The 56,359-nt window shown below is 70.5% G+C and carries 44 protein-coding genes, 1 other RNA gene and 4 pseudogenes (1 of these 49 running past the window's edge); 30 read left to right on the forward strand and 19 right to left on the reverse strand.

Going from position 1 to position 56,359, the window contains the following annotated elements; genetic code table 11:
- The 3 genes in view from RZ84_RS10545 to RZ84_RS10555 are tightly spaced (at most 59 nt apart) and all read right to left on the reverse strand, a layout consistent with a single transcriptional unit that may run on beyond the window.
- Positions 1–280 carry the 5' portion of a small ribosomal subunit Rsm22 family protein gene (locus RZ84_RS10545; RefSeq protein WP_043264106.1) on the reverse strand. 677 nt of this gene lie to the left of the window's left edge, so 280 of the gene's 957 nt are visible here — the first part of the coding sequence; it begins with the start codon at positions 278–280; its stop codon lies off the left edge, out of view.
- 59 nt (positions 281–339) lie between these two features.
- On the reverse strand, positions 340–1,416 hold the full coding sequence (locus tag RZ84_RS10550) for a serine hydrolase domain-containing protein (protein WP_043264107.1): 1,077 nt from the start codon (positions 1,414–1,416) through the stop codon (positions 340–342).
- A gap of 56 nt (positions 1,417–1,472) precedes the next feature.
- Entirely contained in the window at positions 1,473–2,831 is a 1,359-nt protein-coding gene (locus RZ84_RS10555; RefSeq protein ID WP_043264108.1) for a multidrug effflux MFS transporter, read from the reverse strand.
- 424 nt (positions 2,832–3,255) lie between these two features.
- Here RZ84_RS10555 and RZ84_RS10560 point away from each other — a divergent pair, with 424 nt between their 5' ends.
- The 3 genes from RZ84_RS10560 to RZ84_RS10570 all read left to right on the forward strand — a co-directional run bounded on the left by RZ84_RS10560 (position 3,256) and on the right by RZ84_RS10570 (position 6,494).
- On the forward strand, positions 3,256–4,188 hold the full coding sequence (locus tag RZ84_RS10560) for an SDR family oxidoreductase (protein WP_078893674.1): 933 nt from the start codon (positions 3,256–3,258) through the stop codon (positions 4,186–4,188).
- A 53-nt stretch (positions 4,189–4,241) separates the two neighbouring features.
- Positions 4,242–5,159, forward strand: coding sequence for a PhzF family phenazine biosynthesis protein (locus RZ84_RS10565; protein ID WP_043264109.1), 918 nt, complete (start codon positions 4,242–4,244; stop codon positions 5,157–5,159).
- Positions 5,160–5,489: 330 nt separating this feature from the next.
- Entirely contained in the window at positions 5,490–6,494 is a 1,005-nt protein-coding gene (locus RZ84_RS10570) for a trypsin-like serine peptidase (RefSeq protein ID WP_052229864.1), read from the forward strand.
- 49 nt (positions 6,495–6,543) lie between these two features.
- On the opposite strand, the gene RZ84_RS40890 is transcribed toward RZ84_RS10570, so the two are convergent.
- Together RZ84_RS40890 and RZ84_RS10580 are read right to left on the reverse strand one after the other, a co-directional pair.
- Positions 6,544–6,909, reverse strand: coding sequence for a hypothetical protein (locus RZ84_RS40890; protein WP_043264110.1), 366 nt, complete (start codon positions 6,907–6,909; stop codon positions 6,544–6,546).
- A 429-nt stretch (positions 6,910–7,338) separates the two neighbouring features.
- Positions 7,339–7,890: a hypothetical protein gene (locus RZ84_RS10580; RefSeq protein WP_241777647.1), complete on the reverse strand. Its 552-nt coding sequence runs from the start codon at positions 7,888–7,890 to the stop codon at positions 7,339–7,341.
- Between the two features lie 254 nt (positions 7,891–8,144).
- Here RZ84_RS10580 and RZ84_RS40895 point away from each other — a divergent pair.
- Positions 8,145–8,434, forward strand: a pseudogene (locus tag RZ84_RS40895) (AraC family transcriptional regulator); the annotation flags it as partial.
- Positions 8,435–8,966: 532 nt separating this feature from the next.
- Complete coding sequence (locus RZ84_RS34990) at positions 8,967–9,809, forward strand: chitosanase (protein WP_052229866.1); 843 nt, start codon at positions 8,967–8,969, stop codon at positions 9,807–9,809.
- Positions 9,810–10,348: 539 nt separating this feature from the next.
- Here RZ84_RS34990 and RZ84_RS42275 read toward each other — a convergent pair.
- The gene (locus tag RZ84_RS42275; protein WP_277816869.1) at positions 10,349–10,480 is read right to left on the reverse strand and encodes a hypothetical protein; all 132 of its coding nucleotides are present in this window, start codon (positions 10,478–10,480) and stop codon (positions 10,349–10,351) included.
- 232 nt (positions 10,481–10,712) lie between these two features.
- On the opposite strand from RZ84_RS42275, the gene RZ84_RS10595 reads away from it, so the two are divergent.
- Positions 10,713–12,860 (forward strand): bifunctional polysaccharide deacetylase/glycosyltransferase family 2 protein, encoded by a 2,148-nt coding sequence (locus RZ84_RS10595; protein WP_241777648.1) that lies wholly within the window; start codon positions 10,713–10,715, stop codon positions 12,858–12,860.
- 494 nt (positions 12,861–13,354) lie between these two features.
- On the opposite strand, the gene RZ84_RS38850 is transcribed toward RZ84_RS10595, so the two are convergent.
- Together RZ84_RS38850 and RZ84_RS10605 are read right to left on the reverse strand one after the other, a co-directional pair.
- Complete coding sequence (locus RZ84_RS38850; RefSeq protein ID WP_157878795.1) at positions 13,355–13,678, reverse strand: hypothetical protein; 324 nt, start codon at positions 13,676–13,678, stop codon at positions 13,355–13,357.
- 15 nt (positions 13,679–13,693) lie between these two features.
- Positions 13,694–14,419 carry an SDR family oxidoreductase gene (locus RZ84_RS10605; RefSeq protein WP_043264113.1) on the reverse strand — a complete coding sequence of 242 codons (726 nt, stop codon included), beginning with the start codon at positions 14,417–14,419 and terminating at the stop codon, positions 13,694–13,696.
- 104 nt (positions 14,420–14,523) lie between these two features.
- Here RZ84_RS10605 and RZ84_RS10610 point away from each other — a divergent pair, with 104 nt between their 5' ends.
- From RZ84_RS10610 to infA, 3 genes are all read left to right on the forward strand, one after another.
- Positions 14,524–15,372 (forward strand): LysR family transcriptional regulator, encoded by an 849-nt coding sequence (locus RZ84_RS10610; protein WP_043264114.1) that lies wholly within the window; start codon positions 14,524–14,526, stop codon positions 15,370–15,372.
- A 293-nt stretch (positions 15,373–15,665) separates the two neighbouring features.
- Positions 15,666–16,457, forward strand: coding sequence for a GNAT family N-acetyltransferase (locus tag RZ84_RS10615; RefSeq protein ID WP_043264115.1), 792 nt, complete (start codon positions 15,666–15,668; stop codon positions 16,455–16,457).
- On the forward strand, positions 16,454–16,678 hold the full coding sequence (infA, locus tag RZ84_RS10620) for a translation initiation factor IF-1 (protein WP_043264116.1): 225 nt from the start codon (positions 16,454–16,456) through the stop codon (positions 16,676–16,678). The genes RZ84_RS10615 and infA overlap by 4 nt, the downstream gene beginning before the upstream one ends.
- 105 nt (positions 16,679–16,783) lie before the next feature.
- On the opposite strand, the pseudogene RZ84_RS40900 reads toward infA, so the two are convergent.
- A pseudogene (locus RZ84_RS40900) lies at positions 16,784–16,876 on the reverse strand (IS5/IS1182 family transposase); the annotation flags it as partial.
- 142 nt (positions 16,877–17,018) lie between these two features.
- Positions 17,019–17,363, reverse strand: a complete 345-nt coding sequence (locus tag RZ84_RS10625) for a winged helix-turn-helix transcriptional regulator (RefSeq protein WP_043264117.1) — start codon at positions 17,361–17,363, stop codon at positions 17,019–17,021.
- 151 nt (positions 17,364–17,514) lie between these two features.
- On the opposite strand from RZ84_RS10625, the gene RZ84_RS10630 reads away from it, so the two are divergent.
- Positions 17,515–18,546: an NAD(P)H-dependent flavin oxidoreductase gene (locus RZ84_RS10630; protein ID WP_052229867.1), complete on the forward strand. Its 1,032-nt coding sequence runs from the start codon at positions 17,515–17,517 to the stop codon at positions 18,544–18,546.
- A 59-nt stretch (positions 18,547–18,605) separates the two neighbouring features.
- Here the strand turns inward: RZ84_RS10630 and RZ84_RS10635 are convergent, their stop codons facing one another.
- Both RZ84_RS10635 and RZ84_RS10640 read right to left on the reverse strand, forming a co-directional pair.
- On the reverse strand, positions 18,606–19,613 hold the full coding sequence (locus tag RZ84_RS10635; protein ID WP_043264118.1) for an NADP-dependent oxidoreductase: 1,008 nt from the start codon (positions 19,611–19,613) through the stop codon (positions 18,606–18,608).
- Positions 19,610–20,167: a carboxymuconolactone decarboxylase family protein gene (locus tag RZ84_RS10640; protein ID WP_043264119.1), complete on the reverse strand. Its 558-nt coding sequence runs from the start codon at positions 20,165–20,167 to the stop codon at positions 19,610–19,612. Before RZ84_RS10640 ends, RZ84_RS10635 begins: the two co-directional genes overlap by 4 nt.
- Before the next feature lie 472 nt (positions 20,168–20,639).
- On the opposite strand from RZ84_RS10640, the gene RZ84_RS10645 reads away from it, so the two are divergent.
- The 12 genes from RZ84_RS10645 (at position 20,640) to RZ84_RS10700 (ending at position 39,674) form a co-directional block, all read left to right on the forward strand.
- Positions 20,640–21,032: a hypothetical protein gene (locus RZ84_RS10645; protein ID WP_043264120.1), complete on the forward strand. Its 393-nt coding sequence runs from the start codon at positions 20,640–20,642 to the stop codon at positions 21,030–21,032.
- Between the two features lie 748 nt (positions 21,033–21,780).
- Positions 21,781–26,100, forward strand: a complete 4,320-nt coding sequence (locus RZ84_RS10650; RefSeq protein WP_052229868.1) for a golvesin C-terminal-like domain-containing protein — start codon at positions 21,781–21,783, stop codon at positions 26,098–26,100.
- Between the two features lie 132 nt (positions 26,101–26,232).
- Positions 26,233–26,739, forward strand: coding sequence for a hypothetical protein (locus RZ84_RS10655; RefSeq protein ID WP_157878796.1), 507 nt, complete (start codon positions 26,233–26,235; stop codon positions 26,737–26,739).
- Positions 26,740–27,045: 306 nt separating this feature from the next.
- On the forward strand, positions 27,046–27,738 hold the full coding sequence (locus RZ84_RS10660; protein WP_043264122.1) for a peptidase inhibitor family I36 protein: 693 nt from the start codon (positions 27,046–27,048) through the stop codon (positions 27,736–27,738).
- Between the two features lie 60 nt (positions 27,739–27,798).
- Positions 27,799–28,236 carry a hypothetical protein gene (locus RZ84_RS10665; protein WP_043264123.1) on the forward strand — a complete coding sequence of 146 codons (438 nt, stop codon included), beginning with the start codon at positions 27,799–27,801 and terminating at the stop codon, positions 28,234–28,236.
- Positions 28,237–28,864: 628 nt separating this feature from the next.
- Positions 28,865–29,857 (forward strand): FG-GAP repeat domain-containing protein, encoded by a 993-nt coding sequence (locus RZ84_RS10670; protein ID WP_052230457.1) that lies wholly within the window; start codon positions 28,865–28,867, stop codon positions 29,855–29,857.
- Positions 29,858–30,494: 637 nt separating this feature from the next.
- Positions 30,495–32,027, forward strand: coding sequence for an AbfB domain-containing protein (locus RZ84_RS10675; RefSeq protein WP_241777649.1), 1,533 nt, complete (start codon positions 30,495–30,497; stop codon positions 32,025–32,027).
- Between the two features lie 66 nt (positions 32,028–32,093).
- A complete protein-coding gene (locus RZ84_RS10680) occupies positions 32,094–32,648 on the forward strand; it encodes an RICIN domain-containing protein (RefSeq protein WP_043264125.1) in 555 nt (184 codons plus the stop codon).
- 32 nt (positions 32,649–32,680) lie between these two features.
- Complete coding sequence (locus RZ84_RS10685) at positions 32,681–33,361, forward strand: RICIN domain-containing protein (RefSeq protein WP_043264126.1); 681 nt, start codon at positions 32,681–32,683, stop codon at positions 33,359–33,361.
- 46 nt (positions 33,362–33,407) lie between these two features.
- Complete coding sequence (locus RZ84_RS10690; protein ID WP_241777650.1) at positions 33,408–34,511, forward strand: hypothetical protein; 1,104 nt, start codon at positions 33,408–33,410, stop codon at positions 34,509–34,511.
- A 216-nt stretch (positions 34,512–34,727) separates the two neighbouring features.
- Positions 34,728–39,023: a polymorphic toxin-type HINT domain-containing protein gene (locus RZ84_RS42280; protein WP_107068102.1), complete on the forward strand. Its 4,296-nt coding sequence runs from the start codon at positions 34,728–34,730 to the stop codon at positions 39,021–39,023.
- Between the two features lie 3 nt (positions 39,024–39,026).
- Positions 39,027–39,674 (forward strand): hypothetical protein, encoded by a 648-nt coding sequence (locus RZ84_RS10700; RefSeq protein WP_043264127.1) that lies wholly within the window; start codon positions 39,027–39,029, stop codon positions 39,672–39,674.
- A 268-nt stretch (positions 39,675–39,942) separates the two neighbouring features.
- Here RZ84_RS10700 and RZ84_RS10705 read toward each other — a convergent pair whose 3' ends face one another.
- From RZ84_RS10705 to RZ84_RS10720, 3 genes are all read right to left on the reverse strand, one after another.
- Entirely contained in the window at positions 39,943–40,479 is a 537-nt protein-coding gene (locus RZ84_RS10705) for a site-specific integrase (RefSeq protein WP_052229870.1), read from the reverse strand.
- Between the two features lie 388 nt (positions 40,480–40,867).
- Entirely contained in the window at positions 40,868–43,102 is a 2,235-nt protein-coding gene (locus RZ84_RS10710) for an MMPL family transporter (protein WP_043264128.1), read from the reverse strand.
- A gap of 937 nt (positions 43,103–44,039) precedes the next feature.
- Positions 44,040–44,480, reverse strand: coding sequence for a MarR family winged helix-turn-helix transcriptional regulator (locus RZ84_RS10720; protein WP_043264130.1), 441 nt, complete (start codon positions 44,478–44,480; stop codon positions 44,040–44,042).
- A 136-nt stretch (positions 44,481–44,616) separates the two neighbouring features.
- Between RZ84_RS10720 and RZ84_RS10725 the strand changes: the two are divergent.
- From RZ84_RS10725 to RZ84_RS39640, 4 genes and pseudogenes are all read left to right on the forward strand, one after another.
- Positions 44,617–46,056 (forward strand): annotated as a pseudogene (locus RZ84_RS10725) (MFS transporter); the annotation flags it as partial.
- Positions 46,057–46,260: 204 nt separating this feature from the next.
- On the forward strand, positions 46,261–46,767 hold the full coding sequence (locus tag RZ84_RS42485; protein WP_347232804.1) for an MSCRAMM family protein: 507 nt from the start codon (positions 46,261–46,263) through the stop codon (positions 46,765–46,767).
- Positions 46,768–46,898: 131 nt separating this feature from the next.
- Positions 46,899–48,026: an NADH:flavin oxidoreductase gene (locus tag RZ84_RS10730; protein ID WP_043264131.1), complete on the forward strand. Its 1,128-nt coding sequence runs from the start codon at positions 46,899–46,901 to the stop codon at positions 48,024–48,026.
- A 306-nt stretch (positions 48,027–48,332) separates the two neighbouring features.
- Entirely contained in the window at positions 48,333–48,908 is a 576-nt protein-coding gene (locus tag RZ84_RS39640; RefSeq protein WP_107068103.1) for a hypothetical protein, read from the forward strand.
- 537 nt (positions 48,909–49,445) lie between these two features.
- Here RZ84_RS39640 and RZ84_RS10735 read toward each other — a convergent pair.
- A pseudogene (locus tag RZ84_RS10735) lies at positions 49,446–50,193 on the reverse strand (AAA family ATPase); the annotation flags it as partial.
- 46 nt (positions 50,194–50,239) lie between these two features.
- An RNA gene (rnpB, locus tag RZ84_RS35420) (RNase P RNA component class A) lies at positions 50,240–50,640 on the reverse strand.
- Between the two features lie 97 nt (positions 50,641–50,737).
- Here rnpB and RZ84_RS10740 point away from each other — a divergent pair.
- Both RZ84_RS10740 and RZ84_RS10745 read left to right on the forward strand, forming a co-directional pair.
- On the forward strand, positions 50,738–51,541 hold the full coding sequence (locus tag RZ84_RS10740; RefSeq protein ID WP_043264132.1) for a MerR family transcriptional regulator: 804 nt from the start codon (positions 50,738–50,740) through the stop codon (positions 51,539–51,541).
- Between the two features lie 29 nt (positions 51,542–51,570).
- Positions 51,571–52,200, forward strand: coding sequence for a hypothetical protein (locus tag RZ84_RS10745; protein ID WP_241778035.1), 630 nt, complete (start codon positions 51,571–51,573; stop codon positions 52,198–52,200).
- Here the strand turns inward: RZ84_RS10745 and RZ84_RS10750 are convergent.
- Positions 52,187–53,671 (reverse strand): RNB domain-containing ribonuclease, encoded by a 1,485-nt coding sequence (locus tag RZ84_RS10750; protein WP_043264133.1) that lies wholly within the window; start codon positions 53,669–53,671, stop codon positions 52,187–52,189. The two genes, RZ84_RS10745 and RZ84_RS10750, sit on opposite strands and share 14 nt — an antisense overlap.
- A gap of 239 nt (positions 53,672–53,910) precedes the next feature.
- Between RZ84_RS10750 and yaaA the strand changes: the two genes are divergently transcribed.
- Positions 53,911–54,708, forward strand: a complete 798-nt coding sequence (gene yaaA / locus RZ84_RS10755) for a peroxide stress protein YaaA (RefSeq protein WP_043264134.1) — start codon at positions 53,911–53,913, stop codon at positions 54,706–54,708.
- A 124-nt stretch (positions 54,709–54,832) separates the two neighbouring features.
- Entirely contained in the window at positions 54,833–55,531 is a 699-nt protein-coding gene (gene eda / locus RZ84_RS10760; protein ID WP_043264135.1) for a bifunctional 4-hydroxy-2-oxoglutarate aldolase/2-dehydro-3-deoxy-phosphogluconate aldolase, read from the forward strand.
- A 164-nt stretch (positions 55,532–55,695) separates the two neighbouring features.
- Here eda and RZ84_RS40910 read toward each other — a convergent pair.
- On the reverse strand, positions 55,696–56,359 hold a 664-nt coding region (locus tag RZ84_RS40910; protein WP_241777651.1), incomplete at its 5' end, for a histidine phosphatase family protein.

Below are 56,359 nucleotides of genomic sequence, written 5' to 3' on the forward strand. Positions count from 1 at the left end.
TGGCGGCGCCGGTGCCGCCGCCGATGTCGACATGGGCGGCCGGGGACCAGCCGGGGACCCGCGCGGCGAAGGCGGCCAGCGCGGCCCGTACGGCTTCGAAGGTCGCGGGCATGCGGTAGGCGGCGTACGCGGCGACGTCGCCGCGGTCCCGGAGCACCGGGGCGTCGGTGGGGGTGCGGCCCCGGTAGTTGGCGATCAGCCGGTCCACGGCCTGCGCGGCCTGCTTGGGCGGCAGGCCGTCGAGCAGGCCGGCCAGGGCGGCGCGCAGTTCGTCGTGCATTCCGCAGATTTTACGGGGCCCCGGGGCGCGCCCGGTCCGGCCGCTCAGCCGGCCGCCGCTCAGCCGGCCTGTGCCACCGCGCGGGCAAGCCGGGTCGCGGCCAGCGCGCGGGGAGCGCTGCCGCCGTCGCGGCGGCGCGGGTGCACGGTGTTGGCCAGCAGGATGAGGAAGGTGTCGGTGGCCCGGTCCAGGACCAGGCTGGTGCCGGTGAAGCCGGTGTGCCCGGCGGCGCCCCGGCCGGCCAGTTCGCCCATGAAGTACGGCTGGTCGACGACGAAGCCGAGGCCGGGCGGGTCGAGCAGCGCGGCGACCGCGTCCGGGCCGAGGATCCGGGCGGTGCCGTACCCGCCGCCGTTGAGCAGCGTCCGGCAGAGGACGGCCAGGTCCTGGGCGGTGGAGAAGAGCCCGGCGTGCCCGGCGACCCCGCCCAGCGCCCAGGCGTTCTCGTCGTGCACCTCACCGCGCACCATGCCGCGGTCCGCCTTGGCCCACGGCCGCCGCTGGTCCTCGGTCGCGGCCACGCCCTGCGGCCCCAGCGGGCCGTAGGAGGTGCTTGCCATGCCCAGCGGGCCGGTGATGCCCGTGTGGATCAGGGCGTCCAGGCGGCGCCCGGTGAGCCGTTCCAGGATCAGCTGGAGGGCGATGAGGTTCAGGTCGGAGTAGCGGTATCCGGGGTGCGGGCCGCCGGACGGGGCGGCGGACTCGGCCCACAGCAGCGCCAGTTGGGCGGCGCGCTCCCGGTGTTCGTGGAAGGGGAGTTCGGGGGCCAGCCCCGAGGTGTGCCGGAGCAGCCGGCGGACGGGGATGCCGGGGGCGAAGGCGGGGAGGTGGGCGGCGGCCGGCTCGTCGAGGGACAGCCGGCCGCGCTCGATCTGCTGGACCACGGCGATGGCGGTGAAGAGCTTGGTGAGCGAGGCGAGGTCGAAGACGGTGCCGACCCGCATCGGCTCCCACAGGTCGCGGGGCAGCTCGATGCCGCGGTCCCGCTCGGGGTCGTGGCCGCGGTAGCGCACCGCCCAGCCGGCCGCCGCCTCGGCGGCGACCACCGGTCCGCGGCCGGCCAGCACCACGGCTCCGGCGCACCACGGCGGACGGCCGTCGGGCAGTGCCCGTACGCCGCTGACCAGCCGTTCCATCCAGGCGGGGTGCAGTCCCGCCTGGGCCGGTGTGCCGTATCGGAGCCTGGGTGCGTTCAGAGCCTGGTCCTCTCGCCGGCGGTGTGCGCGGGGCGCTCCTCCCTACGCTGCCACGGTCGGCACATTCCCAGGAAGCTCACGAGCGCGAGAACGGCACACGACAGCTGTACGACGGCCATCGGTACGGCGGTCCGCTCGCCCGCGACGCCCACCAGAGGGGAGGCCACCGAGCCGAGCAGGAACGTGGAGGTACCCAGCAGCGCGGAGGCGGAGCCGGCCGCGTGCGGGGTGCGCAGCAGCGCCAGGGTGTTGGTGCTCGGCATGACCAGGCCCATCGCGGACATCAGCACGAACAGCCCGGCGGCCGTCGGCGCCAGGCTGGCCCGTCCGAGGACCCCGGACGACAGCAGCAGCAGGCCGATCCCGGCGAGCGCGACCAGCGCTAGGCCGGTGCCCAGCACCTTGTCCAGGGAGACCCGGCCGACCAGCAGCTTCCCGTTGATCTGGCCGACCACCACCAGCCCGACGGAGTTGACGCCGAAGAGCAGGCCGAAGGTCTGCGGAGAGGCTCCGTAGATCTCCTGGATGACGAACGGCGAGGCGGAGATGTACGCGAAGAGCGCCGCGAAGGCGAAGGCGCCCACGAGGAGGTAGCCGGAGAAGACCCGGTCGGCGAGCAGATCGCGCATGGTGCGCAGGGCCTGGCCCAGCCCGCCCGGATGCCGGCGCCCGGGCGGCAGGGTCTCGTCCAGCCGCCGCCAGACGAGGAGGGTGAGCAGCAGCCCGACGGCGGTCAGCACGACGAAGACCCCGCGCCAGTCGGTGATCCGCAGGATCTGGCCGCCGATGAGCGGGGCGACGACCGGCGCCACCCCGGAGATCAGCATGAGGGTGGAGAAGAACCGGGCCATCGCCACACCGTCGTAGAGGTCGCGCACCACCGCCCGCGCGATGACGATGCCGGCGGCGCCCGCCAGTCCCTGCAACAGGCGGAAGGCGATGAGGAGTTCGGCGTTGGTGGCGACCGCGCACAGGGCGGTGGCCAGGACGTAGACCACCATGCCGGCGAGCAGCGGGCGGCGGCGTCCCCACTTGTCGCTCATCGGACCGACGATCATCTGGCCCAGGGCCATGCCCGCCAGGCAGGTGGTGAGGGTGAGCTGGACGGTGGCGGCCGGGCTGTTCAGGGCCGCGGTGACCTGCGGCAGCGCCGGCAGGTACATGTCCATGGAGAGCGGCGGGACGGCCGTGAGACCACCGAGGACGAGGGTGACGAGAAGGCTGGTGCGACGAGACCCGGCCAACGCGGCCGGTGCGGCCGGCGCCGGGCCCCGCCCTTCTATGGCGGGCCGGTCGGTGGGCTCGCCGCTCGGTTCGTCCGTGCTCGCGGCGGCTCCGGCGCCGGGCTCCGTCATGAGTGTCTCCATGGGTCGGTGATGGCAGCACCATGGTGGCACGCGGCCGGCGGCGCCCGGTGCGGTTGGCCGCGGTCCTCTCGACCTGGGCCTTGCCGGCCCTGACCCATCGGACACCGCCCTGCGTCCGCCCGCGCCGGGCCCCACATCCGCCCCGCGCCGTCGCACACCCCGGCATGCGCCGGGGCCCGCGACCGGATGCGCGCCGGGCATGCCCCGGGGAGCCGCACCCGGGCCCGCGCCGGAGCACGCCGGCGCACGCCCCGCGGCGTGCGGACCGCCCACGACCGGACCGCCCACCACCGGACCACCCGCTACGGGACCACCCGCCACCGGTCCGCCCGCCACCGGGCCAACGGCGGCCGGGCCGCGGCCCGGTGGGGTGTCGCCGGGTTCGCTCCCCGTACGCCGTTACGCTGCCGCCATGGCACAGAACACAGAGCGGTCACGGGCCGCACAGGCGCCCCCGTTGGCACGGGCCGGGCAGGTGGGCGGGACGGCGACCGCGGCCCGGCCGACGCTCCCGGCGCCGTCCTCGCGGGCCGGGACACCGCAGACGGCACCGGCGCCCCAGGAGGCGCGGGCGGGCGCGGCGGCGGCCCGCAGGGTGGCCGTGGTCACCGGCGCCGGCTCCGGCATCGGGCGGGCGGTCGCCCTGGCCCTGATCGCCGCCAACTGGACCGTGGTGCTGGCCGGCCGGCGCGCGGCGGCCCTGGAAGAGACCGCCCGCCAGGTCGGGTACGCGGGCATCGACGGCCCCGCGGTCGTGCCGGTGCCCACCGACGTCACCCGGCCCCACGAGGTCGACGCCCTCTTCGCGGCCGTACGGGACCGCTTCGGCCGGCTGGACCTGCTCTTCAACAACGCGGGCATCTTCGGGCCGCCCACCCCCCTGGACGAACTCTCCTACGAGGACTGGCGGTCGGTCGTCGACGTCAACCTCAACGGCGCGTTCCTGTGCGCCCGGGCCGCGTTCCGCTTGATGAAGGCGCAGGACCCGCAGGGCGGCCGGATCATCAACAACGGCTCCCTCTCCGCCCATGTGCCCCGGCCGCACTCCCTCGCGTACACCGCCACCAAGCACGCGATGACCGGGCTGACCAAGTCACTGTCCCTGGACGGCCGTCCGTACCGGATCGCCTGCGGCCAGATCGACATCGGCAACGCGGCCACCGAGATGACCGGCCGGATGCGGACCGGCATCCTCCAGGCGAACGGCCGCACGGAGGTCGAGCCGGTGATGGACGCGGCCGATGTGGCCCGGACGGTCGTACACATGGCGGCGCTGCCGCTGGAGGCCAATGTGCAGTTCGCGACGGTGATGGCGACGAACATGCCGTACATCGGGCGGGGTTGACGGGCAGCGGGCCGCCCGGGAATAGCCGGGCGGCGGTCGGAGGTTCCCCGGCCATGACACACGACGCCACCGCCGGGGACACCGCCCGCGCCCCCGAGGTCCTCCACTACACCGCGTTCTCCACCGACCCCGAGGGCGGCAACCCGGCCGGCGTCGTGCTGGACGCCACCGGGCTGGACGACGCCGCACAGCTCGCCGTCGCGGCCGACGTCGGCTATTCGGAGACCGCGTTCCTGACCGCCCCGCCCGAGGGGCTGGGCGAGCCCGGACGGGCCTTCACCATCCGGTACTTCAGCCCGCTCGCCGAGGTCGCGTTCTGCGGCCATGCGACGGTCGCCACCGCGGTCGCCCTCGCCGAGCGCACCGGCCCCGGCGACTTCGTCTTCGCCACCCAGGCGGGCCCGGTACCGGTCACCGTCACCCGGCACGGCGACGCCCTCCAGGCCACCCTCACCAGCGTCGAACCACGCATCGCCCCGGTCGACCCGGCCGACCTCGACGAGGCGCTGGCCGCCCTGGACTGGCCCGCCGCCGACCTCGACCCGGCGCTGCCGCCCCGTATCGCCTACGCCGGGGCCCGCCACCTGGTCCTCGGCGCCGCCACCCGCGCCCGGCTCGCCGCCCTCGACTACGACTTCGACCGGCTGGCGGCCCTGATGCGCCGTCTGGACCTGACCACCCTCCAACTGGCCTGGCGGGAGAGCGACACGGTCTTCCACGTCCGCGCCCCGTTCCCCGTCGGCGGCGTCGTGGAGGACCCGGCCACCGGTGCCGCGGCAGCGGCCTTCGGCGCATACACCCGCGCCCTGGGCCTGGTCACCGCCCCGGCGACGCTGACCCTCCATCAGGGCCACGACCTCGGCCGCCCCGGCCTGCTGACCGTCGACCTGCGGTCGGGCGACCCGCGGTCACACGTCAGCGGAACGGCGACGGCGATCCCGGCGGCAGCGACCCCGGCAGCGGACGCCTGACGGACCGCGCCCGAGCAGCGGGAGGCGGAGGCCGGGGGCGGGAAGCAGGGGTGAGGCTGGGCACCCGGTCCCCCTCCCCGCTCGCGGCGGGCGCATGCCGCCCACCGCACACCCGCACCCGCACCCGCACCCGCACCCGCACCCGACGCGAGCGGAATCCCGTACGTGCCGTCGGACGGCGCGGTCACACACCCCACGCAGCGCAGCGGGCCAACATCCCGCCCGGTTGCCGATCCCTCACGCCAATTCCACACCGCGCCCCCTGCCGCCCCACCACGGCCGGTGGCAGCCTGGCAGCTCCGATCCGCCGCTACCCGATCGGAGTGACGCGTGACACGACCCCTCCCAGGCATACCGGCGATCGCCGCCGGTGCGCTGCTGGCCCTGCTGCTCCCCGCCGGCCAGGCCGGTGCGGCCACCCCGCAGCACGCCCCGCGCGCCGCCACCGCGGCGTCCCCGCTCCGCACGCCGGACGCCTTCTGGACCGCGGACCGGATGCGTTCCGCCACCCCGCTCGACCTCGCCATCTCATCACCGAAGAGCGGCAGTTCGGCCGCGGTCCCGCGCAGCGGCCCGCTGACGGTGCTGCCCACCCTCCCGCAACTCCGGCTCCCGAACGCGCCCTCGCTCCCGCCGCTCCCCTCGCTCCTCCCCGGGGTCGAGACCGGCGGCCCCTGGAACGGCCGCGGCGCGGTCACCAGGACCACCGGGCGGGTGTTCTTCACCTACCAGGGCCGTCCGGCCTCCTGCTCCGGCGACGCGGTGACCAGCGCCAACAAGAGCACCGTGCTCACCGCCGGGCACTGCGTGAAACTGGATGGCGCCTGGCACACCCACTGGGTCTTCGTCCCCGGCTACCACGACGGCAAGGCCCCGTACGGGAAGTGGGCCGCCGCCCGGACGCTCGCCACCCCCCAGTGGACGGCGAAGGAGGACCTCACCTACGACATCGGCGCCGCGGTCGTCGCCCCGCTGGGCGGCAGGAAGCTCACCGATGTCGTCGGCGGCCAGGGCCTGTCCTTCAACTCCGGCTACCACAAGCAGATGTACGCCTTCGGCTACCCGGCCGAGGCCCCCTACGACGGCAGCAAGCTCAGCTACTGCTCCGGCACCACCCTCAAGGACCCGCTGCTGTCCAAGGACCACGGGCTGCCCTGCAACATGACCGGCGGCGCCAGCGGCGGCCCCTGGTTCACCTCGTTCGACGCGCACACCGGCACCGGCCTGCAATCCTCGGTCAACAGCTTCGGCTACCGATTCCTGCCCAACACCATGTTCGGCCCGTACTTCGGCGCCGACGCCAAGAACCTCTACACCAAGGCCCAGACATCCTGACCGGCGGGCCGTGAGCGGGCCGCGGCCCCGCGGCCCGCTCGCCCGCCGCTCACTCCCTCACCGCCACCGCGCACGCGGTGTCCGGCCGGTCGCAGCCCGACGACGGCCCACCGCGCCCCAGTTCACCGGACGGCTGGACAACGGTCGTCCCGCCCTCCCGCGGCCCCGCCCCGAAGGTGTCGTCCCGCCACCCCAGCAGCGCCGAGGCCACCACCACGATCAGCACCATCACCGCGAACACCAGCAACGGCCGGGCGCGCCGGGCCAGTTGGCGCACCCGCCCGGTCCGCCGCGACGCCGTCCCGTACGCCGTGCGGGGCCCCGGAACCGTCCGCGCCGCCCCCGTACGCGGCACCCCCAGCGCGCGTCCGAGCCGCCTCTTCCAATACACCAACCGGTAGTAGAGCTTCAGCACCGCGGTGCCCCCTCGTGCGACAACCCAGGAAAGGCACGAGGGTACTGGCCCCCCGGCCGGCACGGCCCCCGCGCACGGCAACGTATGGTACGACTCTCGCCGGCCGGGCCATCATTCCGGGGATACCCGGCAACAGTTCCGACATATCCGGTAAGCGCGGATGATTCCCCACCCCTCCCCCACCCCACCACAACTCCACCCCCCACAACGCCAGTTTCCACGCGACGCCCGCCGCACCACCACTGGCCCCGCCCCACCCCAACCACGCCCCCTGCCGGTGAAACCCGAAGCACCACCGACGCCCAAAGCACCACCGAAGCCGAAGCACCACCGAAAACCGAAACGCACACCGCACACGGAAACGGCCCCGCACGCCCCCGGAACGGACGGGAGCGGAGCGGGGCCGGAACGTGCACGCGTCGCCGGACGTCAGCCCAGGCCAGGCAGACCCTTCACGCTGTCCGTGGACGGCAGGCCCTTGGTGGACAGCCCCTTCGTCGGCAGCCCCTTGGTGGACAGCGCCTTGCCCGGCAGGCCCTTGGTCGGCAGCGCCTTGGTGGGCAGTTCACCGGTGGCCAGGCCGTCGGTGGCGAGCCCATCGGTGGCCAGCTTGTCGGTGGGCAGCCCGCCGAGCAGGGTGCCGCCCTCCGTGGCCGCCTGCGCGGTCTCGCCCAGCAGCCCGGAGGACGCGCCGGTGGCGGTACCGAGAGCCTCGGTCGCCGACGGCGCCACCTCCCCCACGGCCGCACCCGACGCCTTGCTCACCTCGGGAACCGCCTTGTTGACGACCTTGCCCCCGGCCTCTCCCGCGAGATTCGTCGCCGTCTGCCCGGCCCCGCCCAACTGGTCGCCGACACCGTCGACATTGGTCAGCCCGCCCACATCAGGGGTCTTCGGCAAGTCCGCGGCCTGCGCTCCGGCAGCCGACCCCAGCGTCATCGCGGCGGCGGCCATACCCACTGCCGTAAGAACTCGTCGCATCAAGGACTCCTTGAGAGAGGGAGATGTGCTTGTGTGATGAGAACGATGAGCTGCCCGACCGGACACGCCCCGCAGGCGCTCCACGGGGCGCGAAGCGGAACAGGGGGCGGACCGACCACCCCGTACGCCGGGGCCCGCGCCCTGATCCCACAACCGCCGCCGCCCACCGCCCCGGACAGCGAACCCGCAGCTCAGACCGCCCGTTCCCGTCCCTGCCCGCATCACCGCCACCCGCTCCCCTCTAGGTTCCCGCCATGCACACGGTCGCCGCCCTCGCGCTCAACCACGCGATCCCGGTGGACCTGTCCACCCCCATCGAGGTCTTCGACCGCGTCCTCGCCCGCGCCCGGGCTGCCCGACGGGGCGCCCCGGCCACCGGATCCGCGTCTGCACCCAGCAACCGGCGCTCGACACCGGCGCGTTCACACGGCGCGCACCATGGCGCCTGGACTGCCTCCAGGACGCGGACACCGTCACCGGCACCGCCGCCCCCACCGCTCCCCCCGCACCGGCCGTACGCACCGCCCTGCGCCGGGCCGCCGCGGGCTCATCCGCCGCGCCCAGCACCTCCTCGAAACCACCGGACACTCCGTCGAACACATCGGCACCAGGCCGGCTTCGGCTCCCCAACCGCCTTCCGCGACCGCTTCCAACACACCACCGGCGTCAGCCCCCCGGCACCTACCACTACCCCCACGCCTACCGCTACCGCCGCACCTTCACCCCGCCGACCAACCAACTGGATCACCGACTCGCACCCGCCGCCCACCGAACGTTGCCTGGAATGTCCGTGGGGGGCCGCTTTGCTTCACCGCTGCCTGGTGGAACTTGCGGCGCGGACGATGTGGGCTCCTGGCCGTCGTGGCGCGTTGGCCGGGCCCGACCGGCAAAAACCCAGCACGCTAAGGTCCCCGGGAAGACCCAGGGCAAGAAGAAGCAACAAGAAGAAGCAAGCGGTAATTGATCAAGCCTGCTGCTCGCGGTTCCCCGCGAGCAGCAGGCTCTTCAGTGAGCTGGCGCAGTCAGCTAGGAACAGGCCGGAGCGGTTCGTGGAGTTGACCAGAATACGTCGCACCATGCTCGTCGTCCTCGGTGCGGTGCTCACCGTGGGTGGCTGCACGTCCGGTACGGCCGACAGGGCCGGCGGTACGGCCGGTGCTCCGGCGACGCCCGTGGCGGGAGCGGCGGGTGCGGCGGCGACCGTGATGATGGATGACATCACCGCGGTGTTCGAGAACGGTGCCACCGTTCCGCAGTACGCCTACATCACCGATCTGCACGACGGTTGTGGCTACACGGCGGGGTGGATCGGGTTCTGCAGCCAGAGCGGCGACATGCTCGGGTTGGTGAAGTCGTACAACGCCGCCGCACCCCACAACGTGCTCGCGAAGTACACCACCGTCCTTCAGCGACTGGCCGACTCGGGAAGCGAGGACACCGGCGCGCTGGGCGGGGCGTTCGTGCGCGACTGGAAGAAGGCCGCCCTGGACCCGGCCTTCCGGAGGCTGCAGATCCAGGTGGGACACGACACGTACCTCACCCCGGCCAGGAAGCTGGGCGCGCAGGAGGGGGTGAAGAGCGAACTGGGTCTGGAGAACCTCTTCGACACCGCCCTGATGATGGGCCAGGGTGCCGACGACTGCGACGGCATGGTGAAGATCGCCCATGAGACCGACAAGGCGCTCGGGGGCAACCCGGCCTCCGGCGTGAACGAGGCGACGTGGCTGGCCCGGTTCAACACCGTCCGCCGGAAGCACATGAAGCACCCCTGCACTCCCGACCGCGGGAGCGACTGGCCGCAGGCGGTCGACCGGTCGCGGGCTCTGCAGGAGCTCGCGGACCGCGGCGAGTGGGATCTGAAGGCTCCGCTGACCGTGAGCGCCGACTTCAAAAGGACCATCAGCAGGCCGCAGGACTGACACACTTCGCGCTACCCACCGCGCCGACCCGTTCATCAGCTTTGCTGACTCTTTTCGCGGGCTTAACGACTTCTCTACCGCCCGCACATTCTCAGCCACTAGTGTCCGGATCTTGTGCAGACCATTCCGGAGGGCCAGGCGCCCGCCGGGGACGAAGTGACGCCTGAAGCGTCCGCGTCTCCCAATATTCCCTCTCAGGGGCCTACCTCTCAGGGGCCTACCGCGGCCGGTTCCCCGGCCGAGCCCACCGGTGACACACTGCGTCTAGGTGCCAGACCGATACGGCGCCTCACCCCCAAACCCATCTTCGTCGACGCCTCGGGAGGCCGCCGCAGACGGCTGCGCATCCTGGTGGCCGCGTTGGTGACCCCGGCAGTGGCCTACGTCGCCCTGCTTGCCAGCACCCTCCTGGGCGGCCCGACTTTGCCGGCGCTGCTGCCGCACCCCTTGCGGCCGAAGCCGCACGGGGGCGCCGTCGCCGCGCACGAGACGCCCCGGGCCCGGACCTCCCCGACGGCCGCGGCCACCGCCCAGCGGCATCACAGCCCAGGCCGGGCGGCGACGGTGCCGAAGGCCGGCGGCGCGTCCGGCAAGGCGAAGTCGCCCTCGACGGCGAAACCGTCCCCGGCCGCGAAACCGTCACCGAGGCCGAAGCCGTCCGGGAGCCACAAGCCGCCCCCCGGCCAAAAGCCGTCCCCGCACCCGAAGCACACGCCGACCCCGACCGCGACGCCCTCCGTCCTGCCCACCCACGGCGCGCTCTGACTCAGCTGACGATCCGCCAGGAACCTCTGGGCCCCTGGGCGGCGCCCGCAGCCCACCGCCTCCGCGCAGCCCTTCCTCGGCACCTCCCTGGCAGGCCGATCAGTTCCAGAACGCATCGTTCATCCAGAAATCACCGATGTGAGCCCTTCTCCCCAGCGTGGCCGTACCGCCCGCGAAACGCCGGTGCGCACCCACTGGGTGCTGCTGGTGACCATGGTGCTGACCCTTACCCTCACACTGCTCATCGAGGGTTACACGCAGCACATGTTCGGCTTCCAGGACGACGGCGGGAACCCTCCGCAGGGACCCGTCGACCAGGTGCCGCCCTCGGTCGAGAACGGCGGCCCGGTGATCTCGGCAAGCGGATCCGCACCGGTCTCGCTCGCCCCACCGGCGCACACCGTGGTGCTCACCTTCGACGACGGCCCGGACCCGACCTGGACCCCCAAGGTCCTGGCGACGCTGGAACGGCACCACGTGCCCGCGACCTTCTTCCTCGTGGGCACCGGCGTGGCCACACACCCCGAGCTGGCCGCGCGGATGGCGAAGGATCACGACGAACTCGGCCTGCACAGCTTCACCCACCCCTATCTGCCCAGCCTGCCCGGCTGGCAGCGCACGATGGAGATGCGCGAGGACCAGCTCGCGGTGGCCGGCGCCGCGGGTGTCACCAGCAACCTCTTCCGCCCGCCGTACTCGTCCAGCGCCGACGCGGTGGGCAACGCCGACTGGGGCACGATGCGACAGCTCGGCAAGCTGGGCTATCTGACCGTGCTCGTCACCCAGGACAGCGAGGACTGGCAGAAGCCGGGCGTGGCGAAGATCGTCCACAACGCCACCCCTCCCGGGTCCACCGGCCAGGTGGTCCTCTTCCACGACGCCGGCGGTGATCGCGCACAGACCGTGGCCGCGCTGGACACGCTGATCCCGCGCCTCCAGGCACGCGGCTACCGCTTCCAGACGGTCAGCCAGGCCTTCCACATCACCGACGCCAACCGCCCGGCCTCCACCGGCGAGCACCTGCTCGGCGTCGGACTGCTGTGGCTGCTCAAGGGGGCGCTGTGGGGTCTCAACGGACTCGACATGCTGCTGCTCGTCGCCGGACTGCTGGGCATCCTGCGCGCGGTGATCTCCATGATCGCCGCGGCCAGGCATCGGCGGCAGGCCAGGAAGGCGTGGGGAGCGCCGGTCACCGAACCGGTGTCGGTGATCGTGCCGGCCTACAACGAGTCGGCCGGCATCGAGGCGACCGTCCGTTCCCTGATCGCATCCGACCACCCGGTCGAGATCATCGTCGTGGACGACGGCTCCAGCGACGGCACCGCCGACATCGTCGAGGCGCTCGGCCTGCCGGGCGTACGCGTGATCCGCCAGCGGAACGCGGGCAAGCCCGCCGCGCTCAACACCGGGATCGCCGCCGCTTCGTACGAGATCGTGGTGATGATGGACGGCGACACGGTCTTCGAGCCGGACGCGGTCCGCCATCTGGTGCAGCCCTTCTCCGACCCGCAGATCGGAGCGGTCTCCGGCAACGCCAAGGTCGTCAACCGGCGTGGCCTGCTGGGCCGTTGGCAGCACATCGAGTACGTCGTCGGCTTCAACCTGGACCGGCGGCTCTTCGACCTGGCCCGGTGCATGCCCACGGTGCCGGGCGCGATCGGCGCCTGGCGCCGGACCGCGCTGATGCGCGTCGGCGGTGTGTCCGAGGCGACACTCGCCGAGGACACCGACCTCACCATGGCGATCTGGCGTGCCGGCTGGCGCGTGGTCTACGAGGAGAAGGCCATCGCCTGGACCGAGGCTCCGGCTTCGCTCGGCGCCCTGTGGCGGCAGCGTTACCGCTGGTGCTACGGGACCCTGCAGGCGATGTGGAAGCACCGCGGCGCCGTCCGCCAGAGTGGCGCAGCCGGCACGTTCGGCCGCCGCGGGCTGCTCTTCCTGCTGCTTTTCCAGGTACTGCTGCCGCTGTTCGCGCCCTTGGTCGACGTGCTGAGCGTGTACGGGCTGATCTTCCTCGACCCCGTCCACGTACTGCTGCTGTGGAGCTCGTTCCTGCTCATCCAGGTCGTCACCGGGGCCTATGCGTTCCGCCTGGACGGCGAACGGTTCGGACCGCTGTGGAGCCTGCCGTTCCAGCAGCTCGTCTACCGCCAGCTGATGTACCTCGTGGTGGTCCAGTCGGTGGCCACGGCGCTGTCCGGCAGCCGCCTGCGCTGGCAACGCATGGAACGCTACGGCTCCCACCAGGAACCACCACTGTCACCGGCAACGGGGGCACGGGGCTGACGGGCAAGGGCCCCGGATCCGGCGGGCGGATTCCCGGGGCCTTGCCGTTGAGCGCGGTCAGCCGCCAAGTACCGTCTCCACGAGGCCGCGACGCGCTCCAGGCAGCCGGTGCCGACCGGATACGACATGGCCGGCACCCGGTACATCCGGTTCCACGACTACCGGAAGCCCGGACGGCGCCCGTTCGACGGGAAGATCACCTCGTCCATGGTGGGCCGGGCGGTGGTGTGGTCCCTGCTGTTCAAAGCGATCCCGCTGCGCTTCATGCCCCTGAAAATGCTGCGCGATGCTCGCGAACACCTGGGCGAGACGGACTACAGCGTTCCCCAACTCCACTACGCATCCATGCAGTTCGGCGCACCCCAGCGCCAGGATGACGGCCGAGATCCTCGCCGGGGATACCGGTACGCCGCCACGTCATGGTGGACGTGCACGGGGGCTACGGGCCCGCTCTTTCGTACGCCGTTTTCCCATCAGTGGCGCCCTTGGTGCCGTCAAGAGGCGTTCTTCACCAGACCGGACAGCATGTAGCTGACGACCTGGGAGGCCTCACGGCCGACCTGTTCGTAGTCGTCTGCGAGCGCCAGGGATGTTGCCGCCTCGCACAGCGTCCCAAAGATCACCGTGCCGGCCATTTTGATCGAGGCCGCGACGAACTCGGCTGTCGTCGGCCCACGCCAGCGGGGGCGGCGACAGCCACTCAACGTCGCGCCGGTGCTCGGCGGACCAGCGGTTGACGCCATCGCCGATGTAGCCGGAGACGCCGTGTTTGCGGGCCGTCGACCCCCTGTGGTCAATGGTGCGTCGATGTCCTTCACCCACTGACGTTCGGCTCACCAAGGCACCTCCCCTGCGTCGTCGAAGAAGCTGCCGGTCGGGCCGTCGTCGGGCAGGGTCGCGAGTCGGATCGCGATCGCCGCGCCCTGCTGCGGGGTGCGGACGCCGCGAAATCCGTTGAGGTCGGTCGCGCAGAAGCCGGGGCAGGCAGCGTTGATCAGGATGTTCGTGTCGCGCAGCTCCTTGGCGTACTGGACGGTGACGGCGTTGAGGAACGTCTTCGACGGCGCGTAGGCGACGGCGATCGGGCCCGTTTCGGCGCCGGGAGTGGTCTGCAGGGTGAGTGAGCCCACGCTGCTGGACATATTCACGATCCGCGGCGACGCCGAGCGGCGCAGCAGCGGCAGCATCGCGTTGGTGACGCGGATGACGCCGATCACGTTGGTCTCCACGGCCGCCCGCACCGTCGCGACATCGACCGTGGTGGGCATCTGCGGCACGCTGCCGGTTATCCCGGCGTTGTTGACCAGCACGTCGAGGCGTCCCGCGCGGTCCGCGATCAGCTCGGCGGCGGCGGTCACGCTCGCGCCGTCGGTCACGTCGAGCGGTACGCCGAACGCGTCGACCCCGGCCACCCGCAGCTTCGCCACGGCGGCCTCGCGATGCTCCTCGTTCCGGGCGCCGACGCCGACGCTCCAGCCGAGGGCGCCCAGACCGGCCGCGATCTCGTACCCGATGCCCTTGTTCGCGCCGGTCACCAGCGCAATCGTCTGTTCAGTCATGCCACTGATCCTGTCCGGGCCCAGCGGGAGTTGGCCAACACCGATTCGGTGGGCAGCGATACCCCACGGGTATCGATCCCGGTTGTGGCAGGTAGTCTGCTGTCGTGGAGACGCGTGAGTTGCGGTACTTCGTCGCCGTCGCCGAGGAGTTGCACTTCGGGAGGGCCGCGCAGCGGCTCGGGATCGCGCAGCCCCCGCTGTCGCGGGCGATCCGCCAGCTAGAGCGGCGCCTGGGGGCGACGCTGCTGGAACGCACCAGCCGCGCAGTCACCCTGACCGAGGCCGGGGCGGTGCTCCTGCGGGAGGCCCGGGCGGCGCTGGACGCGGTCGAGGCCGCCGAGCGTCGCACCCGCCGCGCCGCCCGCGCCGCGACCGGCCACGCCGGCGTGGTCCTGGCCACGAAGGCCGGCGCGTCCGGCGAACTGCTGGCGAAACTGCTCGACACCTACGCCGCCGAACCCGATGCGGTCACCGTCGATCTGCTCCTGTGCGGGATCGGCGAGCAGGAACGGCTGCTGCGTGACGGCCGGGCCGACGTGGCTCTGCTGCACCGGCCGTTCGACACCACGGCCGGCTTCGACACCGAGGAACTCCGCACGGAGAGACAGGTCGTGGTGCTGCCGGCCGGGCATCCCCTCACCGGACGAACTCATGTGCAGATGGCCGAAGTCACCGATCTGCCCGGCCTGCCGATGCCGCGGTGGCCCGGCCGAGACGGCACGTACCCGGACGGCCCCGGACCGCAGGCTCGCGACCATGCGCAGTTGCTCCAGCTGATCGCGCTCGGCCGCGCCTGCTGGATCGCTCCGGAGTCGTGCCGAACCCGACTACGCGACGATCTCGCCGCCGTGCCGGTTCTGGACGCACCGACGGTCACGACGGTCATCGCATGGCCACCGCACAGCCGGTCCCGAGCCGTCGCCGGCCTCGTCCGGGTCGCGACACGTCTCTGAAAGCCCGCCAAACGATCACGGGCGGGTCCCCTCTCGTTGGCTTGCAGCCTCATCCGCCCGGACGCGCCTCAAGAAGACCGGATCGTGATCGCGTTACGAGCTCGGAGAAAAGGGTTTGAGCGAGGCGCCGCCCGCCGCTACTTTCGTGGTGGACCGTGAAGTGCGTCGTATGGAGGTGAGCCCCGTGAACACAGTTACCCATGGGTGCTCCCTCAACCCGTCACGGTCCGGCGGCTGACGTTCGGTGTCGCCAGGAGCGCCGGAGATCGAGGCACTCCTGGAAGGAGACTCCGATGAACACGAAGCCTTTCACATCTGGCCTGAGCGAGAACGCGGCGATGATCACGCGCGTAGCGGACGGGCAATGGCATGCACTGGATGACGACCTGGTGGTCGGCTGCGGGTATGCGGAGCACCGGCCCGACGGACGCTTGTTCGTCAGCATCGACGCCTGGCACGACGCCACCTTCGACCGGCTCGCCGAGGCGATGTCGGCGGAACTGCCGGCGCCGCTGTACACGGTGGTCGACGAAGCCGACGTCGAGCTGACGGCCGGCTGGCGGCGGGCCGGTTTCACGATCCGGCGCCGCGAGTGGGAGTACGTCGTGCCGACCGACCCGCGGGTCACAGGGCTCGAAGCAGTCCTGCCGCCTTCGGGCGTGACGATCGTGCCCGCCGGTCAGGCGGACGAGAGTCCGCTGCGGGCGGTGGACCGCGCGATCCGTGATGAAGTCGAGGCGACGGTCGGGTGGCGGTCGATGCCCGCGGAGGTGATTCCCCGCCCCGAAGGCGACACCATCGTCGACCCGTCGAAGTACGCGGTGGCCGCGGCGCCGGACCGCTACCTGGGCCTGATCCGGGTGGTGACGGTGAACCGGCCGCGCATCGGGCTGGTCGCGGTCCGGGCCGGCGAGCAGCGCCGCGGCATCGCTCGGGCGCTGCTGACCCACGCGCTGGGGACACTGCACCGCACCGGGTTCACCACGGCCTGGGCCGAAGTCCACGAGTCCAACCCAGCAGCCTCGGCGCTGTTCGAGGGCATCGGCGCCCGGCCGGTGAGCAGCAACCTGGAGCTGGTGCGATGACGAAGAACAAGAACGTCATCGAAGTCGAGGGCAAGGTCGTCGAGTGCCTGCGCAGCGCCATGTTCACCGTGGAGCTCGAGAACGGCCACCAGGTGCTCGCGCACGTCAGCGGGAAGATCCGCAAGAACTACATCAAGATCTACCTGGAGGACCGGGTGCTGGTGGAGCTCCCGCCGTACGACCTGACGCGCGGCCGGATCGTGTTCCGGTACCGGAACTAGCGGCGGCCGGCACCTTCCGCGATAGCTGATCCCGGGGCCCCGGTCACGGCGTTTCCGTGACCGGGGCCCCGATGACGGCTGGCACGGCCGCGGCGGCCATCGCTCCAGCCACCGCCAGCAGGTCTGGCCCGAGCCGAACCCCCGCTCCAGGGGCAGTAGTTGGCAGGCGATGTCGTTGTGCAGCACGTACGGGATGCCCTGTGGGCACAGGCAGAACGAGGCTCCGGACCGATGACCGGTCCGGAGCCTCGCCGACGGGTGGTCTCAGTGTCGGGCGCCGTCTGCCCTGAACCTCACGTAGCGCCGATTCGCCCGATCAGGCCCCACAGGGTCGTATCGATCAGTCGCGGCCTGCGGTGTCGGGGCGCGAAGCCGGATTCGGCAGGCCGGTCGCCGGTGTGTCCGCCGGTCCGGTCTCCAGCACCGCGGCCCAGTGGTCGGCCCAGTGGACGAGTGGGCGAAGCGCCTGGTATGCCTCTCGCCCCAGCGGGGTGAGCTCATAGCGGCTGTCGGGTAGTTGGCGCACCACGAAGGCGTCCTGCAGTTCGGTCAGGCGCTGCCGCATCACGCTGGAGGACATGTCGTCGCACCGCTTCTGCAGGGGGCGAAATCCGAGGGGGCCGTCGCGCAGTTCCCACAGGATGCGCAGACTCCACCGGCGTCCGAACAGATCGAGTGCGGCCATGAGGGGGCGACCGGTGGTCGAGCCTCGAACGGGCTTGCCGGGTCTTGGTGTTGCCATGGCGCGGTGTCCGACTCTCTCCCTGCCTGATGCTTCGGATTTCGGTACGCTACCATCAGCAATCCGCTTCGGAAATCGAAACGAGGAGGCTGCCGTGGCCACTGCCCTGACGACCCAGGTATGCCGGACACTGGGGATCTCGACGCCGATCGTCCAAGCACCGATCGGATCGGCCGCCACCGCGGAGTTGGCCGCCGCCGTGAGCCGGGCCGGCGGCCTGGGGACGCTCGCACTGACCTGGGTCACGCCCCAGGAGGCCGCCCGTCGCATCCGCAGCACGCGACGGCTCACCGACCGCCCCTTCGGGGTGAACCTGGTCCTGGACTTTCCGGTCGACCACGTCCTGTCGGCGTGCCTGGACGAAGGCGTGCCGGTCCTTTCCACGTTCTGGGGTGACCCGGCCTCCGTGCACGAGCGGGTGCACGCCGCGGGTGCGCTGCATCTGCACACCGTCGGAAGCACCGAGGAAGCGCGCCGCGCGGTCGACGCCGGTGTCGACGTGATCGTCGCCCAAGGGTGGGAGGCCGGCGGCCACGTACGGGGGCAGGTCGCAACGATGGCGCTGGTGCCCGCGGTGGTCGACGCGGTGCACCCTGTCCCGGTGATCGCCGCCGGCGGCATCGGGGACGGGCGCGGCCTGGCCGCCGCGCTCGCTCTGGGTGCGCAGGCCGGGTGGCTCGGCACCCGGTTCCTGAACGCTCTCGAAGCGAACACGCACGAGACCTACCGCGCGCGCGTGCAACGCGCAACCGAGTCGGACACGGTGTACACCCGTTGTTTCGACGGCGGTTGGCCCGACGCGCCGCACCGTGCGCTGCGCAATCCCACCATCACCGCCTGGGAACGCGCGGGGCGGCCGGGAAGTCCGCACCGTCCCGGCGAGGGAGAGGTGGTGGCGACCACCCCCGACGGCCGCAGCCACCTGCGCTACGACGACATGATCCCCACCGCGGACGCATCCGGTGATCTCGACGCGATGGCCCTGTACGCGGGGCAGATCACCGGGCTCGTCACGCGCCCCGCGTCGGCTGCGGACATCGTCACAACGATCGCGGCACAGGCCGCCGGCATTCTCGGCAGCGGGTTGCCGGGCCCGTGCCACGAGGGCCGGTCGACGGCGAACTGACCGGCGCTGGGCGCGACTTGGCGAGTCGATGGTCCGCCCGGTGCCGGACCGACCGGCGATCAGATACGGACCACGGCCTTCCCGGTGTTGCGGCCCTCCAGCAGGCCGAGGAAGGCATCCACCGCGCGGGTGATGCCGTCCTCGACGGTCTCGCGAAAACGGAGCTTTCCCTGAGCCAGCCAGGAACCCGTCTCGCGGGCGAAGTGCGGGTGGAGTCGCATGTGGTCACCGACCTCGAAGCCGCGGAGTGTGAGGCGCTTCTTCACCAGCTCGACCATGTTGCGCGGTCCTGGCGGCGGTTCGCTGAGATGGTATCCGGAGATCGCTCCGCAGAGCGCGGCCCGGCCGTCCACGTTCAGGACGTCTATGGCGGCCTCCAGGTGGTCGCCTCCCACGTTGTCGAAGTACACCTCGATACCGCCCGGCGCGGCCCGCGCGAGCAGATCGCGCACGTCGCCGTCCTTGTAGTTGAAAGCGGCGGTGAACCCGAGTTCACCGACCAGGTAGTCCACCTTCTCCTTGGATCCGGCGCTGCCGATCACCGCCTTCGCCCCGAGGAGCCGGGCGATCTGACCGGCCAGGCTCCCCACCGCCCCGGCCGCGCCGGAGACGAACACCGTCTCGCCTTCGCGTACCTTCGCGATCTCGGTCAGCCCGACGTAGGCGCTCAGTCCAGGCATCCCCAGCACACCGAGGAATGCCGAGTCCGGAACACCCGCCACGCGGTTCAGCCGGGTGAGACGCTCGGCAGGGGCGACCGCGCCGGTGCGCCATCCGAGGTCGCTGAGCACCAGGTCGCCGGGGGCCAGACCCGCCGCCCGTGACTCCACCACCTCGCCGACGGCCCCGCCCGTCATGGGCCGGCCCAACGCGTAGACCGGCACGCCGGGTTGTGGGGGACCCATCAGCACCCGCATATAAGGATCCACCGAAAGGAAGTGATTGCGCATCAGCACCTCGCCCATGGCAGGCGTCTCCAACGTCCGTTCCACGAGGCGGAAGTCCGTCGGAAGCGGTTTCGCCACCGGTCGTGCCACCAGATGCCACTCCTGCACGGTGCCCTTCATGCCGGAAAGGGGGCGGCCCAGGGCTCTTCCTCCAGGAGGAGTCCGTTGGCCAGGTAGCTGATGGTCCGGTACCAGCCGGCCAACACGAGGAATTCCAGTAGCTGGGCGTCTTGGTAGTGGTCGCACAGGGCGTTCCAGGCCGGCCGCGACAGCCGCGCCGTGTCGTGCAGCTCGTCGACCGCGCCCAGCAGCGCCACGTGGCGTGGTGTCCACGGGGCGTTGGCCGTGGGGTCCGCCTCGGTGGTCGCCCTCAGCTGTTCCGGGCCGAGTTCGACCTGGTGGGCGAAGGTCGCGGCGTGCACGCCCCATTCATAGGCGCAGCCGGTGCGCGCCGTTACCCGAGCGATGACGATCTCGCGGTCGACGGAGGGGAGGAGCCCGTGGCCCAGCAGCCCGGCGCCGACGGCGAACATGCGTGAAGCCAGGTCCGGGTGGCGGTGCAGCACGCGGAACAGTTTGAGCGGCTCGTGCGCCACGCCGGGGGGCATCCACCGGCCCAGTGCCTGCTCGACCTCGCGGGGATACGGCGGGTCGAGCGGATCGATACGCGCCATGCCGCACTCCCTACTGCTTCGGTTACAGAAGCAGCACTATGCTGCTTCGATAACCGAAGCGCAAGGGTGGGTGAGTCCCAGGGCTGCGGATTCTGCGCGAGCGCCAGCAGGCGAGAAGCCGCCCCCTCAACCGAAAACCATCCATCCGTCCCGTTTGTTCTTGATCCGTTACGGGTTCGTGTTCACCCGCCACACAACCGTGACGAGCCACATAAGGGAACAATCAATATCCGCGCCATAAGTGATCTATTTACCCAATTGCCCGGTTGGGTGCTGTGACTGATTCGCCTACGGTCGTGCTCGCTTGGCTGGCCGCCGAGCCCCACGGAGTCCGATAGCCAAGGGAGAAGCCGCCGCCATGGCAGACGAGTTGGTGCGCTGGAAGCGTTGCTGGAATGAGGCTTCGGGACGACGTGCCGGAGGCCATCGCCGCCCGCGTGCCGCCGTCTCTCGCGACGGGAATACCGCGGTGATGAAACGCGTCCTGCCAATTGCCTTTCTGGCTGCCACGGTTGCGCTCACAGGTTGTGATGTCATCGCCGACGCCCGTCCATCGGGACCGCCGACCGCCACCACGACTCCCACACGGAACGGCACGGAACTGGCCGACCGCTACCGCAAGGCCGGGGGAGACTCCGACGTCTACGGCATCCACTACGCGAAGAACAACAAGGACGTCCTTGTGCTGAGCGTGTGGACCCACAAGAAGGCCCGCTACGAGAACGTCGACGACTTCGCCAACAAGCTGGCGTCCTTCCTGATCCGGGACGGCGTCAGCATCACCCGGGGCTACGTACTCAACGTGTACGGACCTGATGGAACCCGTCTGCACAACCTGGACACCACTCCGGAGCACAACCCTTGATCCCCAAGCACGTGACCAGAGCTCTGCCGGCCGCTGCTTCTGCCGGCACCTGCCTGTTCACTGCCGGCCCGGATGCAATGGCTGATCAGCCGACCGCCGAACCTTCCACAACAGCGACTGACAACTCCAACTTCACCCGCCTCCCGTACCCGGGCGGCGGGAACCGGAACGACAAGGTCGACAACTTCCAAGTCTTCCGCTCGTGTACTGCGTACGCATGATGCGAGGCGCTCGCACAGCGGCAAGGTGTGCCAGCGCCCTCAGGCACAAAGGTGCTGTCCGGAGCAGCAACACGTGAACAGTCCACGAGCCGCGGCTCGCTGACTCGGCGAACGCCTTCGGACGTGCCCCTGCCGCAGCCGCAGAGGGCTGGTTCGCCACCGCGGCCACCGCTCGCCGAACCGCTTCCCCCCTACCGGTCGCCGGCCCACGTAACCGGCCTGGGACACCTCCTGCCTCCCCCATCCAAGGCGCTCCGCAGCAGATACCGCCCCGACCTGCCGCCCGTATCGCCGCTTGCTGAAAGCTCCCCTCGCGTTGCAGCCACCTGCCCACGGACCACCGCGCCCGCACATCACCGCGGTGCGCTCTCGCCTGACGTCGTTGCGGTGTGCCCGGCCACCGCCGGGGCTCGCCTGCTCCGCCACACGTGTACGACGCGGCTCTTGGCCGCGACGACGAAGGACACCACTTGAGACACCGTTTCACCAGATTGCGGGCTCCTGTCGCAGCCGCGGCAGCCACCGCTGTGTTCACTTCACTGCTGCAGACGGCCACTTGGGCGGCTGACAGCGCACCCACCGGGAGTCCCGGGCCGGACCGTCCCTCGGTCGTCCGTAACGCCGACCGCGACGCGGTACTCGGCAAGGACTGGCACACGTCCCAGGACCGCGCCTGGACGACCAGCGCCGACGCGCAGGGCTTCCACCTGCTGGTCGCCGACCAGAAGGACGCCTACAACTGGCACACCACCGCCACGCTACGAGAGCCCGGCTTCGACGCCGACATGTGGATCGGCAACGCCTGTGTGACCGGGTCAGGCAAGCGTGCCGTGGTCGCCTATGCACCTCGCACCTTCACCAACAACCCGGAGCTGATGGCCCGCGGCGCGTTCACCGCCGTCGTCGACCTCGACTCCGGCGACGTGAAGAAGCTGAACCGGCAGGCCTCACTTGCCTACTTCAGCCCCGGGTGCGGCACCGGCGAGACGGCGGTGTTCACCCAGGCGGGAGGCGAGGACAAGAACGCCACCCGCCTCATCGAGGTCGACGCCGCGACCGCGACCACGCGCACGCCCATCGAACTGGAAGGACAGATCACCTCCGCGGTGCCGGTCGGCAAGGACATCGTCGCCGCCGACGCCAACCGGCTGGTGAAGATCACCACTTCCGGCCGGCGCAGCACCCTCGCCCACACCGAGCAGATCCCCTTCCAGCTCAAGGCGGATGCCGAGGGCGGTGTGGTCTACATGGACCGCCCCAAGCCGAAGACAGGGCTGCCGCCCATGCTCCGCTCGGCGGCCCCGGCCCCGGCCCCGGCTCCGACGGCCGGTGAGGCCCAGGGCGAGGTGCGGCGGGTCAGCACGCAGGACATCACCGCCGCCGACGCCAAGAAGACCAAGTCCGCGGTGCTGGCCCACGGCCCACTGACGAAGATGGACCTCTCCAGCAGTGCGAACGGCACGGTGTTCATCACCGGCGAGACCCGTTCCGGGCAGACATTGCCCGCACCCGTCAAGCGCCGTACGGATGTTCCCAAGGAATCCGTTGCCTCCACACATGGCAAGGCACTGGTGACGAAGACCGCATGGTCGGACGGCAAGGACTCCCGGACAGCCCCGCAGGAGGCCGCGGCCCCCCGTCCGACCGATGTGGACCTGAAGGTCCTCGACACCGGCAGGCAGGCCGCGTTCCGGGTCACCCCCGAGGAGCACGGCACCAAGGGGGCCGACCGCTCACCGGCCCTGCCCGCACCCACAGACACGAACAACAGCGGCGCCAAGCAGGCGGCCTTCCGCGCCACCGCGGTTTCCGGATCCCCGGACGACACCGCCGAGCCACAACGCCACTGCTCCGTGCCCCGCAACGACCCCCGCAAGCAGGCCATGCAGCCCAAGCCGCGGCAGGTCGAGTGGGCGGTGGACCAGGCCATCACCAACAACCTCAACAAGCACATCTCACGCCCGGCGAACTGGAAGAACCTGGGCATGGGCGCCTACCGGCCGCAAAGCCTGTTCCCACTGCTCCAACTGTCCGGCGGCGGACGCATTCCCGCGCAGGTGATGCTCGGCGTCACCGCCCAGGAATCCAACATGTGGCAGGCATCCCGCGTCGTCGTCCCCGGCGTGACCGGCAACCCGCTCGTCGGCAACTTCTACGGCATCAAGTACGCCGCCAACGGCCGGCAGAACGACCCGTGGGGCATCAACTGGGACAAGGCCGACTGCGGTTACGGCATCACCCAGATCACCGACGGCATGCGCGCCCGGGGCAAGGAGAAGCCCGAAGAGGGCCGGCTGACCACACTGCAGCAGCAGGCCGCGGCACTGGACTACACCGCCAACATCGCCGCCGGCGTCAACATCCTGGCCGACAAGTGGAACGTGACCCACAAGGACGGCCTGACCGTGAACGGCGGCAACCCGAAGTACCTGGAGAGCTGGTTCTTCGCCCTGTGGGCCTACAACTCCGGCTACTACCCCAAGGCGGAGGCCGGCAAGAATGGCGGCAAGTGGGGTGTCGGTTTCACCAACAACCCCGCCAACCCATTGTGGAAGGCCAACCGGCTTCCGTTCCTGGAAAGCGCGAGCGGCGGAGACAGCTACCAGGACGCCGCCCACCCACAGGACTGGCCCTACCAGGAAAAGGTCCTGGGCTGGGCCGCACGCCCGCTGGAAGCGCTGGAGTCCCCCGGCACCATGGTGCACGGCTTCCGTGCCGCCTGGTGGACCAGCAACCCCGCGCGCACCGCGGTCAAACCGCCGGAGAACCTGTTCTGCACCAAGGACAACGAGTGCGACCCCAGCAAGATCGGACCGGACGACAAGAACGAACCGGGCCTGGGCGCCTGCACCCGCGGCGACCTGAAATGCTGGTGGAACAAACCCGTCAAATGGAAGGACTGCAACAAGGGCGGCTGCGGCAACGAACTGCTCCGGTTCAACGACACCTACAAGGAAGAGGCCGACGGCACCGCCTACCCGCCCAACTGCACCACCAAGGGCCTTCCCGGCAATGCCCTGGTCGTCGATGACGTACCGGACCACACCCCGACAGCCCGCCCCGGCTGCTCCCAGCCCAAGAAGAACAGCGGCACCTTCCGACTCGGCTTCGCCACCGACTCCGCCAGGATCGACTTCCAGCAACTGGGCGGCGGATACGGCGGACACTTCTGGTTCGCCCACACCCGCAAGAACGACGCACAGGGCCGCCGCATGAAGGTCACCGGCACCTGGAACTTCAACAAGAAGGTCACCGGCCCGGCCAAGGTCCTCGTCCACCTGCCCGATCACGGCGCACACACCACCTCCGCCACATACGAGATCGACACCGCCAAGGGCAAACGCACCCGCACCGTCAACCAGAAGAAGCGGGGCGGCCAAGGCAAGAACCGCTGGATCAGCGTCGGCGCGTTCCTCTTCGACGGCAACCCAAAGGTCACCCTCACCACCATCACCCCGCGGGGCACCGGCGACCAGGACATCGCCTTCGACGCCGTCGCCATCGCCCCCATCAAGGGGAAGTTCGTGGACCGTACCTTCGACGCCGTGTCGATCTTCGATCCCAACCAGGAAACCAACACGGACATGCCCTGGTTGCTGGACACCCCGCTGCGCACCATGTCGACGCTGTACGACTGGGCGATTGGGCTCACCGACGGCGGCAAGGTCTGGGACAACCCCAAGGAGACGCAAAGCGGCATCCTGCGGCTGCCGAAGTGCACCACTGCCAAGGGCGATTGCGTGATGCCCGAGACCCACGCCGCAGCCAAGCGGTGGCGGGACGATGTGGTGGCGGGCGGTCGCACCCCTGCGGGCGGCGGTGCACCGCCGAAGATGTCACAGGCGATCTGGATGGCCATGGCCAACCCACGCCCCAACCCGTCCGTCGATCCACGCAAAGCCTTCGCCAGCAAACACGACTACAAACTGAAGACGCACCTGGACGTCAACTTCGTCGCCGATGACGACGGAAAGATCATCGACGGGTCCCAGGAAATCAAAACCAATCAGCTCGTCGGGGACGCCCATATCGCGCCCTTCGTACGCGAATTCATGCACGCCGTCCAGAAGGACTACGGCATCGCCCCTCCTGACGTCCGATTCGACGAGATCGACGCCAACGTCCACTCGGGACGCAAGACAAAGGTCGACCCGATCGGCACCGGCAACGTTCCGGGCCAGGCATATATCTCGAATGCCCGCGCGCCTGAGATCATCGAGAACGGCCGATGCGTGGACGCCCGCAGTGTCATGGGTGGTGTGCACGGATTCCGCGCCATGATCGCCGAACCGTCTGTCGACAAGAACGTCTCGGCATGGGTGGACAAGCTCAAGGGCGACAGTCGCGTCCCTGCCGAAGTGAGCCGAATGGCGGGCGATATCTACAGCATGTTCTTCAGGTACCGCGGCCTCAGCAATGTTGCGGGTTCGCAGATCGGTAATGCCCCGCCCATCTGGCAGAACATCAGCATGGCGTTCTGTGCGGACGGCTCGGTGCGCTCCACGCAGAAAGCCGACGGCGTCGACACCGCGCCGAAGCGCGCGCTGGTCTACAGCAGCTTCATGCCGGACCTGTGGCTCTACCTCGATGGAAAGGTCGTCGACAACGAGGGTAGGCCCGCCAAGGGACCGGTCCACCGAGGCGACTGGAAGAACTTCTCCAACGTCCCGGAAGTCGGCCCCGTGGGCAGGAATGCCTTCGGCGTCTGCGACATTGCGACGCGCGGACGTGGTGGCAACCCATGGGCGATGAAGCCTCCCGTTCCCGGTATCGGTGACCCCCCGTCGAAGCGCCCCGGAGCTGGAATATACTGCGATAACCGCGCAAAGGAGGACGTGTTCGACTAGCAGAACACTGTCCTGAGCGAAGGGCAGTGAGTATCCGGGTGTTGCGGTGCCCGACTCCTCGGGCGCCGCAACACCCGAGCACCTTTGGTGGGTCAAACGACAGGATGAGCAGTGAGATTGCCCTTCTCATGGTTGACGACGCTGATTGTGGCTACTGTTTTCGCTGCTGCCGCAATCCCGCTGTGGAACAGCCAAGAGCACGCCGCCAGAGTCGCAGTGGTTTTCGCGGGACCGATGGTCATCGCCGCGTTGTGCACTTGGTCTTACGCAACACGGCTGCACCAAGCGAAGAGAAAGGGAGGCATGCCGGTCACCCTTTCCGCCTTCCTCCTTTTCCTCCTCATCGTGTCCTGGGGCATAGGCATACCCGCCTCGCTCTTCATGGCACCGTTCGCCGCACTGGCAGGAGCAACTTCCCTTGCCATCGGCTGGCTTGCGCACACTCTTGTTCTCAAGGGGCACTGGGCCGGCGTGCTTCTGCACATGTCACAGGCCGCTGTCGGTGCGGCGGTCTCCTTGTGGCGGCCGGTCGATGACGGCTTCTGGAACCTGGTGCTGGGCGTATGCCTCGGCTTCCTCGTGCTCTTGCCGACAGGTTTCGCCTGGTCCCGACGCGGTGACACCCACAAGGTGGTGTGACCCGTCGGGGAGAGGGCCAACCGGTTGTCCCGACGGCGGCGATCGGCGGTGGAGCCCAGGTCCGCCGCCCGCAGCTGCACCGGCCCGGACGACTGGCCCACGGGGAAGTTACCGAGCCGTTGCTTCTTGCCGTGCAACCATGCCGAACCCCACATGACTTGTGCGCCATTTGTCCCATTTGAAGCGAAATTCCCCCTAGAAGTACCCATGGACAGGCAATAGATTCCTTTTGCGCATGCCGCATTTAGGCAATGCGGCTCTCTTCGTTGGCCCGTCCAACGCGCCACGCCGCAGGAAGGATTCTCCGTGCAGATACGCACCCGTACCACCATGGCCGCTGCTGCCGTCGCCCTCGCCGCAACCGGCCTTTTCGCCACGCCTGTCTTCGCCGACAACGCCGCTCCCGAGAAGCCCGAGGCCGTCCCGGGCACGCTCACTCCCGAGGAAGAAGCCCGGGTCCACAGGGAAGTGGGCAACGCGCAAAAGGTCGACATGTACTACCACGGAAAGAAGATCGACTCTTCCTCCGACGACCTCGGCGGTGCGCAGGTGTGTGCAGAGGTGTCGGAGGACGGCACCATGGAGTGCTTTGACAGTTCGCAGGAGGCCAACTCCTACCTCGCCCGGCAGGCCCCCTCGGAGCAAGCCAGGCAGGGTGCCAGGGCTGCGGCCACCACGTACAAGTACGAGGACTGCCCCAGTTCCTGGGTGTGCCTGTGGCAGGACGCCAACTTCTCGGGTCGACGCCTTCAGTGGCCCACCTACCCCCAGGCGAAGACCCGTCACTTGGACCAGTACAGTCCCAGCTTCCGTGACAAGGCATCCTCCGCATACGTCAACCGGCCGCAGCGTGGTGTGACCCTCTACGACTTCCGCACCGGCATGCCCGACCCCCACCTCTACCTCGGCGCCGGATACACCATGTACCCGAACTTCAAGAAGATCTCCTACGCTTACGGCGGCAACTGGAACGACAAGGCAGACGCCATCAAGTTCTGACCTCGCACGTACCCCGACTGACTCCCGGGGTATGGCCCGTTTGCCAAGGAGAAGTACCGGATGCACACATGGTCGACACGGTCCGCGGTCCTCGCCCTCGGCGCATGTCTCGCCATCGGCCTCACCAGCGGCTGCGAGTGGACGGACACCACCGCCCAAGGCACCCCTGCCGAGCAGTCCTCCCTGCCGCCCGATGGCGACCAGGCGCGATCGAAGAAGAACGCCGACGACTTCCGCGCCTGGGTCAACTCCCATGGAACCGCACAGCAGAAGGAAGCGGTATCCCATGTGGCCCGCATCATCGGTGACTGGGACGACAAGACCGGAAACGCATACGTCTCCACCGACATCAACGGGGGTACGAAGCCGGTGCAGGACGGCATGGCCACCGCTCGCTCCGTCGCCGCCGCCTTCGACAACTGGCAGGACTCGCAACGGGGTTATGTTTCGGTGTACGACGTATTCGGCAATTCCCTGATCGTCAATCACACGTTCTGAAGAGGCGGTTCGGCTCCCACTTCGCCTCGACGGCGGGGCACGCCCTGCCATCGGCATCGTCACGGTCGCGCGCTCCGCTCCGTCAGAGGACAGCGGCGCCGACCCGCTCACGGCCGCGGTGGCTTCCCTCCCTGGGGGAGGCCACCGGACTCTCGGCCCTACGACCTGCCCCCGCCGTCCCGGCGCCCGGCACGGCCGGTAGCGGAACCCCGCTGCCGCCTGGCGAAGCGCAGGCCCTGAACCGGCGCGATGCCGAACCCCGGACGGGCTCGGCGCCCTCCCGCACCCTGGCTTACCAGCATCACTCCGACCGTGGCCGCGGAACCGCGCACCCTCCCCACGCGACAGCCGTGGCACAGCCTTTCCCGGGCCCCGAAACTCCCCACGAACTGGTAACGCAGAGGGCGCGTCCGTGAATTGACTGCCCATCAAGAGAGCTGAAGCAGCCCCTCTCCTGCAAGGCCCCGAGATATCACTTCAAAACGGCACCGGCGGCCCGAGCTTTAGCAGACTGACGGGCCGGCGACTCGGTTGATGCGCGATTTGCCCAGTAAAGATTAAGTCAATAACATGCAATCCTGCCTTATGGGGCATGACGCAACCAATGTCCAACTAAATGGAGAAGTACGTGGGTTTCCGTTCCGGCCGTAAGCGTGGCCGCGCACTCGCCAAGATCGCCACCGCGGCGCTCGCCGCGACCCTGCTGGGTGCGACCGAGGGAACCGCAGTCGCCGACAGCCCCGACCCCGTTCCGGCCCCTCTGCAGAACATCCAGCCCCGGACGCTGAAGCTGACCGTCCCCTGGGCGGCCAAGGGCAAGGCCCCGAACGCGCCCGAGAGTCGCATGGCGACGCCCGCGCTCACCGCCCCGGGCGCGGTGAGCTCCCCGACCTTCCACTTCTCGGGCGTGACGCGCGGCGGTGACCTCTACCAGCAGATGCCGAACGGCACCGGGTTCGACCCGCGCACGCGCGTGGCGCCCGGCTGGGGCATCTTCAAGGCCGCACAGAACGTCGACCGCGACAAGGACGGTTTCGCCGACGGGCTCTACACCTGGGACACCGACGGCAACCTGCGCTTCACGTCCCCGAAGAACGAGTTCGAGACCGAGACCCGTCTGATCGGCGGGGGCTGGAACATCTACGACAAGGTCCTCTCCCCCGGTGACCTCGGTGGCAACACGGAGTCCGACATCATGGCCATCGACAAGGCGGGCGTGATGTATGTCTACCTCGCCCACTCCGACGGCCGGCTGACCGGACGCACCGCGATCGGGGGTGGCTGGGGCCAGTACACCCAGATCGCCGGCCAGGGCGACCTCACCGGTGACGGCAAGGCCGACATCGTCGCTCGCGACAAGTCGGGGGTCCTGTGGCTGTACAAGGGCACCGGAAACTGGAAGGCCCCGTTCGAGCCCCGTCAGAAGATCGGCGGCGGCTGGAACAGGTACGACTCCTTGCTGTCCACCGGTGATGTGGACGGCGACGGCAACGCCGACCTGCTGGCCCGTACCCCCAGCGGCGACCTGATGCTGTACAAGGGCAACGGCAACACCCCGGACCCGTACGACAACCCGGTCAAGATCGGCTGGAGTTACGACATCTACCGGCTGATGTTCTGACGCCGCACCGCTTCCTCGGTCAACGCAGGGGCCGCGCTCCCCCGAGGAGTACGACCCCTGCGCCCGCCCCCCGGGTCGACTGCGGCGTGCGCTCGCCGCGGGCCATACTTACCTAAACAGACATTTACTGATACCTCCCGCCATCAACGGGCATAGCGCAGCAGGGGATTCGACCAGTCATGACCGTGGAGGCCGGGCCCGTACGCCCTGCTTCGGGCACCGTCCAGGAGCGGTCGGGCATGTCCCGCCCCGTTCCTGACTGTGGGGGCAGGCGATGTGCGGCGACACCGTCCCTGAAGGAATGGTCCAGGACTCCGTGAACAGACCGAGAGGCCCCGGGCCCGGCTTCCGGACTCCCGACCTTGTCGCACGCACGGGTCTGCCGGAGACCTGATCTGCCACAGACCCGATCTGTCAGAGACCCGATCTGTCAGAGACCTGAGAGGGACGAGCGGGAACACACAGCCGCCCCTCACATATCCGTCGACCGACGGCAATCGAAATCTCCGAGTTGCGTTTCCGTCTGCCCGCGTACTCCGGGCCGCGCCCACGGGACGCTGGAAGGGTTACTGAACACAGAATGGACAAGAGCCGCACCAACAACGCGGGAATGCGGAGGGCCGTCAGGCGTGGGATCGTGACCGCCACCGCGCTCGCGGCGGTCACCGGCGTGGCCGCACCGGTTTCCTTTGCCGCGCCGACGGACTCGGTTGCCCGGGCAGCGGATATCGGGACCAACGACAAGCAGCGGGTGGACGCCGCGGCCGTGGTCCGCCTGGACCCGAGCCCCGACGTGATGCTTCTCAGCGACAGCGACTTCATCCACGCGCTGTGGCAGAAGGCCAGGGACGCCGGCGATTCCCTGCGAGCGGTGCGTACGGCCGCCGAGGAAGTCATGATGGTCGGCACCTCGGCCGAGGACCAAATACGGTTCATCACCACCGGAATCCACGAGGCGTATGAGGTCGACAAGCAGCGGGAGAAGGACCGTGCCGCTGCCGACCGTGCGGCGCGGACCGCCAAGCAGCAGGTCCTGATCAAGATCGGCATACCGGTCACTCCGGAATTGCTGGGGCTCAGCGACGACAACTTCATCCGGAAGGTGATGAAGGACCCGGCTTCCGGGCCGGAGGTCCGGGACGCGGCTGCCCGCGCGTTGGCCGGTGATGCCGCGGCCTGGCAGGAGTTCATCGCCACCGGCGCGCGTGAGGCCCGGGACCGGGACGTGGCCAACGAGCTCAAGGAGAAGGCGGAGAAGGAGGCCCAGGAACTCAAGCGGCGCGAGGAACTCAAGGACCGCAAGGGCACCGCGACGCTGTTCGAGACGCGCTTCGACATCTCGTTCTCGGATTCCGTCTTCGAGCTGAGCGACGACAACTTCATCCGCGAACTCCTGCGCCGTACCCCCGCCGACGGCCGGCACACCGAGCTCTACGCCGCGGCACAGCGGGCGGTGCTCAGCTCCAACCCTGCGGATTGGAAGGAATTCCTTCACGCCGGTGCCACGAAGGCCAACAATCTCGACTACGAGAACCTCCGCAAGAAGCGGGCCGAGGCGGACCGCAGGCTGGCGCTGCAGATCCAGGCACGCGCCGAGAAGACCGGGGTCCACCCGGGTCTGGTCGCCGCGGCGAAGAAGGCACTGGCCGGCAGCGACGAGGACGTCGCGCGGTTCCTCATGGAGGGCCAGTACCGCGCGCTGCGGCAGTCCTTCCAGGCGAGCAGTGCCCAACTCGCCGGCTGGTACATCCGCCAGTCCGACGCGGACAAGGGAGAGTCCTTCCTCGCTCCCGTCAACGGCCGGGCCAGGCAGGCCGACCGCGAGGACGCCACCTGGGTCGTCGTGCCCGCCCTCGGCGGCCAGGCCGGTTGCTACTCCTTCGAGTCGGCCCGCAAGCCCGGCTACTACCTGATGCAGAAGGACCTCCGGGTCCGACTGGCCGCCGACGACAAGAGCGAGGCATTTCGCAAGGACGCCAGCTGGTGCGCCCGCAAGGGCCTGGCCGGTTCTGGTACGTCCTTCGAGTCGGCGGGCAAGGCGGGGCGCTGGCTGCGGCAGTTCCAGGGTGACCTCTACGCGGCCGACAAGGGCGGCAAGCAGCGCTACGAGGCCGAGAAGGACTTCGCCCAGGACGCCACCTGGAAGATCTCCGCCCCGCTCGCGCGCTGACGCTCCGCCCGGCGAACCCACTCCTCTCCTCTACCTCCTCACGAAGCAAGAAGGACGGACACCCCCATGTCCCGGATCACCCGAGTCGCGCTGGCCATCGGCGCCGGCGTCACCGCGCTGGCCGGCAGCGTCACCACGGCACACGCAGACGAGGCCGCGCCCCGCGCCAACGCCGTCCAGTCGGCGGTCGTCCAGTTGCGGGCGGCCCACAGCGGTCAGTGCCTCACCATCGACAACGGCAGCTTCCGCAACGGCGCCAACGCCGTTCAGTCGAAGTGTGCCGACGGGGCGGACAGCCAGCTCTTCGAGCTGGTCTCCACCGGATCGGCGACCTTCGAGGTGCGTGCCAAGTACAGCGGCAAGTGCCTTGAGGTGGAGAACAGCGGCACCCAGGCAGGCGCCAACGTCCAGCAGTGGTGGTGCACCGGCGGCAACCAGATGCGCTGGCGCCTGGTGATGGTCGACGTCGCCAAGGAGCTCTACGAGCTGCGGCCCATGCACACGGACCTGCGCTGCCTGGACATCAAGGACTCCAGCCTCAAGGAAGGCGCCAACGCGCAGAGTTGGTACTGCAACGGCACCGCCGCGCAGCGCTGGCAGCTCAAGCCGGCCACGGCCTGATCCCCACCCATCGAGAAGAAACGGACCTCCAGATGTCTCGGACCATCCGAGCCGCCCTGGCCATCGCCTGCAGCGTTGCCGCACTGACCGCCGGCGCGACCACCGCCCACGCGAGCGGGGACGACTCCGCACGGGAAGCCGCCGCGAAGGCCGCCGCAGCCGCCAAGGCCGCCGGCAAGAAGGACGCGGCCGGCGACGCCGCCGACAAGGCGTTCGAAGCCGCGCGCGAAGCCGCCAAGAAGGCCCAGACCGCCAAGGACGCCGCCTCGGACAAGGGCGACACCGTCCGGCTCCAGCTCCCGCACAGCGGCAAGTGCCTGGGCATCGACTCCGCGAGCAAGGACAACGGCGCGGCGGCGCTGCAGTGGACGTGCAACGAAGGCCAGGCACAGCAGTGGCGCGCCATACCCACCGTCGACTCGTCCTTCGTGCTGCGCAACGAGAACAGCGGCAAGTGCCTTGAGGTGGAGAACAGCGGCACCCAGGCAGGCGCGCGGGTCCAGCAGTGGGGGTGCAGCGGTGGCGGTGCCCAGCTGCGCTGGCGGATGGTTCTCGTCGATCCCGTCAGCAAGCTCTACCAGCTGCGCCCCATGCACACGCCGGATCGCTGCCTGGACATCGACCACAGCAAGAAGGACGACGGCGTCAAGGCCCAGCAGTGGTACTGCAACCAGACCGAGGCGCAGCTGTGGCGGGTGCTGCCGGTCAAGTGACCTCTCGATCAGCCCAATTGAACCTTCCGATCCTGAGAGGTCAACAGTGAGCCGTAAGTTGTGGATCGCGCAGGCGGTGACGGCGGGCCTGCTGGCCGGTGGTACCGCCTTCGCGACGGTGACCCCCGCCTGGGCCGACGCCCCGGTGCCCGCCGTCGTCCCGGCCGACCGGCCGGCGGACCAGGCCGGGTCCGCCAAGGCCGCGGCGGCCGAGGAGGCGCGCGACTACGTCCATCGGCTGGCGATGTCGCGTCTGCCTGCCGAGATCCGTACCTCGGCGTGGAACGCGCTGCGCAACTCCCGTGGGGACGAGGCGATCGCGGAGTGGCTGGCGCCCGGCGGCGGCTATGACTACGCCAAGCAGCGGCTGCGGGACACCCGGGTCCGGAACAGGGCGTTCTGCGAACGGGTCGTGCAGACCCACACCGCCGAGTTCTCCCCCGCGGCACGCGCCGCGGCGGCCCGTGCGTTGAAGGGCACGGACGCGGACCGGGCGGCGTTCGTGCGGACCGGGTACGCCGAGGCGCAGCAGCGCGACCGGGCCACCCGCGAGGCGGACGGCCGACAGAAGCTGGAAGTCGCCGCCGGGGACCGGGAGTTCGTCCGTTCGGTCGCCGAGAGCGACCCGGGCGAGCAGGTGCGGGTGGCGGCCCAGTGGGCGCTGCGGCCCGGGGCGTCCGACGCGGACATCGCGGAGTTCTTCGGCTACGGCTGGGTGACCGGCGCGTCCCTGGACCTGGAGGGCTACCGGCTGCGGACCGCGGACGCGGAGCGGGTACGGCACAACACCCTGTCCCGTCTGATCAAGGAGGCGGAGGCGGCCGAGGCCGCGGTGCACGGCGCGGTCGACGCGGCCAAGGCCAGGGCCGAGGCCGAACGGGCCTGGCAGGCGGTTGCCGAGCACGCGGGCGCCGCGCAGAAGGCCTGGCTGGCCGAGCAGGCCGCGGCCAAGGCCCAGGCGGACAACTGGAAGCACGTCGCCGCGCTCGCCAAGGAAGCCGCGGACGGGATCTGGCAGGGCATCGCCGATCCGGCCGAGGCCACCGGGGACTCCTGGGCCGAGGAACAGGCGCAAGCGGCCGAGACCGCCCGGTTCTGGCGGGACATGTACGACCGCGCCCAGGCCGCCGAGAGCCGCGTCAGGGGCTGACCTTCCCAGTCGTTCAGCCGGCGCGCGGCCCTGCGCGCCGGCTGGATACCCCTGCCCTGCTCGCACATGCAGGTCAGGGGTTTTCGCTTTACCTCCAACTCACCCAAATCCATCCCAACTCATCCCAATTGGGGGTTTCTTTCCGTGATGGGGAGATTCCGGCCGCGAGCCGGAAGACCACGCGGCGGCGGTCTCGCCGGGATAGCGCGCAAGACGGTGACCACGACGGTGGTCGTGGCGCTGCTGGGCGGTATGACGAGCCAGGCAACGGCCGCGACCGCAGAGCGCGTTCAGCGTGCCGAGGCCAGGGCCGACTTCACCCAGGCGATGGCGACCCTGGACCGGGTGGCCGCCGCGCTGCCGAAATCGTCCGCCGAGCCGGCCGCCGCGCCGCGCTCCGAGCTGGACCGGATCAGTGCCGAGCGGGACCGCCAACTCGTCGAGGACTTCGCGGAGTTCGACGAGGAGGAGGAAGTCCGCGAGGCCGCGCAGAAGGCCCTGGACAGCGACGACCCGAACGCGATCAAGGAGTTCCTGGAGCACGGCGAGGCCGACGCCCGCCAGCGCGCCAAGGACAAAAAGAACGGTTCCGACGCCGCGAACCGCAAGAAGATCGAGGCGATGCGCGGCACCGGCGGGCCGACCTTCAACGCCGAGGTCGAACGCGTCCTGGGACCGAAGGCGACCGCCAAGGACCGTGAGGACTTCCTGGCCTTCGGTGCGGAGATCGCCCGCCAGAAGGACCAGAAGGACGAGAAGAACGCCAAGGAGCGCGCGGCCGAACTCCGCAGGCGTGTGGAGCTGCTGGCCGGCGCCGGCGGCCCCGAGGTGAAGAAGGCCGCCCAGGCCGCGCTGGACGCGGGCACCGACAAGGCGATCGAGGAGTTCCTGGAGAAGGGCTACCAGATCGCGGCGAAGAAGGACGCCGACGACCGGGCGGCCCACGAGAAGGCCCAGAAGGAGGCCCAGGAGGCCGCCGAGAAGCTGCGTGAGCTGGCCGAGAAGGCACGGCGCGCGGCGGAGGCCCGTACCAAGCTGATCGGCTTCCACGGGGATGCCGTCAAGGCGCTCAAGGACGCGTCGAATGCGATGACGTCGGCGGCCCGAGCATCGCGTGAGGCCGACCGGATGCTCTCGGCGGACCGGGCCGGCAAGCGCCTGTCCTCCTACGACGACGTCAAGGCCGAGGTCGAACGCCAGGTCGGGTACGCCGCCGAGGCGGCCCGGCGGGCCAAGGTCGCGGCGGGCCAGGCCAAGGTGCAGGCCGACGTCCTGGTGGAGACCGGGCTGACCCATGGCACGCAGTGGTCCGAGGTCGCCTCGGGCATCGCGGCCGCGTCGGAGGCGGCGGCCAAGGCGGCCCGGACCGCTCAGCACGCCGTCGACGCCACCGCCGCCGACGCCGCGGCGCTGGACGGCAAGAACGCGGCCGAAGCGCACGAGCAGCAGGCCAAGCAGTGGCGGGCCAACGCCGAGGAGCACGCCAGGGCGGCAGCCGAGCTGGCGGCGGCAGCCGACAAGCAGGCCAAGGTCGCCGCGGACGCGGCCTCCCGGGCCAAGCAGGCCCGCATCGACGCCGAGAAGGCGGAAAAGGAAGCCTGGGAACACGCCAAGAAGACCCGCGAAGCCCGCGTCGAGGCCCAGCGTCAGGCCAGGATCGCCGCCGAGCAGCGCGCGATCGCCGAACGCGAGCGCAACCTGGCGGCCCAGGCACGGGCCCGCGCCGAACGCGAGCGTGACAACGCGGCTGCGGCACGGGCACGTGCGGAGGCCGAGGCCCGTACGGCGTCCGCGGCCCGCGCGGAGGCCCAGGCGGCTGCGGCCACGGCGGCTTCGGCGCGTGCCAGTGCCGCCGAGAAGGAAGGTGTCGCGGCCAAGGCGGACGAGAAGGCACGCGGCGAGGAGACCAACGCCCGCAACGCCCGCAACGCGGCGTTCAAGGCCGAGCAGAACCACCAGGCCAAGGAGGCGCGGGCCAGGGCCACCGAGGCGATGGCCGCTTCGGGCCGCGGCACCGCCGCCGCCGGCGAGGCCAGTGCCGCGGCACAGGCGGCCCGCGCGGACGCCAACACCGCCGGTGCGGCGGCCGGTCAGGCCCGCAGCGCCGCCGACACCGCCAGCGGCGCGGCAGTGCGCGCCCGTTCCGCGGCCACCGAGGCCGCGGGCGCGGCTGCCCGTGCCCGGGCCGCGGCGGCCGAGGCCGGCGCACACGCCGCGCGTGCCAACGCCGCCGCCAACAAGGCCGAGGCCGCTGCCGCGCGTGCCAACGCCGCGGCCAACAAGGCCGAAGCCGAGTACCAGGCCACCCATGCCGCCGCGCTGAAGGCCAACACCAAGGCGGCCGAGGCCACCGCCCAGGAAGCCCGCGCCGGCATCGCCGCCCACGAGGCATCCCGCCTGGCCGGACAGGCCGCCATCGAGGCCAACCACTCCCTCCAGGCAGCCAACCGCACCAAGGACGAGGCCGAGGGCGCGGTCCGCGAAGCGGCCATGGCCAGGCTCCAGTCCACCATCGCCGTCCAGGCGTCCGGAGCCGCCCGGACCACCGCGGCCGGCATCGCCGACCCCTCCAACACCGCCATCGAGCTGACGGCCCCCTTCGCAGGCAAGGACGTCGACGCCGACTTCGCCGCCGACGTCGCCAGGGCCGCCCAGGAGACCGGCGAGGAGCAGGTCGCCGCCGCCGAGGCCAGGGCCGCCGAAGCGGTCAAGGCCGCCGAGGCCGCCGAGGCCGCCGCCAAGCGCGCCAACGCCCAGGTCGCCCCGGCCTTCAAGGCCGCCGCCGACGCCGCCAGGTCCTCCGCCAACGCCGCACGTTCCGCGGCAGCCGCCATGAAGTCCGCGGCACAGGCAGCGGCTGACGGGGCGAAGGCCAGGGCCGCCGCGGCATCCGCCAACAAGGCCGACGCCCAGGCCAAGGCCGACGCCGGCCTCGCCCGCGAAGCCGCCAACCAGGCCGCCGCGGACGCGGCAGCCGCACGCAAGGCCGCCAACGAGGCCGAAGCCGAAGCCGCACGGGCCCGCAAGGCCGCCGCCGAGGCGGACCAACACGCCGCCGCGGCCAACAGCGCCGCCAACCAGGCCGAACACGAGGCCAGCGTCGCCCAGGGCGCGGCAGCCCAGGCGGAGAAGGACGCCGCCGACGCGGGCAAGCTCGCCGACTCCGCCGAAAACCACGCCAAGTCCGCGGAGGCGGCGGCCAAGAACGCCAACAAGTACGCCAAGGAGGCGGACGAGGCGGCGAAGAAGGCCGAGGAGTACGAGCGGGAACAGGAGCGCAAGCGGCGGGCGGAGGCGGCCAAGCTGGATGGCAGCGGCGGTGGCCCCGAGCTGACTGAGGAGGACGAGCTGGCGCTCGAAGACGACGGCGTCACAGGTGCAGATCTCGATAAAGCTCGCAAGCTTGCCGACAAATCGATCGCCGATTTCCTGAAGGAAAACGGCGGTGAGATAATCGAAGAACTCATCGGTCTCGACGACATCAAAAAATGCGTCACCGAAGGAAACGTCGAAAGTTGCTTCTGGACGGTGATCGGCGCCCTCCCCTGGGGAAAGGCGCTCAAGGTCATCAAGGAGCTCCCAAAGATCACCAAGAGCATCGGCCGCATTGTCGGTGGCCTCGGCAAGTTCCTTGAAGAGTCCGCTGCGGCGAAGAAGCTGCTCGGCAAGCGCCAGGAAGCTGTTGGAAGATATCGCGAGGAAATCGCGGCATGCATACGAGACAGCAACAGCTTCACACCGGAAACACCGGTGTTGATGGCTGACCGCGCGCCCAAACCGATCAAGGATATCCAGATCGGACAGCAAGTTCTAGCAACAGACCCGAGTACCGGACAGACCGAGGCGCAGACGGTCGCTGACGTGATCATCCATACGGGGCAGAAGAACCTGGTCAAGATCACCATCGACACTGATGGCGAAGCCGGAAATGCCACTGCCACGGTCAACGCCACCGATGGGCATTCCTTCTGGGTCGACAATCGGGGTCGCTGGCTGAACGCCAAGAGCCTCAAGGCAGGCGACTGGCTCCGCACGCCTCAGGGTGACCTGCGAGAGGTTGTCAGCACCCACACCCGCACCGAGATCCGCAAGGTCTACAACCTCACTGTCGAGGGCGTCCACACCTACTACGTCCTGGCGGGCGAGACGCCCGTACTTGTTCACAATGCAACGTGCGGCGCCTTCAATGCGGTCAAGGGGTGGCAGACCCGGCACTTCGATGCAGGCAACGACAGTCTTCGACTGACGAAGGAGCGAATGCAGCACATTCTGGAACGTCACCACCCTAAGTATCGCAAGGGACCGGACAAGACCACGCAGACCAACTTCCGGAAGACGATGACGATCGATGATGTCGCGGATGCGGTCGGAGCGGTTGTGCAACAGAACCGTAGTCTCATCATCAAGCGCGGAATCCATGAGTTCTACGATGTGGAAGGTGTCTACAAGGGAGTGCGTTACCAAATGGGTGTCAGCAATGGCCGCATCGGCAACTTCTTCCCTCTGGAGTAGTCAATGATCATCATCGAGACTTACTACCGATCCGACGCCGGCGAGTTCCTCCCCTTCGAGTCCCAAAAATCCTTCTCGGAGGAATTTGATCTCATCGAGGGAGCCGTCGAGATCACGGTCGACGGCGAGACGCTCATCGGCACTCAGACATGGGACTACGTATTCCTGCTCTGGGCCTACCTCGCCGATATGGCAAAAAGACTGCAATCGGGAGATTCTGCTTCAATGCGCTTCCCCGATCAGCCGATTCAGCTTGATGCGCTCAGAACCTCGAACGGAATCCGACTCCATCTCCACGGAGGCCACCTGGATCGGGAGACAGTTGTCGACGAAGCACAGTTCCTGGAGGCCCTGTGCAGTAGAGGGAGTTCATTCTTCGGCACGGTCATCTCGAAATTTCCGGCTGGTCGCGAATCCATCGGGATCTACCGGAACAGGCTCGACGCACTGCGAGAGAGCTCATCTCGTGTGGCCCATTGGGAGGAAAGAGTCGACGGTCAGAAGGCGGCGGCACTTCAGGAGGCCGAACGCCGAACAGGACGGCGCTTGACTCCGGAAGAGCGCGAGAAGGTGATCTTCGACGTCGCAGGCCGCCGGATCGCCTTCCAGGACGTCGTAGCACGCGCGACCACAATTCTCGGAGAGGGGTGATGAGACCTCCCCTGATCTGGGGCAGTTGGAACGGTGCGGATAACAACTGTCTGCCGGTCCCCGGCTTGACGGTTGGGAAAGAATCGCATCACGATTCACTCTGAATCGCCTCCACTAGGGTGCGGCGGGCGCCCCTACGAGCGTCCGCCGCACCCTGTTGCTCATGTCGGACCTGAAAACGCCCGGGCATACCTACGCGTGGGAACGGCTGCCGTACTCGGCTTGGGACCATTCCGGCTCGGCGTGCTCGTCGAACCGGTCGGTCTTCTCAGGCGGGAGCACAAGCACCCGGCCGTTCCCGCTCGACGTAGGGCACCAGGGCCGCCTGCGGCAGTCCGGCCGGCGCGGGAATGCCGTACAGCTCCTCGAAGGAGGCGGGGGCGTTCTCCCAGTCCACTTCCCATACCAGGTGGCCGTAGGTGTCCGGCGTTTCGGCCAGGCGTGCGTGGCGCATGCGGGCCTGTACCTTGCGTGGTTCGAGGCCCGAGGCGACCAGCACGGCATCAGCGAAGTGGCGCAGGTCCCGGAACGTCGCGTTGTGCGGCACCGCAATGCCCTTTTTCCGGGCGCGTTCCTTGGCAAGGTCGAATTCCCGGCACACTGTGAACTCCCGTATCGGGGCCCAAATCCGGGTCACGGTGACCAGATCGCTGTGCTCCTCCGGGATCGGCCGCAGGCCCCGTCGCTCTCGTTTGCTGAGTTCCGCACTCGGCAGCGGTGCTCGCCGGCGCGCCATGTGCGACCTGTACTCGTCGCTGAGGAAGAAGCCGACGGCGAGTGGTGCGCGGCTGGCGTCGGTCTTCAAGCGGGTGGCTCTCCCCCGTTGCCGCTGCCATCGCTTCTCGCAGCCGTCGTCAGTGCTCGGTACGAGGCCGGAGCGGTCCGGGCACTCCGGTTCGTCGGGGTGTGGCCTGGATTTGTGCCAGTGGGCGTACGGCTCTTCTGTTGCCACCCAAGGGGCGCCTTCTCTCTTCGGCTCGGGGTGTGTCAACTTGCCCGAGGCAGGCGCTTGATGAATCGGGCAACGTCCGCCTCCCAGCAGCGAAGGGACCGGCCGCCCATGCGGAGTGGCTCGGGCCCGCGCTGCTCCAGCTCCCATGTGCCGGCCCAGTTGTAGAGCGTCTTGCGCGTCACGCTGAGGCGGTGCACCCCGCTGTCACCCGATCATGCAGCAGTTCCGTGTTCCGCTACCGCTACCGCTGCTGTTGCGTTCGCGGCTGGTCTGGCGGCGACGCTTGGCCTTCGACGTCGAGGCGGGGCAGGATCCGGTCGAGCCAGCGCGGGGTCCACCAGTTGCTCTTGCCGAGCACGGTCATGCTCGCGGGGACCAGGACAAGACGGATGACGGTCGCGTCGATGAGGACACTCACGGCCAGACCCAGTCCGAGCATCTTGACGATGATGTTCTGGCTGATGACGAACGCGGCGAAGACGCTGGTCATGATGAGGGCGGCGCAGGTGATCACGCGCGCGGTGATCTCCAGGGCGTGGGAGACGCTGTGGTGGGGGTCGCCCGTGCGCAGCCACGCTTCGTGGGCGCGGGAGAGCAGGAAGATCTCGTAGTCCATGCTCAGGCCGAAGACGATGGCGAACATCATCATCGGTACGTAACTCTCGATCGGCACCTTCCCGTTGACGCCGAGGGCCGGTCCGCCCCAGCCCCATTGGAAGACGGCGACGACGACGCCGTAGGAGGCGGCGATAGAGGCGAGGTTGAGCAGGGCCGCCTTGAGGGCCACGGGCAGTCCGTGGAAGACGGTGAGGATGATGAGGAAGGCCAGGGCGACGACGATGGCGATGATGAGCGGGAGGCGGCTGGAGAGGAGGCCGATGAAGTCGACCTGGACGGCGGTGGTGCCGGTGACGTAGCCGTGGGCGGCGGTGCCTGCGACGGCCTTGGGCAGGATCGTGTCCTTGAGGTGGTTGACCAGGGCCGTGGTGCTCCCGGCCTGGGGCGAGGCCGAGGGGATGACGGTGGCGGTCAGCACGTCCCCGTCGGGAGTGGTCTGCAAGGGACTGACGACGGCTGCCCCGGGCAGGTGGGACAGGGCGCCGCCGACCTGCCGGACGAGGGCGTTCCGGTCGGCGGGCGGTACGGGGGTGCCGTCGACGACGACGGTCAGCGGGCCGTTGGAGCCGGGCCCGAAGGCGGAGGACATCAGGTCGTGGGCGCGGCGGTCGGTGAAGTTCGCGGGGTCGGCGCCGTCGCCGATGTGTCCGAGCCGGATGGAGAACAGCGGGATGGCGAGGATGCCGACGATGACGATGCCGGCGGTCAGGAACCTCCAGGGGTGGCGTTCGATGCGCCCGGCGTACCGGTGCCAGCCGACGTGGTTCTCTCCGGTGTCGGGGGCCTTCTCGGCGACCGGGGTGCGGACGTGGTACCGGTCGATCCGCCGTCCGATCAGGCCGAGGAGGGCCGGGACGAGGGTGAGGGCGCTCAGCACGGCGGTGACGACGGTGATGCCGGCGGCGGTGCCGAGCTTGCCGACGAAGGAGATGCCGCAGGCCCACAGTCCCGCCAAGGCGATGATGACGGTGCAGCCCGAGACCAGGACGGCCCGGCCGCTGGTGGCCACCGCCCGTCCCGCGCTGACGGCGACGTCCATGCCGTCCATCACGTTCTGCCGGTGGCGGGTGAGGAGGAACAGGCCGTAGTCGATGCCGACCCCCAGGCCGATCATCGTGGCCAGGGTCGGCGAGACGGTGGAGAAGGTGAACGCGAGCGCCAGCAGCCCCAGGAAGGCCAGCCCCATGACGACGCCGACGAGCGCGGCGAGCAACGGCAGCGCGGCCGCCAGGACGCTGCCGAATCCGGCCAGCAGGACCACCACCGCCGCGCCGAACCCGATGAGTTCGCTGACCATGTCGTTCGGCTGCGGCCGGGCGAGTTCGCCCAGCGGTCCGCCGTACTCCACCTGCGCACCCGCTGCGCGCAGCGGCGCCACCGCCCGGTCCACACCGTGCAGATACTCCCGGCCCAGGGTGGCCGGCGGGACGTCGAACCGCACCGTGATGTAGGCGGTCCGCCGGTCGGCCGACAGCGGACCGGTCGTCGTGGGCGGTGCGAGCAGCGGATTGACCGCGGCCAGCACGTGCGGAAGCTTCCGGAGGGCCGTGACCGTGCCGCCGACCTGTGAGGAGACGGCGGTCAGGGGCTGCGTGGCATCGTGCAGCACTACCTGGGTGCCGTAGCCGCCGGCTGCCGGATCGTGCGCCTTGAGTACGTCCATCCCCTTCAGCGACTGGGTTCCGGGGAGGGTGAAGTCGTCGGAGAACGATCCGCCGAACGCCTTGTTCAGTCCCTGCAGTCCGCCGAGCGCGGCCAGCCACACGACGAAGACAACCACGAAGTGCCGGGCGCACCACTCGCCCAGGCGGCGCAGCAGCCCGCGCGGCTGTGCATCGTCCTGTACGGATGCGGTCACGCGCCCTCCGATGATCGGCTATCGACCTCGAGGACAGTAGAAACCGGTTGAGCCCGGAGCGCATACCGACGCCGGTGAACGAGTGGCACAAGCCGCCGGACCGGCGGAACAGCAGGGACTCCGACGCCCCGCGGCTTTCCGCGGGGCAGCCCGCCCTCCATCACCTGGGCGTCAGCCGTCCGTCCCACAGTTCAGCGCTACCTGCGCGCTCAACTGGCCGAGTACAACGCTCACTGGCCAACTACGGCGCTACCCGACCACATGACCGCTGATGTCCTGTGACAAGGCGGACGGTTCGCAGACTGCCTTCCGCCTGGAGCAGGGGGCAACGAGGTTCCGTGATTTCAGCGACCCGCTCCTGCCGGAGACCGATCCTCGGGTGTGCCGTACCGCCTTGCACGCCACAGCCCGGGCCGCCCGCGGGCAGGTCGGGAACTGTGCGGAGCGGCGGCACCGCTGAACTTCCACAGCGGCACGATCGTCGACCGAGACGGCACGCACGTCGTGGGCACTGGTGCCGATGAGAAGGGCGCGTGAGCGGTCCGGGTCCGGCAACCCCGTCGCTGCTGATTCTCCTCCGCCTCAGGGGTGTTGAGCAGGCGCTCGATATCGCGGGGGAGTGCCTGCGGGTCGGCGAGGGTCGAGAACGGGACAGGCAAGGGGCAACGGCCCGATCTCCGTGCAACGGCGTTCGAGTGGCCGTACGCGGAGTGCACACCGTCTCCGGCCTGAATCACGCTGCTGACCGACCGCGCACGACCATCCCACGCACCTCGCGCATCCCGCGCACCTCGCGCACACGACCTTCCCCCCGCTGCCCGAAGTCCGGCTCCGACCCGGAGACCAGGGGACCAGGGGGCCCAAGGAACCAGGGGACCCGGAGTCCAGGGGACCAGGGAAACCAGGGCATCAGTGTTGCGCCGGGGCCACGGAGGCGTCAGGCGTCCTTCTCCATCGTCGGTCGCAGGCGTTGCAGCAGGGCGTAGAGTGTCGCGCTCTCGGCTTCGTCCAGGGTGTCGAGGGCGCCGTGGGTCTGCTGCATCTCCTCGCGCACGCGGCGGATGATCTCGCGGCCCGCGTCGGTCGCGACGACGTTCTTCACCCGGCGGTCCGCGGGGTCGGCTTCGCGGCGGACCAGCTCACGGGCTTCCAGGCGGTCCACGATCCCCGTGACGTTCGACGCCTCGCACACCAGCAGGGCGGCGAGGCCGCGCATCGGCAGCGGGCCGTCGAGCTGGGCGAGGACCTTGGCCTGCATGGCGGTGAGGCCGTGATGGGCTGCGGCGGCAGCGAAATCGCGCCATTGGGCGGTGCCGATGGCGGCGAGCAGTTCCAGCAACTGGAGCTTGGTGGGGGCCTGCGGGGTGGTGGCGCTCATAGCTGGAGCGTACCCAAGGTGCTTCATGTCATCAATTATTTACTTGACCACTTTAACTATCTCCGTCTACCGTCTGCGAAGTACTTGATGTTCTTAAACATCTATGGTCTGAAGCACTGAGAAGGTCCCGCAAGCCATGAGCCACGCCGCCGCATCAGCCCCCGCCGCCGGGCGACGGAACGAGACGGTCATCGTCCTCGCCCTGAGCCTGGCCGCCATGGTCGTGTCGATGATGCAGACCCTGCCCGTCCCGATCCTGGGCCTGATCCAGCGCGACCTCGGCACCTCGACCGCCAACGTCAGCTGGGTGACCACCGCGACCCTGCTGTCCGCCGCCGTCTTCACCCCGCTGCTCGGCCGCTTCGGCGACCAGCACGGCAAGAAGCCCACCCTGGTGGCCGTGCTCGTCGTCATGGTCGCGGGCTCCGTCATCGCCGCGCTCGCCGGCTCGCTGCCGCTGCTGATCCTGGGCCGGGTGCTCCAGGGCGCCGCCACCGCGATCTTCCCGCTGGCCCTTTCCGTCCTGCGTGAAGAGGTCCGCTCGCAGAAGCTGCCCGGCGCCATGGCACTGGTCAGCGGCACCCTCGCCTTCGGCAGCGGGCTCGCGCTCGTCGCCACGGGCCTGCTCACCTCCGGCGCTGACGCCGACTACCGCAACGCCTTCTGGATGGCGACCGGCTTCGCGGTCCTCGCCCTGCTCGCCGTCGTCCTCCTGGTCCCGGCGACCCGGCACAAGACCGGCGGACGCACCGACTTCCTCGGCGCGCTGGCCCTCGGCATCGCCCTTCTGCTGCTCCTGCTGCCGATCTCCCAGGGCCACGAGTGGGGCTGGTCCTCCGGCCGAACGCTGGGAGCCTTCGCCGGCGCGGTCGTCATGATCGCCGTCTGGGTCCTGGTCGAGCTCAAGGTCCGCGAGCCCCTCGTCGACATGCGGATGTTCGTCCACCGCCCGGTCCTCATGGCCAACCTCGCCGGCATCCTCGTCGGCTTCGGCATGTTCGCGAACTTCCTCGGCGTCTCCTACCTCGCCCAGATGCCCAAGGCGCTCACCGGCTTCGGCTTCAACGCCTCCATCCTGCGCGCATCCGTCGAGTTCCTGCTGCCCGGCGCGATCGTCTCCCTGCTCGCCTCGCCCATCGGCGGCCGGCTCGTCCGACACCAAGGCCCCCGGTACGTGCTCGGTATGGCCGCCGCATTCGGAGCCGTCGGCTTCGGCTGGCTGGCCCTCGACCACGCCCACACCGCCTCGGTCATCGGAGCCAGCCTCATGACCGGCGCAGCCGTCAGCTTCGGCTACGCCGCCATGCCCGCCGTCATCATGGCGAGCGTCCCGCACCACCAGAGCGGCATCGCCAACGGCATCAACTCGATCTCCCGCTCCACCGGCAGCGCGATCGGCAGCGCCGTCGTCACCACGATCCTGGCCTCCAAGACCATCGAGCACCTGCCGGCGGGCGTTCCGCCGCTGCCCGCCGAATCCGGGTTCACGCTCACCTTCGGCATCGGGGCCGCCGCCTTCGCGCTCGTCGCGGTGATCAGCCTGCTCGGCCTGCACGGACAGCACGGCCCCCGGGCCGACGAGGCAGGCACGGCAAACGCGGGCACCTCGTCAACTCCGGTAGCGGAGACGGCCGTTGCCGATCAGGGCGCCGGTCCGGTTGTCGATCCGGTTGCCGGTCCGGTAGCTGATCCGCTGGCTGGTCCGGCTACCGAGCCTGCCGTCCAAGCCGATGCGGTCCAGGTCGATTCCGTCCCGGCCGGGGCCGGGTTCCACGGACTGGTGCGGGACGCCGCAGGTGAGGTGCTGGGCGGTGCCGGCCTCACCCTCATCTCGCCGGACGGACGGCAGGTGGGCCGCACGGCCTCCCAACCCGACGGCCGGTACGCGCTGCACGCCCCGACAAGCGGCCCGTACGTACTGATCGCGACCGCCGACGGCCACCAGCCGCAGGCCGCCACGGTCACGGCAACGGCCGCCCCGGTCCCGTACGGCGTCCGACTCCCGCGCACCACAGGACCGGCCGGTGTGCAGGTGCGGGGCACCGTACGCGCCGGGGAGGGCGCCCGTCCGCTGCCCGACGCCCGGCTGACGCTGGTGGACGCCGCCGGGAACGTGGTGCGCACCACCCTCACGGACACCGATGGCGCCTACGCCTTCACCGACCTGACCGCGGGCGAGTACTCGCTCATCGCCAGCGGCTACCCGCCCGTGGCATCGACGCTGACCGTCGAGGGCCGCGATACGGACAGCTTCGACATGGCGCTGGCACACCCCGCGGCGCCATAGGCGGCGGTGTCCGGGATCGCAGGCAGCCCACCCGACAGGCGGACTCCCGCGACCTCCCGGACACCCGGCCCCCACACCCATGCACAGCAGCACGTTGCACACACCTACCGACACTGACAAGGAGTTTCCCCATGACCGCCACGACACCCGCCGCCTCCCGCGCGGCCGAGATCCTCTCCCGGCCCATCGCCCTGAACGGCCTGACCGTCCCCAACCGCATCGCGATGGCGCCGATGACGCGGATGTTCTCCCCGGGCGGCGTCCCTGGTGAGGACGTGCTCTCGTACTACGCCCGACGCGCCGCCGCGGGTGTGGGCCTGATCGTCACCGAGGGGACCTACGTCGGCCACGAGTCGGCCGGATCCAGCGACCGGGTACCGCGCTTCCACGGCGAGGAGCAACTGGCCGGCTGGGCCAAGGTCGCCGATGCCGTGCACGCCGCGGGCGGCACCATCGTCCCGCAGCTGTGGCACATCGGCATGGTCCGCAAGCAGGGCGAGCCGCCCTTCGCCGACGCCCCCGCCGTCGGCCCCTCCGGCATCCGCGTCGACGGCACTGAAGGCGCCGGCAAGGCCATGACCCAGCGCGACCTCGACGACGTCATCGGCGCCTTCGCCGAAGCCGCCGCCGCGGCCGAGCGCATCGGCTTCGACGGCGTCGAACTGCACGGCGCCCACGGCTACCTCCTCGACCAGTTCCTGTGGGCGGGCACCAACCGCCGCACCGACGCCTACGGCGGCGACGCCGTGGCCCGTACCAAGTTCGCGGCCGAGATCGTGGCAGCCGTCCGCGAGACCGTCTCCCCCGACTTCCCGGTGATCTTCCGCTACTCGCAGTGGAAGCAGGAGGCATACCGCGCCCGCCTCGCCCAGACCCCGCAGGAGCTGGAGGCGATCCTGGCCCCGCTCACCGCGGCCGGCGTCGACGCCTTCCACGCCTCCACCCGCCGCTACTGGCTCCCCGAGTTCGACGGCTCGGACCTGAACCTGGCCGGCTGGACCAAGAAGCTCACCGGCAGGCCCACCATCACCGTCGGCTCGGTCGGCCTCGACGGCGACTTCCTGCGCGCCTTCGCCGGCGAGGGTGCCGCGGTCGGCAGCATCGACAACCTCCTGGAGCGCCTGGAACGCGACGAGTTCGACCTGGTCGCCGTCGGCCGCGCCCTGCTCCAGGACCCGCAGTGGGCGGCGAAGGTCCTGGGCAACCGCTTCGAGGAGCTCCAGCCCTACGACGCGGCGGCGCTGAAGACGCTGAGCTAAGTAAGACGCGCCGGCGAGCGGGCCCGATCGCGGAGGGTCGGCGGAGGGTTGGGGCGGTCCACTGATGGTGGACACCGAGAATCCCCAGTGGCGGACGAGTTGGGTTTCTGAGCCGTGGCGACGCTCTGTGAGTGTCTTCGTCATAGCACGCCGCTCGCTCCGCTGTCGGGAGGGCTGGGCCTTCTGCTGGTGTCTCGCGTCGAGTGCGTCAACTGACCTCCGAACGCGAGTGGTTGAAGGTGTCCCTACTGCCCGCGCACCCGCGGGAGCTGAACGCGGTCGAAGGAGTCGAAGAAGTCGAAGAAGGTGCAGGCGCAGGGCCGCTGCGGCGATGGACTACAGCGGCCCGCCCGGATCCCAGGGTCAGAACCAGTCCAACATGCACCTGCAGAAGCCGAACGGATCGACGCCGGACGCTGCCAGGCCGAACAGCGGGGAGCGGAACCCGTCGAACGGACCGGAGCCACCCCGATCGCCGCCGCCCCGATCGCCGCCGCCCCCACCGACATCCCTCGGACGGACACCGCCCAGACCAGAGCCGTCATCATCACCACGACACTGGTCACACCCGTCACCCCGATCGCGGTCGCCCCGAACCCCGTCACCTCGATCCCCGTCGCCCCCACCGACATCCCCCGGACCGACACCACCCAGACCAGAGCCGTCATCATCACCGCGGCCCCGACCGCCGTCCCCCCGATCCCCATCTCCCCGATCCCCGTCGCCCCCACCGACATCCCCCGGACCGACACCACCCAGACCAGAGCCATCATCATCACCACGACACTGATCACACCCGTCACCCCGATCGCCGCGGCCGTGGTCATCGCTCGCCCCCACGACCCGGCCCTGTGGGACGCCCTGGGCCGGGCCAGCGAGTGAGGCGGCCATCGCTGCGGCGAGCGCCGCAGCGGCAAGCGAACGGACTATGTACGTACGCATCGCGCTTTCTCCTGTGTCGGCGGGAAATCGGACGCGGGATGAGTACCTCCGCACACCGGATTTCACGCAGGCGCGCCGATTTCCCACTCCAATGGCCGCCAAGGTTGCTCCACTCGTGGCCCTGGGCCGAGACCGAGGAAGGCTGGGGACAACCTGCGTGCCCGGGCCCGGGCACGGTGCCGGGCCGGGCCGGCGGCGCTCAGTCGTCGCGCCGTCCTCGTCGGCGGTGGTATGGGCGGCCGTCCAGATGTAGGCGAGGGTGTGCAGGAGGTCGGGGCCGAGGATGCCGGTGAGGGTGTTCTCCAGGGTTTCGGTTTCGTCCGGGTCGACGATTCCGGCGTCGCGGCGGGCGAGGATCGACCCGGCGGTGAGAGCCGGCTGCCACCGGTCGGTCCGAGCGGCTGCGGTGAAGTCGTTCAGGACCAGGGTGCGGACAGCTGCGCGCAGGTGCGGCGGTCGCCGGGGCGGCGGTGCAGGTGCGGCCTCGGTACCCAGGACATCGGCGATCTCCTGAAAGGGGATCAACTCGCGTAGCTGTGCGCCCAGCCGGCCTCGCCCGCCTGCTGACCGGCGGCGAGGTGGCGGGCCACGCGGACCGCCGTGCGGTTGATCTTCAACGAGGCGGCCAGGTCGTAGGCCGAACCGAGGTGGATCTGCACGCTGAACCGTGAGGCGAGCGCCTCGGTCAGCACCGCCCCGTGTACGCCCGGGTTGTGACCGGCGATCACGTAGAAAGTAGAAAGCCGTCGGCGGTGGTGATCGTCTCGCCTTGGTGGGCCTTGACCTGGATCTGGCGGCGCGCGTCCATCGCGGGATGGAGGGCGGCCAGCACATTCGGGGAGATCAGTGTCGCGTCGTCCAGGAGGAGGGCGCGGCCTTCCTGCAGGGCGGTGACCCGCAGTCCGTAGATGACTTCGTAGCCGCCGTTTTCGTCCTGGGTGTACTCGCCGATCAGGTCGCCGACGGTGGTGTCGCCGTCTCCGGCCACCGTGATCAGGTCGGGGAAGGCCGCCTCGATCGGGGACGACTTTCCTGTGCCTGGCAGCCCGTACAGCAGTAGCGCCACGCCTCCCTCGCGCAGCCTGCGCAGCGTTTCGACATCCGGGAGCTGTGCCAGGGCCCCGGGGTGGTAGTGCTGTCCGTTCGGGCGGGGGATGGGCCGCGGCCTCCCGCCCGGCGGTGGAGCGGCCGTGGCGGGCTGGGCGGTCGAGCGAGGTCGGGGCACCGAAAGGCCCCGCAGACGACGTTTTCCCTGGTCAGGGTGGAGAGAGCGGACGAGTCGGCCTGTACGCCGGGTTCTGTCTCCGGGCGACCTTGCGGTCGGCCGGGAGGCGGCCATCCATCTAGGGCTGTCGTTGCCGGCAGCCTCGTGCGGTCTACCCGCGGACTCGGGCGGGCAGCCCTCGTACGTCCGCGCAGGGGCATCGTGCGATGCCCCCTCTTGACCTTGCTCCGGGTGGGGTTTACCTAGCCCTCCGAGTCACCTCGGAGGCTGGTGGTCTCTTACACCACCGTTTCACCCTTACCGAGGACCGAGGTCCCCGGCGGTCTGCTTTCTGTGGCACTGTCCCGCGGGTCACCCCGGGTGGGCGTTACCCACCACCCTGCCCTGTGGAGCCCGGACGTTCCTCGGGGGGATACGGGATCCCCACGCGACCGCCCGGCCGGCTCGTCCGCCGTGGTGACCATGCTACCTGGCGGGCCGCGGGGGCTTGACCTTGCCGTGGCGTCAACGTTTTTCATGGCGGTATGGGGATCGGGGAGGCGGGATGAGGATCGGGGAACTGGCCGGGCTGGCCGGGGTCAGTACGCGGACCGTGCGGCACTACCACCATGTCGGGCTGCTGCCGGAGCCGGAACGGCGGGCCAACGGGTACCGGGAGTACGGGCTGCGGGACGCGGTGGCGCTGGCGCGGGTGCGGCGGCTGACGGAGCTGGGGATCGGGCTGGACGAGGTCAGGGACGTACTGGCCGATGACGCGGGGCGGGAGCTGCGGGACGTGCTGGCCGAGCTGGACGGGGATCTGGCGCGGCAGGAGGCGGTGATCCGGGAGCGGCGGGCGCGGCTGGCGGCGCTGCTGCGACGGGCGGAGGAAGCGGGCGGGCTGCCGGAGGAGGGGCCGGTGTCGGAGCAACTGGCGGAGGTTTTCGGAGAGATGGCGCGGACGTCGGCGGCGCTGCCGGGGCCGGAGCCGGCGATGGCGGTGCGGGACCGGGAGGTGCTGGCCCTGCTGGAGACGGCGGGTGGCGAGCGGGCACAGGCGGCACTGGCGGCGGCGCTGCGGGAGGTGTTCGCGGTGCCGGGCGCGATGGAGCGGGCGTATGCGGCGTACGGGCTGATGGACGGACTGGTGGGGGTGGCGCCCGGGGATCCGCGGGTGGCGGAGGCGGCACGAGCGGTCGTGGAGTGCCTGCCGGAGGAGGTGGTGGAGCGGATCTCCGCCTGGGGTGGGGAGCCGATCGGTGGGCGGGAGGTGGCGTTCTGGACGTCTCTGGTCGCCGGGGATCTCGCACCCGCGCAGGAGGAGGCGATCCGGATGGTGATGCGGATGATCGTCGAGCGGGCGCGATGAGTGGGCCGAGGCCGGGGGCGCGGGAGGTGGTGCGGCGGTTGGCCCGCCATGAGGCGCGGTGGCTGATGAGCCTGGTGTGGTGGGTGGGGCGGCGGCGGGCCGGGGTGGCGGCGGGTGACCGGGCCCTGGCGTACGCGGGGGCGCAGGCGGCGCTGGTGTACGGGCTGACCTTTGTCTGCGTGGTGGAGACGGTCGGGGTGAGTGCGCTGCTCGCGGGCATGCCGGCGCTGCATGCGGTGACGCTGGTCGCCGATGTCTACACGGTGCTGATGATGCTGGGGTTCCAGGCGTCGGCGGTGACCCGGCCGCATGTGCTCGGCCCGGAATCGCTGCTGCTGCGCGCCGGCGCCCGCAGGGAGCTGCGGATACCGTTGGAGCGGATCGTCGCCGTCCGGTACGACCTGCGGCTCACCCAGGACGCGAAGAAGGGGGACGGGGTACTGGAGATGGCCGTGGGCGGGCAGACGTCGGTGACCGTGGAGCTGGCCGAACCGGTCGTCGCGGTAGGGGTGTTGGGGCGGCCGGAGGTGGTGCGTACGGTGCGGTTCCATGCCGACGACGCGCGGAGTGCGGTGCGGGATGTGCGGAGTGCGGTGGAGGCGTGGCCGGACGCGGTGGCGGACGGGGCGGAGCCCGGGGACAGCGTCACGCCGGTGTGAAGAGGACCGGCTCGCGGCCCGGTTCGGCCTCGGCGAGGCGGACCTCGATGCGGTGGCCGAGGGGCAGCGCGGGGCCGTCGGGGGGAGCCGCGACACGGCCGATGACGGCGGGTTCGCAGAGGTGGACGATGCCCTGGGTGGGGTCGTCCACCTGGCGGTCGACGACCAGCGCCTCGAAGGTGTCGCCGACCCGGTCGCGGAGCAGGGCGGCTTCGACGAGGTCGACGCAGGCGCGCTCGACCTGGTTGGCGCGCTGGGTTCCGGTCTCCATCTCGTGCGGGAGGTTGCGCAGCGCGCCGCGGACCCAGTCGGACGGGCCGCGGCCGGCGGAGGCGGCCAGGCAGAGTTCCGAGGTGTAGCGGTCGACGAGCCGGCGCAGCGGCGCGGTGGTGTGGGCGTACGGGGCGGCGACCGCGGCGTGCACGGCGGCGGACGCGGGCGGGGCGGTGCCGTCGAAGACGCTGTAGCCGGCGCCGCGCAGCAGGGCGGTGCACTCCAGGAGGAACGCGGCGTGCGTGGCGCGGCGCGGGTCGAGGGTGCGGATCAGGGCCGCGTACGAGGTGTGGTGCGGCCAGTCGACGCCGAGGGCCTGGGCGGTGAGGCGGAGGCGGGCGACCGAGCCGTCGGGGGCGGTGGGCAGGGTGCGCAGGATGCCGGTGCCGGAGGCGAGCATGAGCTCGGCGGCGGCCATACCGGTGAGCAGGGAGATCTGCGAGTTCCAACCGTAGGCCGGGAGCGGGGCGCGGTATTCGAGGGTGTAGCTGCCGGCGTGCTGGACGATCTCCTGCTCGGGGACGTTGAGGGAGATCGCGCCCCGGGCGACCTCCAGCTCTTCGCGGCGCAGCCCGATCGCGCGGAGCAGGGCGAGCGGCTCCTCGGCGGTGCCGTTGTCGAGGACCCGCTGGACGCCCGCGTAGTCGAGCTTGGCGCGGGAGCGGACCAGGGCGCGGCGTACGGAGGCGACGGTCAGCGCGCCGTCGGCGTCGAGGTCGAGCTGCCACAGGACGGCCGGGCGGTCCTGGTCGGGCAGCAGGCTGGCGGCGCCCTCGCTGAGCACCGTCGGGTGCAGCGGAATCCGTTCGTCGGGGAAGTAGAGGGTGGTCACCCGGTGGTGCGCCTCGGCGTCCAGGGCGCCGCCCGGGGTGACGAAGGAGGCGATGTCGGCGATGGCGTAGTGGACGCGGAACCCGCCGTTGGACCGCCGGGACAGGAACATCGCCTGGTCCAGGTCCCGGGAGCCGGGCGGGTCGATGGTGAAGAGGGGCAGGTCGGTGGCGTCGTGGAGGGTGTGCTCGGTGGCCACCTCGCCGTCGCCGGCCGGGATGCGCGGGGCTCGCGCGGCGCTCTCCGCCTCGGCCTGGGCGGTGGGCGGGAAGTGGTCCGGGATCTCCAGCCGTACGCGCAGGTCGTGCAGCGCGGCCCGCAGCGGTGCCTCGGCTGCGTCGGTCACATGCATATGGCGACGGGGCATGAAATCGAGCCTATGGCGGGCGGGCGCTCCCGGCGCGGTGTGCGGGCGCCCGGGCCCTCGGTGCGTCGGCGGGGGCGGGGAGGCCGGGACCCGGGGCCCGTCCGGTGGGCCGGGACCGGAAAAGGGCCGGTCAGGAGGGAGCGGCAGGAGGCACCGGGCGCGCCCTGGGTCCGTCCGGACAGACCCTAAGCTTTCGGCGGGGCCGCACCCCCGCTCGTACCACTGCGAAGGAGAACACCGTGCTCGTGCTGTTGCCGCCGTCCGAAGGGAAGGCCGCCGGAGGGGCCGGTGAGCCGCTGGATCTCGGGGCGCTGTCGCTGCCGGGGCTGGCCGGGGCGCGGGCGGAGGTGCTCGCGGAACTGGTCGAGCTGTGCGCGGCCGATGCGGCCAAGGCGCAGGAGGTGCTCGGACTGAGCGACGGCCTCAAGGGGGAGGTCGCGAAGAACGCGGCGCTGCGTACGGCGGGGACCCTGCCGGCCGGGGAGATCTACACCGGGGTGCTCTACGACGCCTTGGGGCTCGCCTCCCTGGACGGGGCGGCGCGGAAGCTGGCCGAGCGGTCGCTGCTGGTGTTCTCGGGCCTGTGGGGCGCCGTGCGGATCCTCGACCGGATCCCGTCGTACCGCTGCTCGATGGGGGTGAAGCTGCCGGCGCTCGGCGCGCTGGGGGCGTACTGGCGGGGGCCGATGGCGGAGGTGATGCCGCAGGTGGCCGGGGACGGTCTGGTGCTCGATCTGCGCTCGGCGGCGTACGCGACGGCGTGGAAGCCGAAGGGGGAGGTCGCCGGGCGGACCGCGACCGTGCGGGTGCTCCAGTCGAAGATCGTGGGCGGGGTGGAGAAGCGCTCGGTGGTCAGCCACTTCAACAAGGCGACCAAGGGTCGGCTGGTGCGGGACCTGCTGACGGCCGGGATCGAGCCGGCGGGGCCGGCGGGGGTGGTCGAGGCGCTGCGCGGGCTGGGGTACGTGGTCGAAGCCGAGGCGCCGGCGAAGGCCGGCAAGGCGTGGGGCATCGATGTGATCGTGACGGAGCTGTGATCGGGGCGGAGCTGTGATCGGGGCGGTGGAGCTGTGAGGCGGAGGGGACGGCGGTAGAGGGGCACGAAGTCACTGTTGCAGGGTGTGCAATGAGCGTTGCAGGGAGTAGGGCAGCGGGCGCAGTATGGGCGGCGTGACCAGCGCCGCCTCCTCCCCCGTCCCGTCCCCCCGGCCCCCGGCTTCGTTCGGGCCGGGGAGATCCTCGTCCCCGTCGGTGCTCGGCCTCGCTCCCGTCATCCCGGTCGTCGTGCTCCAGGACGCCGCCGACGCGGTACCGCTCGCCCGCGCGCTGGTGGCGGGCGGGCTGCCGGCGATCGAGATCACCCTGCGCACGCCCGCCGCGCTGGAGGCGATCCGGGCGGTGACCGCCGAGGTACCCGAGGCGGTGGTCGGCGCGGGCACCCTGCTCACCCCCGAGCACGTCGCCGCGGCCGGTGCGGCCGGCGCCGCGTTCCTGGTGAGCCCCGGCTGGTCGCCGCGGCTGCTGCACGCCATGCGGGACTCCGGCATCCCGTTCCTGCCGGGCGTCTCCACGGCCTCGGAGGTGGTGGCGCTGCTGGAGGAGGGCGTCACCGAGATGAAGTTCTTCCCGGCCGAGGCGGCGGGCGGCACCGCCTATCTGAAGTCGCTGGCCGGGCCGCTGCCGCAGGCCCGCTTCTGCCCGACCGGCGGCATCGGCCCGGCCAGCGCGCCGTCCTATCTGGCGCTGCCGAACGTCGGTTGCGTCGGCGGCAGTTGGATGCTGCCGGCCGATGCGCTGACCGCCGAGGACTGGGGCCGGGTACGCCAACTCGCCCGGGGGGCCGCGGCGTTGGCGAACTGAGCCGCCCCATCCCGTCGACCCACCCGGCAACCGGACGGGCCCGGCGCATCGATGGCGATGTGCCGGGCCCGTCCGCGTACGGAGCGCGCGTCCCGCCAGGCCCTGTCGTCGAACTCCCGTCGTCCGCCCGAAGGGCGTCCGGACCCGGGCCCTGACGACAGGACCTAGCGCAGGTGCGAGGTGTCGTTCAGCAGCCGCAGCGAGGCGTTGCCGTCCGCGTAGTACGCCACCGCCGACAGCGACGCCGCCGACAGCTCCATCCGGAACAGCGACTCCGGCGGGGCGCCCAGCGCCAGCCGGACCAGGGTCTTGATCGGCGTGACATGGGTGACCAGCAGGACGGTCCGGCCCGCGTACCGGGCGAGGAGCTTGTCGCGGGCCACGGTGACCCGGCGGGCGGTCGCCGCGAAGGACTCGCCGCCGGTGGGCGCCGCCTTGGCCGAGCCGAGCCAGGCGTCCAGGTCCTCGGGGAAGCGCTCGCGGACCTCGGCGAAGGTCAGCCCCTCCCAGGCCCCGAAGTCGGTCTCGCGGAGCCCGTCCTCGACGCGGACCTCCAGGCCGAGCCGGGCGGCGACCGCGTCGGCGGTCTCCCGGCAGCGGCGCAGCGGTGAGCTGACGACGGCCTGGATCGTGCCGCGGGCGGCGAGCGCGGCGGCGGTCGCCTCGGCCTGGCGGCGGCCGGCGGCGGAGAGTTCGGGGTCGGTGCCGCCGCTGCCGGAGAAGCGCTTCTCGGGGGTCAGCGCGGTCTCGCCGTGCCGCAGCAGGACGAACGTCGCGGGCACGCCGAGGTCCGGCGGGCCCCAGCCCGCCGGTGGGGCGGCGGGGGCC

The sequence above is a fragment of the Streptomyces sp. CT34 genome (genome assembly GCF_000805335.1).
Taxonomy (GTDB): domain Bacteria; phylum Actinomycetota; class Actinomycetes; order Streptomycetales; family Streptomycetaceae; genus Streptomyces.

Bases quoted from the DNA above. Each gene is read 5' to 3' on its own strand.
- RZ84_RS10645 (WP_043264120.1), top strand. From the start codon at position 20,640: ATGAAACGCGTCCTGCCAATTGCCTTTCTGGCTGCCACGGTTGCGCTC.
- RZ84_RS10720 (WP_043264130.1), bottom strand. From the start codon at position 44,480: ATGAGCGCCACCACCCCGCAGGCCCCCACCAAGCTCCAGTTGCTGGAA.
- RZ84_RS10740 (WP_043264132.1), top strand. From the start codon at position 50,738: ATGAGGATCGGGGAACTGGCCGGGCTGGCCGGGGTCAGTACGCGGACC.
- RZ84_RS10665 (WP_043264123.1), top strand. From the start codon at position 27,799: ATGCACACATGGTCGACACGGTCCGCGGTCCTCGCCCTCGGCGCATGT.
- RZ84_RS10685 (WP_043264126.1), top strand. From the start codon at position 32,681: ATGTCTCGGACCATCCGAGCCGCCCTGGCCATCGCCTGCAGCGTTGCC.
- RZ84_RS10635 (WP_043264118.1), bottom strand. From the start codon at position 19,613: ATGAAGGGCACCGTGCAGGAGTGGCATCTGGTGGCACGACCGGTGGCG.
- RZ84_RS10555 (WP_043264108.1), bottom strand. From the start codon at position 2,831: ATGACGGAGCCCGGCGCCGGAGCCGCCGCGAGCACGGACGAACCGAGC.
- RZ84_RS10625 (WP_043264117.1), bottom strand. From the start codon at position 17,363: ATGGCCGCACTCGATCTGTTCGGACGCCGGTGGAGTCTGCGCATCCTG.
- RZ84_RS34990 (WP_052229866.1), top strand. From the start codon at position 8,967: ATGCTCGTCGTCCTCGGTGCGGTGCTCACCGTGGGTGGCTGCACGTCC.
- RZ84_RS10730 (WP_043264131.1), top strand. From the start codon at position 46,899: ATGACCGCCACGACACCCGCCGCCTCCCGCGCGGCCGAGATCCTCTCC.
- RZ84_RS10750 (WP_043264133.1), bottom strand. From the start codon at position 53,671: ATGCCCCGTCGCCATATGCATGTGACCGACGCAGCCGAGGCACCGCTG.
- RZ84_RS10615 (WP_043264115.1), top strand. From the start codon at position 15,666: ATGAACACGAAGCCTTTCACATCTGGCCTGAGCGAGAACGCGGCGATG.
- RZ84_RS10565 (WP_043264109.1), top strand. From the start codon at position 4,242: ATGACACACGACGCCACCGCCGGGGACACCGCCCGCGCCCCCGAGGTC.
- infA (WP_043264116.1), top strand. From the start codon at position 16,454: ATGACGAAGAACAAGAACGTCATCGAAGTCGAGGGCAAGGTCGTCGAG.
- RZ84_RS10550 (WP_043264107.1), bottom strand. From the start codon at position 1,416: ATGGAACGGCTGGTCAGCGGCGTACGGGCACTGCCCGACGGCCGTCCG.
- RZ84_RS10700 (WP_043264127.1), top strand. From the start codon at position 39,027: ATGATCATCATCGAGACTTACTACCGATCCGACGCCGGCGAGTTCCTC.
- RZ84_RS10580 (WP_241777647.1), bottom strand. From the start codon at position 7,890: ATGCGACGAGTTCTTACGGCAGTGGGTATGGCCGCCGCCGCGATGACG.
- RZ84_RS10605 (WP_043264113.1), bottom strand. From the start codon at position 14,419: ATGACTGAACAGACGATTGCGCTGGTGACCGGCGCGAACAAGGGCATC.
- eda (WP_043264135.1), top strand. From the start codon at position 54,833: ATGGGCGGCGTGACCAGCGCCGCCTCCTCCCCCGTCCCGTCCCCCCGG.
- RZ84_RS10640 (WP_043264119.1), bottom strand. From the start codon at position 20,167: ATGGCGCGTATCGATCCGCTCGACCCGCCGTATCCCCGCGAGGTCGAG.
- RZ84_RS10560 (WP_078893674.1), top strand. From the start codon at position 3,256: ATGGCACAGAACACAGAGCGGTCACGGGCCGCACAGGCGCCCCCGTTG.
- RZ84_RS10680 (WP_043264125.1), top strand. From the start codon at position 32,094: ATGTCCCGGATCACCCGAGTCGCGCTGGCCATCGGCGCCGGCGTCACC.